The 49,913-nt window shown below is 69.5% G+C and carries 49 protein-coding genes, 2 pseudogenes and 1 riboswitch; of the genes and pseudogenes, 22 read left to right on the top strand and 29 right to left on the bottom strand.

Annotated features, from left to right (window positions below):
- Nucleotides 1–3: 3 nt before the first annotated feature.
- Complete coding sequence (locus NS2_RS15150; protein ID WP_033088071.1) at nt 4–915, bottom strand: NADP-dependent oxidoreductase; 912 nt, start codon at nt 913–915, stop codon at nt 4–6.
- 218 nt (nt 916–1,133) lie between these two features.
- On the opposite strand from NS2_RS15150, the gene NS2_RS15145 reads away from it, so the two are divergent.
- On the top strand, nt 1,134–1,541 hold the full coding sequence (locus NS2_RS15145; protein ID WP_033088072.1) for a winged helix-turn-helix transcriptional regulator: 408 nt from the start codon (nt 1,134–1,136) through the stop codon (nt 1,539–1,541).
- 36 nt (nt 1,542–1,577) lie between these two features.
- Here the strand turns inward: NS2_RS15145 and NS2_RS15140 are convergent, their stop codons facing one another.
- Complete coding sequence (locus NS2_RS15140; RefSeq protein WP_033088073.1) at nt 1,578–2,126, bottom strand: YdeI/OmpD-associated family protein; 549 nt, start codon at nt 2,124–2,126, stop codon at nt 1,578–1,580.
- Nucleotides 2,127–2,231: 105 nt separating this feature from the next.
- Here NS2_RS15140 and NS2_RS15135 point away from each other — a divergent pair, with 105 nt between their 5' ends.
- Nucleotides 2,232–3,467, top strand: a complete 1,236-nt coding sequence (locus tag NS2_RS15135; RefSeq protein WP_052086473.1) for a serine hydrolase domain-containing protein — start codon at nt 2,232–2,234, stop codon at nt 3,465–3,467.
- An 80-nt stretch (nt 3,468–3,547) separates the two neighbouring features.
- Here NS2_RS15135 and NS2_RS15130 read toward each other — a convergent pair whose 3' ends face one another.
- The 6 genes and pseudogenes from NS2_RS15130 to NS2_RS15110 all read right to left on the bottom strand — a co-directional run bounded on the left by NS2_RS15130 (nt 3,548) and on the right by NS2_RS15110 (nt 7,528).
- Nucleotides 3,548–4,612 (bottom strand): DNA polymerase domain-containing protein, encoded by a 1,065-nt coding sequence (locus NS2_RS15130; RefSeq protein WP_033088074.1) that lies wholly within the window; start codon nt 4,610–4,612, stop codon nt 3,548–3,550.
- Nucleotides 4,609–5,709: an ATP-dependent DNA ligase gene (locus NS2_RS15125; protein ID WP_177327157.1), complete on the bottom strand. Its 1,101-nt coding sequence runs from the start codon at nt 5,707–5,709 to the stop codon at nt 4,609–4,611. Before NS2_RS15125 ends, NS2_RS15130 begins: the two co-directional genes overlap by 4 nt.
- Before the next feature lie 51 nt (nt 5,710–5,760).
- Entirely contained in the window at nt 5,761–6,009 is a 249-nt protein-coding gene (locus NS2_RS38230; RefSeq protein WP_306455128.1) for a hypothetical protein, read from the bottom strand.
- The gene (locus tag NS2_RS38225; RefSeq protein ID WP_306455129.1) at nt 6,006–6,140 is read right to left on the bottom strand and encodes a cold-shock protein; all 135 of its coding nucleotides are present in this window, start codon (nt 6,138–6,140) and stop codon (nt 6,006–6,008) included. The genes NS2_RS38230 and NS2_RS38225 overlap by 4 nt, the downstream gene beginning before the upstream one ends.
- Nucleotides 6,141–6,201: 61 nt before the next feature.
- Nucleotides 6,202–7,268, bottom strand: a pseudogene (locus NS2_RS15115) (SPFH domain-containing protein).
- Nucleotides 7,269–7,306: 38 nt separating this feature from the next.
- Nucleotides 7,307–7,528: an NfeD C-terminal domain-containing protein gene (locus tag NS2_RS15110; protein ID WP_033088075.1), complete on the bottom strand. Its 222-nt coding sequence runs from the start codon at nt 7,526–7,528 to the stop codon at nt 7,307–7,309.
- A gap of 124 nt (nt 7,529–7,652) precedes the next feature.
- Here NS2_RS15110 and NS2_RS15105 point away from each other — a divergent pair, with 124 nt between their 5' ends.
- Entirely contained in the window at nt 7,653–9,227 is a 1,575-nt protein-coding gene (locus tag NS2_RS15105; protein WP_033088076.1) for a DHA2 family efflux MFS transporter permease subunit, read from the top strand.
- A 62-nt stretch (nt 9,228–9,289) separates the two neighbouring features.
- Here the strand turns inward: NS2_RS15105 and mraY are convergent, their stop codons facing one another.
- On the bottom strand, nt 9,290–10,381 hold the full coding sequence (gene mraY, locus NS2_RS15100) for a phospho-N-acetylmuramoyl-pentapeptide-transferase (protein WP_033088077.1): 1,092 nt from the start codon (nt 10,379–10,381) through the stop codon (nt 9,290–9,292).
- 97 nt (nt 10,382–10,478) lie between these two features.
- On the opposite strand from mraY, the gene NS2_RS15095 reads away from it, so the two are divergent.
- The 3 genes and pseudogenes from NS2_RS15095 to argS all read left to right on the top strand — a co-directional run bounded on the left by NS2_RS15095 (nt 10,479) and on the right by argS (nt 13,279).
- Entirely contained in the window at nt 10,479–11,297 is an 819-nt protein-coding gene (locus NS2_RS15095; protein ID WP_228102809.1) for a helix-turn-helix transcriptional regulator, read from the top strand.
- Between the two features lie 84 nt (nt 11,298–11,381).
- Nucleotides 11,382–11,615: pseudogene (locus NS2_RS37485) on the top strand (hypothetical protein); the annotation flags it as partial.
- A gap of 173 nt (nt 11,616–11,788) precedes the next feature.
- A complete protein-coding gene (gene argS / locus NS2_RS37480) occupies nt 11,789–13,279 on the top strand; it encodes an arginine--tRNA ligase domain-containing protein (protein WP_237088046.1) in 1,491 nt (496 codons plus the stop codon).
- Between the two features lie 7 nt (nt 13,280–13,286).
- Here argS and NS2_RS15080 read toward each other — a convergent pair whose 3' ends face one another.
- The 3 genes from NS2_RS15080 to NS2_RS15070 are packed head-to-tail and all read right to left on the bottom strand — an operon-like array spanning nt 13,287 to nt 17,065.
- Nucleotides 13,287–14,603 (bottom strand): ABC transporter ATP-binding protein, encoded by a 1,317-nt coding sequence (locus tag NS2_RS15080; RefSeq protein ID WP_033088079.1) that lies wholly within the window; start codon nt 14,601–14,603, stop codon nt 13,287–13,289.
- Between the two features lie 12 nt (nt 14,604–14,615).
- Nucleotides 14,616–16,355, bottom strand: a complete 1,740-nt coding sequence (locus NS2_RS15075) for an ABC transporter permease (protein WP_081985935.1) — start codon at nt 16,353–16,355, stop codon at nt 14,616–14,618.
- Nucleotides 16,352–17,065, bottom strand: a complete 714-nt coding sequence (locus NS2_RS15070; RefSeq protein WP_033088080.1) for an MgtC/SapB family protein — start codon at nt 17,063–17,065, stop codon at nt 16,352–16,354. The genes NS2_RS15075 and NS2_RS15070 overlap by 4 nt, the downstream gene beginning before the upstream one ends.
- A gap of 205 nt (nt 17,066–17,270) precedes the next feature.
- A riboswitch (M-box (ykoK) riboswitch) is annotated at nt 17,271–17,444 on the bottom strand.
- Nucleotides 17,445–17,736: 292 nt separating this feature from the next.
- Between NS2_RS15070 and NS2_RS15065 the strand changes: the two genes are divergently transcribed.
- Nucleotides 17,737–19,320 carry a hypothetical protein gene (locus NS2_RS15065; RefSeq protein ID WP_071811862.1) on the top strand — a complete coding sequence of 528 codons (1,584 nt, stop codon included), beginning with the start codon at nt 17,737–17,739 and terminating at the stop codon, nt 19,318–19,320.
- Here the strand turns inward: NS2_RS15065 and NS2_RS15060 are convergent.
- From NS2_RS15060 to NS2_RS15050, 3 genes are all read right to left on the bottom strand, one after another.
- Nucleotides 19,299–20,141 carry a class I SAM-dependent methyltransferase gene (locus tag NS2_RS15060; RefSeq protein WP_052486670.1) on the bottom strand — a complete coding sequence of 281 codons (843 nt, stop codon included), beginning with the start codon at nt 20,139–20,141 and terminating at the stop codon, nt 19,299–19,301. The two genes, NS2_RS15065 and NS2_RS15060, sit on opposite strands and share 22 nt — an antisense overlap.
- 54 nt (nt 20,142–20,195) lie before the next feature.
- A complete protein-coding gene (locus NS2_RS15055; RefSeq protein WP_045437696.1) occupies nt 20,196–20,819 on the bottom strand; it encodes a TetR/AcrR family transcriptional regulator in 624 nt (207 codons plus the stop codon).
- A gap of 81 nt (nt 20,820–20,900) precedes the next feature.
- Nucleotides 20,901–21,299: a hypothetical protein gene (locus tag NS2_RS15050; RefSeq protein ID WP_033088083.1), complete on the bottom strand. Its 399-nt coding sequence runs from the start codon at nt 21,297–21,299 to the stop codon at nt 20,901–20,903.
- A gap of 534 nt (nt 21,300–21,833) precedes the next feature.
- On the opposite strand from NS2_RS15050, the gene NS2_RS15045 reads away from it, so the two are divergent.
- The gene (locus tag NS2_RS15045; protein ID WP_143161315.1) at nt 21,834–22,256 is read left to right on the top strand and encodes a hypothetical protein; all 423 of its coding nucleotides are present in this window, start codon (nt 21,834–21,836) and stop codon (nt 22,254–22,256) included.
- Between the two features lie 102 nt (nt 22,257–22,358).
- On the opposite strand, the gene NS2_RS15040 is transcribed toward NS2_RS15045, so the two are convergent.
- The 3 genes from NS2_RS15040 to NS2_RS15030 form a co-directional block, all read right to left on the bottom strand.
- Nucleotides 22,359–22,664: a transcriptional regulator gene (locus NS2_RS15040; protein WP_033088085.1), complete on the bottom strand. Its 306-nt coding sequence runs from the start codon at nt 22,662–22,664 to the stop codon at nt 22,359–22,361.
- 143 nt (nt 22,665–22,807) lie between these two features.
- Entirely contained in the window at nt 22,808–24,676 is a 1,869-nt protein-coding gene (locus NS2_RS15035; protein ID WP_096490559.1) for a Na+/H+ antiporter, read from the bottom strand.
- An 87-nt stretch (nt 24,677–24,763) separates the two neighbouring features.
- Nucleotides 24,764–25,039, bottom strand: a complete 276-nt coding sequence (locus NS2_RS15030; protein WP_033088087.1) for a hypothetical protein — start codon at nt 25,037–25,039, stop codon at nt 24,764–24,766.
- A 199-nt stretch (nt 25,040–25,238) separates the two neighbouring features.
- Between NS2_RS15030 and NS2_RS15025 the strand changes: the two genes are divergently transcribed.
- Nucleotides 25,239–25,691 (top strand): hypothetical protein, encoded by a 453-nt coding sequence (locus NS2_RS15025; RefSeq protein WP_147207188.1) that lies wholly within the window; start codon nt 25,239–25,241, stop codon nt 25,689–25,691.
- A 37-nt stretch (nt 25,692–25,728) separates the two neighbouring features.
- Here the strand turns inward: NS2_RS15025 and NS2_RS15020 are convergent, their stop codons facing one another.
- From NS2_RS15020 to NS2_RS15000, 5 genes are all read right to left on the bottom strand, one after another.
- Nucleotides 25,729–27,054, bottom strand: a complete 1,326-nt coding sequence (locus NS2_RS15020) for a pyridoxal-phosphate dependent enzyme (protein ID WP_033088089.1) — start codon at nt 27,052–27,054, stop codon at nt 25,729–25,731.
- On the bottom strand, nt 27,054–28,484 hold the full coding sequence (locus tag NS2_RS15015; RefSeq protein WP_033088090.1) for an alanine racemase: 1,431 nt from the start codon (nt 28,482–28,484) through the stop codon (nt 27,054–27,056). The genes NS2_RS15020 and NS2_RS15015 overlap by 1 nt, the downstream gene beginning before the upstream one ends.
- Complete coding sequence (locus NS2_RS15010; RefSeq protein ID WP_033088091.1) at nt 28,481–29,743, bottom strand: heavy-metal-associated domain-containing protein; 1,263 nt, start codon at nt 29,741–29,743, stop codon at nt 28,481–28,483. Before NS2_RS15010 ends, NS2_RS15015 begins: the two co-directional genes overlap by 4 nt.
- Nucleotides 29,740–31,038 carry an aminotransferase class V-fold PLP-dependent enzyme gene (locus NS2_RS15005; RefSeq protein WP_081985936.1) on the bottom strand — a complete coding sequence of 433 codons (1,299 nt, stop codon included), beginning with the start codon at nt 31,036–31,038 and terminating at the stop codon, nt 29,740–29,742. The genes NS2_RS15010 and NS2_RS15005 overlap by 4 nt, the downstream gene beginning before the upstream one ends.
- A 144-nt stretch (nt 31,039–31,182) precedes the next feature.
- A complete protein-coding gene (locus NS2_RS15000) occupies nt 31,183–31,734 on the bottom strand; it encodes a DUF2599 domain-containing protein (RefSeq protein ID WP_045437693.1) in 552 nt (183 codons plus the stop codon).
- Nucleotides 31,735–31,979: 245 nt separating this feature from the next.
- On the opposite strand from NS2_RS15000, the gene NS2_RS14995 reads away from it, so the two are divergent.
- Nucleotides 31,980–32,438, top strand: a complete 459-nt coding sequence (locus tag NS2_RS14995; RefSeq protein ID WP_235263964.1) for an HAD family hydrolase — start codon at nt 31,980–31,982, stop codon at nt 32,436–32,438.
- An 82-nt stretch (nt 32,439–32,520) separates the two neighbouring features.
- Here the strand turns inward: NS2_RS14995 and NS2_RS14990 are convergent, their stop codons facing one another.
- Entirely contained in the window at nt 32,521–34,245 is a 1,725-nt protein-coding gene (locus NS2_RS14990; RefSeq protein WP_033088094.1) for a GMC oxidoreductase, read from the bottom strand.
- Nucleotides 34,246–34,345: 100 nt separating this feature from the next.
- On the opposite strand from NS2_RS14990, the gene NS2_RS14985 reads away from it, so the two are divergent.
- Nucleotides 34,346–35,023, top strand: a complete 678-nt coding sequence (locus NS2_RS14985; protein ID WP_147207187.1) for a MerR family transcriptional regulator — start codon at nt 34,346–34,348, stop codon at nt 35,021–35,023.
- Nucleotides 35,024–35,054: 31 nt separating this feature from the next.
- On the opposite strand, the gene NS2_RS14980 is transcribed toward NS2_RS14985, so the two are convergent.
- The 3 genes from NS2_RS14980 to NS2_RS14970 all read right to left on the bottom strand — a co-directional run bounded on the left by NS2_RS14980 (nt 35,055) and on the right by NS2_RS14970 (nt 38,748).
- A complete protein-coding gene (locus NS2_RS14980) occupies nt 35,055–36,410 on the bottom strand; it encodes a family 1 glycosylhydrolase (protein WP_033088096.1) in 1,356 nt (451 codons plus the stop codon).
- A gap of 323 nt (nt 36,411–36,733) precedes the next feature.
- A complete protein-coding gene (locus tag NS2_RS14975; RefSeq protein WP_230464803.1) occupies nt 36,734–38,071 on the bottom strand; it encodes a family 1 glycosylhydrolase in 1,338 nt (445 codons plus the stop codon).
- 155 nt (nt 38,072–38,226) lie between these two features.
- The gene (locus NS2_RS14970) at nt 38,227–38,748 is read right to left on the bottom strand and encodes a hypothetical protein (RefSeq protein ID WP_033088098.1); all 522 of its coding nucleotides are present in this window, start codon (nt 38,746–38,748) and stop codon (nt 38,227–38,229) included.
- Nucleotides 38,749–38,903: 155 nt separating this feature from the next.
- On the opposite strand from NS2_RS14970, the gene NS2_RS14965 reads away from it, so the two are divergent.
- Both NS2_RS14965 and NS2_RS14960 read left to right on the top strand, forming a co-directional pair.
- Nucleotides 38,904–39,617, top strand: coding sequence for an RNA polymerase sigma factor (locus NS2_RS14965; protein WP_033088099.1), 714 nt, complete (start codon nt 38,904–38,906; stop codon nt 39,615–39,617).
- A 179-nt stretch (nt 39,618–39,796) separates the two neighbouring features.
- Nucleotides 39,797–40,183: a helix-turn-helix domain-containing protein gene (locus NS2_RS14960; RefSeq protein WP_033088110.1), complete on the top strand. Its 387-nt coding sequence runs from the start codon at nt 39,797–39,799 to the stop codon at nt 40,181–40,183.
- Nucleotides 40,184–40,200: 17 nt separating this feature from the next.
- On the opposite strand, the gene NS2_RS14955 is transcribed toward NS2_RS14960, so the two are convergent.
- Nucleotides 40,201–41,139: an NmrA family NAD(P)-binding protein gene (locus tag NS2_RS14955; RefSeq protein WP_033088100.1), complete on the bottom strand. Its 939-nt coding sequence runs from the start codon at nt 41,137–41,139 to the stop codon at nt 40,201–40,203.
- A gap of 112 nt (nt 41,140–41,251) precedes the next feature.
- Here NS2_RS14955 and NS2_RS14950 point away from each other — a divergent pair, with 112 nt between their 5' ends.
- The 7 genes from NS2_RS14950 to NS2_RS14920 all read left to right on the top strand — a co-directional run bounded on the left by NS2_RS14950 (nt 41,252) and on the right by NS2_RS14920 (nt 47,042).
- A complete protein-coding gene (locus tag NS2_RS14950; protein WP_045437691.1) occupies nt 41,252–41,782 on the top strand; it encodes a winged helix-turn-helix transcriptional regulator in 531 nt (176 codons plus the stop codon).
- Nucleotides 41,783–42,011: 229 nt separating this feature from the next.
- Complete coding sequence (locus NS2_RS14945) at nt 42,012–42,758, top strand: aquaporin (RefSeq protein WP_237088044.1); 747 nt, start codon at nt 42,012–42,014, stop codon at nt 42,756–42,758.
- Between the two features lie 397 nt (nt 42,759–43,155).
- Nucleotides 43,156–44,727, top strand: a complete 1,572-nt coding sequence (locus NS2_RS36045; RefSeq protein ID WP_036577650.1) for a hypothetical protein — start codon at nt 43,156–43,158, stop codon at nt 44,725–44,727.
- A complete protein-coding gene (locus NS2_RS14935) occupies nt 44,724–45,158 on the top strand; it encodes a roadblock/LC7 domain-containing protein (protein WP_045437689.1) in 435 nt (144 codons plus the stop codon). Before NS2_RS36045 ends, NS2_RS14935 begins: the two co-directional genes overlap by 4 nt.
- Nucleotides 45,155–45,502 (top strand): DUF742 domain-containing protein, encoded by a 348-nt coding sequence (locus NS2_RS14930; protein ID WP_033088101.1) that lies wholly within the window; start codon nt 45,155–45,157, stop codon nt 45,500–45,502. The genes NS2_RS14935 and NS2_RS14930 overlap by 4 nt, the downstream gene beginning before the upstream one ends.
- On the top strand, nt 45,477–46,070 hold the full coding sequence (locus NS2_RS14925; protein WP_033088102.1) for a GTP-binding protein: 594 nt from the start codon (nt 45,477–45,479) through the stop codon (nt 46,068–46,070). Before NS2_RS14930 ends, NS2_RS14925 begins: the two co-directional genes overlap by 26 nt.
- Before the next feature lie 189 nt (nt 46,071–46,259).
- Entirely contained in the window at nt 46,260–47,042 is a 783-nt protein-coding gene (locus NS2_RS14920; RefSeq protein WP_158544039.1) for an alpha/beta fold hydrolase, read from the top strand.
- Here the strand turns inward: NS2_RS14920 and NS2_RS14915 are convergent, their stop codons facing one another.
- On the bottom strand, nt 47,043–47,828 hold the full coding sequence (locus NS2_RS14915; RefSeq protein ID WP_158544041.1) for a helix-turn-helix domain-containing protein: 786 nt from the start codon (nt 47,826–47,828) through the stop codon (nt 47,043–47,045).
- A gap of 298 nt (nt 47,829–48,126) precedes the next feature.
- On the opposite strand from NS2_RS14915, the gene NS2_RS14910 reads away from it, so the two are divergent.
- Together NS2_RS14910 and NS2_RS14905 are read left to right on the top strand one after the other, a co-directional pair.
- A complete protein-coding gene (locus tag NS2_RS14910; protein ID WP_081985937.1) occupies nt 48,127–49,299 on the top strand; it encodes a 2-deoxy-scyllo-inosose synthase in 1,173 nt (390 codons plus the stop codon).
- Nucleotides 49,300–49,306: 7 nt separating this feature from the next.
- Nucleotides 49,307–49,913: DegT/DnrJ/EryC1/StrS family aminotransferase (locus NS2_RS14905; protein ID WP_036550931.1), on the top strand; the 607-nt coding region annotated here is incomplete at its 3' end.

Raw genomic sequence — 49,913 nt, 5'->3', positions numbered from 1 at the left:
GTACTAGGGCGCCAGCACCAGCCGACCGCGCAGGCCGCCCTTCTCGAAACGGGCGTGCGCGTCGGCGGCGTGGTCGAGGGGATAGGTGTCGGCGACGCGCAGGGTCAGCGTGCCCGCCTCCACCAGGTCGACGAGCTCGGCCAGGCGGCGGCCGTCGGGCGCCTGCTGCACGGTGGTCACCGTGATACCGCGCTCGGGGGCCGGGGCGGCCGTGGGCAGCAGCGCCGCGAACGCGCCCCCGTCGCGCACCACCGGCAGCAGCGGCGCGCCGATCAGGGCAGTGTCGATGACCGCGTCCACCCGGCCGGAGCCCACCCGCTGCACCAGATCCGCACCGCGAGAAACGAATTCGCTCGCGCCCAGGGACCCCACCAGGTCCTCGTCGGCCGCCCCCGCCACCGCGATCACGTGCGCGCCGCGGGCGGCGGCCAGTTGCACCGCGTACCCGCCCACACCCCCGGCCGCACCGGTCACCAGCACCGTCGCCCCGGGCGCGGCGGTGACGGCCAGATCCGCGGTGATCGCGTTGAGCGGCAGCGTGGCCGCCGCTGCCAGCTCGACCCCGGCCGGGGCGGCGGCCACCAGATCGGCGTCCGCCACCACGTATTCGGCATAACTGCCCTCGAAGGTGGACAGCCACGGCAGCAACCCGACCACCGGCTGCCCGATCTCGGCGCGGCCGACGTGGGACCCGGCATCCTCGATCCAGCCCGCGAATTCGACACCCGGCACATAGTGCTCGCGCGCGGGCAGCAGCGCCGCGAAGGTCCCCGCCCGTGCCCCGATATCGACCGGATTCACCGGTGCCGCAGCGATTTTCACCAATACCTGACCCGGTTCGGGCGAGGGGACCGCTACCTCGAACACCTCGAGGACCTCCGGCCCGCCGAAACGGGAGAAACCAACAGCACGCATGGCAATGCTCCTGTGTCTGGGAAGGAATGACGATCCACCGGTGGAACGCGACCGCATCCGGTGGCGGAGCGGGGCGTTGTCTCACCGTAGGACCGCGGCTGCGGGATCGGCCAGTAGGCACCCGAAAGCGCCCAGGTCACCGCCGGGAGTGCGGGCATGGCGAAAATCCGCCACCGCGACCGGGAATGCCCGCCCCGGCCGCGGTGGCTGTAGTCGGGGTGAGCACCACCACCGCAGCCCAGCGCCGCGAACAGGCCAAGGTCGACTTCAACGCCTTCCTCTCGGCCTGCCCGACCAACAAACTGCTCGACACCCTCAGCGACAAGTGGGTGTGCCTGATCCTGGCGGCCCTCGCCGACGGCCCGGCCCGCTACGGCGAACTCGGCGCCACCGTCGCCTCGGTCAGCAACAAGATGCTCACCCAGACCCTGCGCACCCTCGAACGCGACGGCCTGGTCGCGCGCCACATGACCGCGCAAGTGCCGGTGCGGGTGGACTATTCGCTGACCCCGCTGGGCCGGACCCTGCTGCCGATCCTCGCACAGCTCGAGGACTGGGCCGCGGGGCACATGACCGATGTGCTGGCCGCCCGCGCCGAATTCGACCGCGCCGCACAGCAGAGTTGAGCCGAACGGAGGCGGAACGGCTCACTCGAGGTGGTTTCAGGCGTTCTCGAGGCCCTCGATGGCCTTGTGTAGTCGGGAGGCGCGGGTTTTCGGGCTTCTCGCGCGGTAGAGCTCGAGGGCGATCGCGTACCGGCGGCTGCGGTCGAGGGCCTCGTAGCTCGCTCGCGCGCGGGCATTGTCGGCCAGTGCTGCGGCCAGATCCGGCGGCACGGTGAAGGTGGCCTGCGACGGATACGCCTGCGCCCAGCGGCCGTCGGCCCGCGCGGCGGCGACCTCGGCCAATCCCGGTCCGCGCATGCGCCCGGCCGCGCTGAGCTGTTCCACCTTGTCCACGTTCACCTGCGACCAGTGGCTGCGCGGGCGGCGCGGCACGTACTTCTGCAGGTAGTGCTCGGCGTCGAAACCCTTGCGCTGCCCCGAGATCCAGCCCCAGCGCAGGCCGACATCGACCGCGTCGTCCTCACTGAGCGAGGCGATGCCCGAACCCTTCTCGGCCATCAGGATCCACACCCCTTCCGGGCGTGCGTGATTGGCCTCGAGCCAGGCGTCGAAGGCGGCCGCGTCGGCGAAGGGGACCGGATCCATGCGTCCATGGTGACAGGGGGCGCCGACACGATCACCGAACACCGCGACCGAAAATTGTCCCAGACACATCTTGCCGGGGTGCCGCACCGCCGCTACCGTGAATCGATGACGACCTCGCACTCCGCCGCCGCAGCCGGACTGCCCGCCGGGATCCAAGGATCCGCAGACCCCCGATTCGCCTCCGCCGTACGAACTTTCGCCCGCGTCTTCGCCGGCCGCCGCGGCAACGGCGGCGCGCTGGCGGTCTACCAGCACGGCGAACCGGTCGTCGATGTCTGGGCCGGATCCCGCGACGCGGCGGGCACCCCCTGGACCGCCGACACCGGGGCGATGATCTACTCCGCCTCCAAAGGTGTCTCGGCCACCGTGCTGCACCGGCTGGCCGACCGCGGCCTGCTCGACTACGCCGCCCCCGTCGCCGAAGACTGGCCCGAATTCGCCGCCAACGGCAAATCCCGCATCACCGTCACCGAACTGCTCAGCCACCGTGCCGGTTTGTCGGCCCTGCCCGCCACCACCGCCGGGGAGGTCCTCGACCACGAACTCATGGAAGCCCGCCTGGCCGCCGCGAAACCCGATCACCTGCTGGGCAGGCCGATCTACCACGCCCTGACCATCGGCTGGCTCATGACCGGCCTGGCGCGCGCCCTCACCGGCCACGACATGGCACAGCTGTACCGCACCGAGATCGCCGAGCCCCTCGGCATCGACGGCATCCACCTGGGCACCCCGCCCGCCGGGTCGCGCACCATCCCCGCCGACCTGGTCGGCTCGCTGAAAACCCTTGCCGAACGCAGCATCCCGGCCCCGGTCGCCACCTTCGTCCCGCGCCTGCCCCGCATGGTCCGCGCCCCGCTGGCCTCGATCTATGTGCCGGGCCTGGAATCGGTCTTCCGCGGCGAGAACCCCGCCATCCTCGACACCTCCCTGCCGGCGGGCAATGCCGTGTGCACCGCGCGCGACCTGGCGCGCATGTACAGCGCCCTGGCCTGCGACGGCCTCGTCGACGGCCGCCCGTTCCTCTCGGCGAAAACCGTCCGTGAACTCGAACGCGTCCGCACCTACCGCATCGACCACGCCCTGCTGGTCCCGTTCTGGCACTTGGGTTTCCACAGCCTCCCCGTCGCCCGGGCCCCCCGCGGCTACGGCCACATGGGCGCCTTCGGCTCCACCGGCTGGACCGATCCTCGCTCGGGCATCTCGGTCGGCTTCGTCCACAACCGCATGTCCCTGGCCTGGAGCCCCCTCGACCAGACCTTCGTCGTCCCCCTGCTCCATCTCATCCTGCGCGCCACCCGCCAACCCGCCACCACCGCCGAACAGCGCACCGCCGCGGCCTGATCCGGGCGTCACCGCCCCGCGCACACACCGGCCGCGAAGTCACTGCGCCACAACGTCACTCGCGGTGTCGAAGCGACCGGCTAGCCGGTGGTGTCCTTGCGGGCCTTGCTGGGCTGCACGCGCGGGGGCTCGCCCGGCATCTTCGGGTAGACCGGGGGCCACGGGGCATCCATCAGGCCCGCGGCCAGGTCCTTGTCCGACATCTCCAGCAGGGGCGCCAGCGATTGCGGGGTGCGGTCTGCCCACGGGTCGCCCAGCTCGGCGACACGGGCGGGGACGGTGGCGATGGTGAGCTCGTCGGGGACGATCGAGTCCAGCGCCTCCCACGAGATCGGGGTCGAGACCTGCGCGCCCACCTTCGGGCGCACGCACCAGGCCCCGAAAACCGTTTTGTGCGGGGCGTTCTGGTTGAAATCGACGAAGACCCGCGAGCCGCGTTCCTCTTTCCACCAGGCGGCGGTGATCTCGTCGGGGTGGCGGCGTTCGAGTTCTCGGGCCAGCGCGACCGCGGCGGCACGGACCTGGTAGCCGTCCCAGTGCGGTTGCAGCATGGCGTAGAGGTGCAGGCCGCGCGAACCGGAGGTCTTGACGCGCACGTCGATGCCCAGCTCCGTGCACAGCTCGCGCACCGCGAAGGCGGCGGCACGCAGGTCCTCGAAGCCGATGCCGGGGGAGGGGTCCAGGTCGATGCGCAGCTCATCGGTGACACCGGTGGGGGGCAGGACGTTTCCGGCCGCGTCGTGCACGGGCGGGAAGGTGGAGGCGGCTTCGGCGCCGGCGTGGGTGGGCCAGACGTGGAAACCCAGGCAGCCCAGGTTGACCGCCCACAGAATGTGGGCCATATCGACGGCGACCAGGGCATCGGACTCGGTGCCGTTGGGGGTGGAGACCACCGTGGTCTGCAACCAGTCCGGCACCGACTTCGGCACCCGCTTCTGGAACCAGGATTTGCCCGAGGCCCCGTCGGGATAGCGTTCGAGCAGCACCGGGCGATCGCCGATGGTGCGCAGGATCGGATCGGCCACCGCCAGGTAGTAATTGACCAGATCCAGCTTCGTTTCCCCGCGCTCGGTGAAGTAGATCTTGCCCGGATTGGTGATGGTGACGGTGTGCCCGGCCACCTCGAGATCGAGCGAATCACTCACCGCGGCATCCCTTTCGCTGCTCTGGCCTCGGCGAAGATATCGGCCAGCTCGGCCGGGGCGACCTCGTCGAGCTGGGCGTAGGTGCACGACTGCGGGGTGCGGTCGGTGCGGAAGCGCACCAGCCGCCCGCCGTGGCGCAACCGCCCGGCCATCACATGCTCGTAGCGGACCTCGGCCACCAGCTCCGGGCGCAACGCCTCCCACGACAGATCCTTGCCGCCGCTCCAGCGGCTCACCCCGCCGGGCATCTTGCCATCGGCCTTGGCCTGGGCGGCCGCATCCGCCCAGGAGCGCCACGGATGATTCTCGAGCGCGTTGTGCCGCAACGGTTCCAGCTCACCGACGAGTTCCTTGCGCCGCGCGGCGGTGAAACTCGACGCCACCCCGACGTGATGCAGAGTGCCGTCCTCGTCGAACAGCCCCAGCAGCAGTGACCCCACCCCTGCGCCGTCCTTGTGCCAGCGGAATCCGGCGATCACGCAGTCGGCGGTGCGCTCGTGCTTGATCTTGAGCATCACCCGCTTGTCCTGCAGATACGGCAGATCCGCGGCCTTGGCCATCACCCCGTCGAACCCCGCGCCCTCGAACCGGGTGAACCAGTCCGCGGCGGTATCGGCATCGGCGGTGATCGGGGTCAGATGGGTGCGCGAAAACCGGCCGTCGAGCACCGTTTCCAGTATCCGCCGCCGCTCGGCGAAGGGCCGATCGGTCAGATCGTCGTCCCCGAGCGCCAGCAGATCGAAACCCACGAAACTGGCCGGGGTCTCCACCGCCAGCTTGGCGACCCGCGAGGCCGCCGGATGCAGCCGATTCTGCAGCGTGTCGAAGTCCAGCCCCTGCTCGGTGACGACCACGATCTCCCCGTCCACCACGCATTTCGGCGGCAGCGCCTGCCCCAGTACCTCCACCAGTTCGGGGAAATACCGGGTCAGGGGCCGATCGTTGCGCGAACCCAGTTCGATCTCGTCGCCGTCACGAAAGACGATGCAGCGGAAGCCGTCCCACTTGGGCTCATACAGCAACCCCGCCTCGCGGGGCAGCTCCGAGACCGATTTGGCCAGCATCGGTTTGACCGGCGGCATGACGGGCAGTTGCACACGACCTCCTCGGTTCGCGGTGGACCCGCAACCGATCGTAATGCGAACCGGTCAGTTTTCGAGCCACCCGTGCTGATCGGCGAAGGTGGTGAGCCGATCCCGGATCGTGATGATCTCCCCGGCCGTCAGCTGCGGCGAGGCATCGAGCAGCAGCTCGGTGATCAACCGCCGATGCTCGGCGGCACTCAACTGCCCCGTCCCGCGATGGTCCTTGCCGATCTTGTGCCGGGCCGCCGGAGCACTCTGCCCCGGCACCACCGCGAGGTTGATCGCCTTGGGACCGCGATCGCCCTCGGTCACATCGAATTCGAAAACCCCCCCTGGCGCAGTTCGTCCTCGTCCAGCCCGATGTCATTGACGTGCACGAACACGTCCGGCCCACCGTCTTCCGGACGAATGAACCCGAAACCCCGAGAACTGTCGAACGACACCAATTTCCCGATGGACACCTAAACACCCGCTCCTCGTCGCCGCGTCCCTCTGGCGGTCACTCTAGTCCGCAGGTTGATCATTGTCGGAAGAAAGTGCCTTTTGCAACGAATTGAAGACGGTCAGGCCCTGACCCACCATCCCGTTCACCAGCTCCGAGACCCCGTCGGGGCCTGCTTGACGATCTCGGGCAGCTGCTCGATCAGCAGCTGATCCAACGCGATCCGGTTGTTGGAGGCGGCCGCCTCGGCCTGGATGCGGGTGCGGTCGGCTTCGGCCTCGGCCAGGATGCGCACCCGATCCGCTTCGGCCACAGCCGGTTTCACCACCTCGGCCTGCAACTGCTGCTCCCGCAGCTCGGCCTGCTTGCGGGCCTGCTCGGCCTGGGCGGCGAGCACCTCCTGCAGCGCGGTGGCCTGGGCGAGCGGACCCGCCTGCGCCGCTTCGGCATTGGCCTTGTCGATGTCACGCTGGTACTGCGCCTTGAGGATCGCGGTCTCGCGCTGATACTCGGCCTGCTTGCGCTGGGACTCCTGCTCGGCCTGGGCCGCGAGCTGCGCGGCGGCGGCCTGGGCGATCTGGGCGTCACGCTGCACCGCGGCATTGTGCGGGGCCGCCAGCGCGGAGATGTAGCCGAGGTTGCCGTCGTCGATGTGCTGGATCTGGAACGAGTCCACCCACAGCCCGATATTGCTCATCTCCACCTTCGAGGCCACCAGCACCTCATCGGCCAGCTTCTGGCGCTCGCGGATGATCTCCTCCACCGTCATCGAGCCCACGATCGAACGCAGATGCCCGGAGAAGATGCGCCCGGTCAGCACACTCATCTCGCGCTCCTGCGCGGACAGGAACCGTTGCGCGGCATTGACGATCGACTGCGTGTCGTTGGCGACCTTGAACGCGATCACCGCGCGCACATCGAGCTGGATGGCCTGCTTGGTGACGCAGCGCTCGCCGATCTCGGCCTCGAACATGGCCAGCGACAGATAACGCACCTTGCGGAACAACGGCACCACCCAGGTGCCGTGGCCGATGATCACCTTGAACGGCGCCCCGCCGTCCTTGCCGCCGTGGCGCCCGCCACTGACCAGCATCGCCTCGTCCAGATCGGGCACGTGGTATCCGAGCATCGCTGTCTCCCTCGTCTTCGGTGGAAAGAACTCTCGATCTATCGATCGCCCGGAAGGGGAATCCACGCAACAACATCGACCACGCGCCCCGGATGCACGGCCACCACGAGCACGGTGGCACCGGCCGCCAGGGGCTCCTCGGCGCGTGCGATGTAGCTCTCGGTTCCCCCTCGGATGGCGACCAGCACCTCCCCGAGGGAACCCTTACCCCGGATCGGCGAGGTCAGCGTACCGGTCAAACCCACCACGGGGTCGGTCATCGCGCGCGAACTCCTCGAACTGGATCACTGAGAAAGCCAGCCTACGCGCGGTGTCGGCCGCCCCCGAGCACGCCGATACCAATATGTGCTGGTTTCGTCACCAACCGGCTGGCAGGCTGAACCGGTGACCACTCCTCCGGATACCGCGGCGGCCGGCGCCGCCGACGACAAACTGGACATAGGCGTCTTCAAGATCGCCGGTGTCGTGGTGCGCGGCGCCATCATGTCGATTCTCGACGTGACCGTCGTGACCGTCGCGATCCCCAAGTTCCAGCAGGACTTCCACACCACCACCGCCATCGCCGCCTGGTCCATGACCGGCTACACCCTCGCGCTGGCCACCGTCATCCCGCTGACGGGCTGGGCCGCGGACCGCTTCGGCACCAAACGCCTCTACATGATGGCGCTGGTGTTCTTCGTGATCGGCTCGGTATTGTGCTCGACCGCGTGGAACATCAACTCCCTCATCGCCTTCCGCGTCCTGCAGGGCCTGGGCGGCGGCATGCTCATGCCCCTGGGTATGACGATCATGACCCACGCCGCCGGGCCCACCCGCATCGGCCGGGTGATGGCCGTGCTCGGGGTGCCCATGCTGCTGGGCCCGATCATGGGCCCGATCCTGGGCGGCTGGCTCATCGACTCGTTCTCCTGGCACTGGATCTTCCTGATCAACCTGCCCATCGGCATCATCGCCCTGGCGCTGGCGTTCATCGTGTTCCCGCGCGACAACCCCGAACCCTCGCAGAGCTTCGACTTCGTCGGCATGCTGCTGGCCTCACCCGGATTGGCCGCGTTCCTCTACGGGGTGTCCTCGATCCCCGGTGAGCACACCGTGAAATCGGCCAAGGTCCTCATTCCCGCCGTCATCGGCCTGATCCTGCTGGTGGCGTTCGTGTTCCACGCGCTACGCACCGAACACCCGCTCATCGACCTGCGCCTGTTCGAGAACAAATCGCTGCGCTTCGCGGTGCTGACCATGACGTGTTTCGCCATGGCGTTCTTCGGATCCGGGCTGCTGCTGCCCACCTACCTGCAGCAGGTGCGCGGCGAATCCACGCTCATGGCCGGGCTTCTCATCGCCCCGCAAGGGTTGGGCGCCATGCTCACCATGCCCATCGCCGGGCGCCTGGTCGACAAGATCGGGCCCGGCAAGATCGTGCTCACCGGCATCACCGTCATGACCGTGGCCATGGTGTTCCTGACCCAGGTCAGCGCCGACACCCCCTACGGGCTGCTGTGCGCGGTGCTGTTCGTGATGGGCCTGGGCATGGGCTGCACCATGATGCCCACCATGACCGCCGCCATCCAGACCCTGACCCACGCCCAGGTCGCGCGCGGCTCCACGCTGATGAACATCGTCAACCAGACCGCCGGATCCATCGGCACCGCAACCATTTCCGTGGTGCTGACCAGCCTGCTCAACCGGGGCGCGACCCTGGGCGAGCGGGGCGTACCGGTGCCGCCGGGCGCGCCCGACCCGACCCTGGCCAACGCCTCGATCGGCTCGCGCTACAGCGATCAGCTCGCGCACCTGCCCCAGACCCTGCTCGATGAGGGCTTCGACCTGGCCGCGCGCGCCTTCGCCCACACCTTCGTGGTGTCGGTGTGCATCCTGGCGCTGGCGCTGATCCCGGCACTGTTCCTGCCGCGCACCAAACCCGCGGTGCCCGCCGCCGACGCACCCGCCGTGGTGCACTGACCCGCTGCGAAAACCCGTGTGTCCCGGCCGGAATCACGATTCCGGCCGGGCCACACGGCGTTTCAGGGCAGCGAGTGCGAGCCGGTGTTGTTCAGATGCTCGCCGTAGAAGGCGACCAGCCCGGTGGCCGAGGCGATGGCCGCCAGCAGCCAGAACCGGATACTGACCGTCGTCTCGGGCCAGCCGGTCAACTCGAAATGGTGATGGAACGGCGCCATCTTGAACAGTCGCGTACGCGTGGTGCGGTACATGACGATCTGCAGCAGCACCGACAGGATCTCGGCCACGAACAGCGCCCCGACCGCGACCATGAGCAACTCGGTGCGGCTGGTGATCGAGAGCCCGGCCAGCAGCCCGCCCAGCGCCAGCGCCCCGGTGTCACCCATGATGATCTTCGCCGGAGCCGCGTTCCACCACAGGAATCCGACACACGCGGTCGCCCCGGCCGCGCACACGATCGCCAGATCCAGGGGATCGCGCACCGTGTAACAGCCCGGCACCGCCTTGGCCGTGCACGCGTGGGTGTACTGCCAGAACGTGATCAGCACATAGGTGCCCAGCGCCAACCCCATCGACCCCGCCGCCAGACCGTCGAGGCCGTCGGTGATGTTGACCGCGTTCGACCACGCCACCACCAGCAGGCACGCCGCCACCAGGAACCCGGTCAGTCCCAGCGACACCGTGGTGATGTCGCGCACGATCGAGACCTGCTTGCTGGCCGGGGTCAGCCCGCCACCGCCGCGGAACTGCAACGCCAGCACCCCGAAAATCACCGCGGCGCACAGCTGCCCGAGATACTTGCCCGAGGCGGTCAATCCCAGACTGCGCCGCTTGGACAGCTTGATGTAGTCGTCGAGGAACCCGACCCCGCCCAGCGCGGTCGCCAACCCCAGCACCAGCAGCCCCGAGGCGCTGGGCCCGGTGCCCTCGTAGTGCATCCCCACCAGATGCGCGCCCAGATACCCCGCCCACATCCCGATCAGGATCGCGATCCCGCCCATGGTCGGGGTCCCCTGCTTGGCCAGATGCGTCGCCGGCCCGTCCGCACGCACCTGCTGGCCCAACCGGTGCCGGGTGAACAACCGAATCAGCAAGGGCGTCAACGTGATCGACACCGCCAGCGCCACCATCGCCGCCACCAGAACCTGCCGCATCCGCCCCCCTCGAGACCCGATTTCGGTCACATGCTAACCGGCGCATGAACGAAACGGGCCCCCACGGTTGTTAGCGCGAGGTATGGACGATGCGGGTGTGCGACGGGAATTGCTGCGAGAGTTTCTGCGGGACAGACGTTCCCGCATCAGCCCCGAACAGGCCGGACTGCCCGCGGCCGGGCGGCGGCGCACCCCCGGGCTGCGCCGTGAGGAGGTCGCCGTGCTGGCCGGGGTCGGGGTGTCGTGGTACACCTGGCTCGAACAGGGCCGTGACATCACCGTCTCGGCCGAGGTCCTCGACGCCGTGGCCACCGCACTGCGACTCGACGGCCCCGAACGCGGCCACCTCTACCTGCTGGCCGGACTCAACCCGCCCTGCCGCGCCGCCGACAGCGGACCCGACATCAGCGCCGAAACCCGCAACCTGCTCGACGCCTGGGGTGCGCGCCCGGCGGTGCTGCGCGACCGGTACTGGAATGTGCTGGCCTACAACGAGACCGCCCGGCTGGTGTTCGGGTTCACCGGACCCGGCCACAACTGCCTGATCACCTACTTCACCAATCCCCGCTACCTGGCCATGGCCCAGGTGTGGACCGACGCCGCCCCCGCGGTGGTGGCCGCCTACCGCGCCGACACCTGTCCCGGCGACCCGGGATTCGAGGCCATCATCACCGAACTGGCCACGCGCAGCCCCGAATTCGCCACCCTGTGGTCACGCCACGATGTCGGGGTCGCCGAACAGGCCGTCAACGCCCTGTCCCACCCCGAGGTCGGCGAGCTCTACTTCGACGCCACCACCCTGACCCTCACCGACCAGCCCGACCGCCACCTGGTCCTCTACAACCCCCACCCGGCCCACGACACCGCCGTCCGCCTCACCGGCCTGACCCGGCTGCACCTGGCCCCCTGCGCCTGAACCCCACCGGGGCACCGGATCCGCACGGGCAGGGCGATAAAACCGCTGGCGGGCACCGCGATACTGAGAGTCACTCGAATCCGCGTGCCAGGAAAGGGGATCGCGCACGTGGGTGCCGCCACCGTCCTCCCGCTGTCCGCACACGTCGCCGCCGCCGTCACCGCGGCGATCGGGCGCGCCCGCCCACAGCTGGCGGGCTCGGACCCGGTGGTGCGCCGCTCCGACCGCGCGGACTTCCAATCCAATGCCGCACTGCCGCTGGCCAAACGGATCGCGGTGCCACCGGCACGGCTGGCCGCCGAACTCGCCGCTGACCTCGAGCCCGATGCGGTCATCGCGCACGTGGGTGCCTCCGGTCCAGGATTCCTGAATATCACCGTGACCGACACCGCCAGCTGGGCGCAACTGGCCGCACGGCTGGCCGATCCGCGCCTCGGAGTCGGCGAGCCCGCACACGGCAGCGCATCGTCATCGACTACTCCGCACCCAACGTGGCCAAGGAAATGCACGTCGGCCATCTGCGCACCACGATCATCGGCGACAGCCTGGCCCGGCTGCTCGCCTTCCTCGGCGCCGACGTGGTGCGCGCCAATCACCTCGGCGACTGGGGCACCCAGTTCGGGATGCTGATCCAATTCATCGACGAAAACCCCGACCGGCCCTGGCGTGCAGGCGAGATCGGCGACGAGGCGACCGTCTCGGCTCTCGACAACCTCTACAAGATCGCGCGAGCCCGCTTCGACACCGATCCCGGCTTCGCCGCACGCGCCCGCACCCGGGTGGTCGCCCTGCAGACCGGTGACGCCGCGACCCTGGCGCACTGGCGCGAGATCGTCGCCGAATCCGAGCGCGCGTTCGCCGCGATCTACCGGCGCCTCGGGGTCCTGCTGACCCCCGACGACTACGCCGGGGAATCGTTCTACAACCCGATGCTGGCCGCCACCACCACCGAACTGCTCGACGCCGCGGTGGCCGTGCCCAGCGACGGCGCGGTGATCGTCGAATCCGAGCAGGACAACGGACCCGACGGCAGCCCGGCGGTGCTCATGGTCCGCAAACGCGACGGCGGATACGGCTACGACAGCACCGATCTGGCCACCATCCGCTACCGCATCACCACCCTGGGCGCGCACCGGCTGCTGTATGTCGGTGGTGGTGGCACACCCACGATAAACACGCACTGGTTACCCGGTGCGGGCCCCGGCAGGCTCGAGACCATGACAGACAACGGATTCCGATTCCACGACAAGATCGCGCTGATCACCGGCGGCAGCAGCGGGATGGGACTGGCCACCGCCCACCGGCTCCTGGCCGAAGGAGCCACGGTCATCATCACCGGGCGCGACAAGCAACGCCTCGACGACGCGGTCGCCCAGCTCGGGGAGCGGGCCACCGCGATCGCCGGTGACGCGACCGCGGCCGCCGATCTCGAAACGCTGGCCCGGGTGGTGCGCGAGCGGTTCGGGCGACTGGACGTGGTGTTCGTCAACGCGGGAATCGGTGCGTTCCAGCAGGTTTCGCAGGTCACCGACGACGAGTTCGACCGCGTGGTGGGCGTCAACTTCAAAGCCGCGTTCCGCACCGTGCAACAGGTCCTGCCGCTGCTGGTCGACGGCGGCGCCCTCATCATCAACGCCTCCTTCGCCCCCTATCGCGGCGCGCCCGGCGCAGCCCTGTACACCGCGAGCAAGGCCGCGGTACTGAGCCTGGCCCGGGCCCTGGCAGCCGAACTGGCGCCCAGGGGCATTCGCGTGAACTCGGTCAGCCCCGGCTACATCGACACTCCCGCCTTCCGCGCCGAAGCCTCCCCCGAGGCACAGGCCGGGGTCGGCGCGCAGGTCGCGCTCGGGCGGGTCGGGCGCAGCGAGGATGTCGCCGCCGCAGTCGCCTTCCTCGCCTCGGGCGATGCCTCCTACATCACCGGGGTGGACCTGCTCGTCGACGGCGGCCTGATCAACGTCATCCCGACCGCCGTGGTGTGACCCCGCCTCAGGCGCGCAAGTCCGCGGCCGGGTCGGCGGTGATGCGGCCGGAATCGGTGTCGTAGTCGTAGAGTTCGGCGTAGCGGCCCCAGTCGATGGCCAGCTCGAGCTGGCGGCGGGCGTCATCATCGGAGAAGCCACGCTTCAATAGATCGAGGATGAAATCGGCGCGGACCGTTTCGTCGGTGTTGCCGATCAGCGCCGAGCAGATGGTGCGGACCAGGGGAGCGCGGCGGCGGGCCTGGGCGGCGAAAATGGCCTTGCTGGCCTGGATGTCGGCATTGGTGAAGTTCGCGCCCACATTCGTCAGGATCACGTCACCGGCTTCCACCAGCAGGAAACCCAGCAGCGCGGCGGCGTCGACCAGCGGCATCAGGTCGTCGAGTTCGAAGTTGAGTTCGTCGGCGACCACCGGCAGGTCGGCGCGGCCGCTGTTGCCGTACACCAGCTCGAGCAGACCGGCGATCCCGCCGACCGAGGCATCGGGCAGCGGCACCGCGAACGGGGTCGACGTATCGGCCGGGGCGGCGGCGATTTCGGTGTCGCGGCCGGTGAGCAGACCGTAGATCTGATCGACGAGCGCCTCGAAACTCGGGGCGCGCCGATCACGCGGGCGCGGGGAATCCACCCGGATCTCGGCGATGATGCGGCCCGGATTCGAACCCAGCACCATCACCCGGTCGGCCAGCTGCACCGCCTCCTCGATGTTGTGGGTCACGATGCACACGCATTTGGTGGGAAAGTCCTTGGCCGACCACAGATTCACCAGCTCGGTGCGCAGGTTCTCCGCGGTCAGCACATCCAGCGCCGAGAACGGCTCGTCCATCAGCAAAAGATCCGGCTCGAGCACCAGGGCGCGCGCGAAACCCACCCGCTGGCGCATCCCGCCCGAGAGCTCCTTGGGATAGGCGGACTCGAAACCGTCGAGCCCGATCCGGTCGATCGCCTCGAGGGCGCGCCGCTGCCGTTCGGCCGGGGCGATCCCGCGCGCGGCCAGCCCCAGCTCCACATTGTCCTGCACGCTCAGCCACGGCATCAGCGCGAACGACTGGAACACCAGCGCCGCACCGGGATTGGCGCCGCGCAACGGCTGCTCCCGATACGAGACCTGCCCGCTGGTGGGTGCGAGCAGTCCCGCGATCAGCCGCAACAGGGTGGACTTGCCCGAGCCCGAACGGCCCAGCAGCGCCACGATCTCGCCCGCGCGCAATTGCAGATTCACCTGGTCGAGCACATTGAGCCGCTCACCCGAGGCGCCGGTGAAGGACATGTCGATATCGGACAGGTCCATCAGAACCTCGCCGGTGGCAATGGTTTCGGTCATCGCGGGCTCCTCTCAGCGCGAATAGCGGCGCTGCGCCAGGCCGTACAGGCGCCGCCAGAACAAACGGTTGATACCGACGACGAAGGCGCTCATGGCCAGCACCCCGACCAGGATCCGCGGCCAGTCCCCGGCACGGGTGGCCTCGGCGATGTAGGCGCCCAGACCCGTCGCGGTCAAGGTGGTGTCACCGAACCTCACGATCTCGGCGACGATGGAGGCGTTCCACGCGCCGCCCGCCGCGGTGATCGCACCGGTCACGAAGGACGGGAAGATGGCGGGCAGAATCAGCTTGCGCCACCACAATCGGCGCGACAGCCGCAGATTGGCCGCCGCCTCGCGCAGGTCGTTGGGCACCGCCGCGGCCCCGGCGATCACATTGAACAGGATGTACCACTGCGCGCCCAGGGCCATCAGCAGGATCGCCGCCCATTGCAGGCTCGCCCCGGTGGCCACCAGCACCGCGGTCACCAGCGGGAACAGGAAGTTCGCCGGGAAACTGGCCAGCACCTGCACAATCGGCTGCGCCAGCCGCGACACCCGCGGATTCAACCCGATCCACACCCCGACCGGCACCCAGACCGCGGTGGCGAAGATCAGCAGCACGATCACCCGGACCAGGGTGATCAACCCGAGCCCGAGTGCGTGGGCGACCTCGCCGAAGCCGACGGTGTGGTCGATGTAGTCGAGGATGGCGACGGTGCCCGCGATCAGGCCCGCCCCCACCACGATCGCGAACACCACATCCGCGGCCCGGCGGCGCGCCGGTGCCACATACAGCGGATGCTCGGCCAACCCGAAGATCCGCATGAACCGGTCGATCGGATACACCAGCGGCCCGAACACCCGGCCCAGCAGACCCGGAACATGGCTGCGCCGCAACAGATCCAGCATCCGCGAGCGCGGGGCGTCCGCGGATTCGGTGTCCTCCATGCGGAATCGCTCCGCCCACACCGTGATCGGGCGCCAGAACACGATATTGAGCCCGACCACCATCACCACCATCACCACGATGGCCAGCACCACCTTGGCGGTGTCGGACTCGGCCGAGGCGACCGCGACATAGGAGCCGATGCCCGGCAGCACATACTGGCGGTTGTTGACGCTGATGGCTTCGGAGGCGCTCAGGAAGAACCAGCCGCCACCGAAACTCATCATCGCGTTCCACACCAGCGGGAACATCCCCGAGGGCACATCGATGCGCCAGAATCGCTGCCAGCGCGACAGGCGCAGATTGCGGGAGGCCTCATCGAGTTCACGCGGCTGCGACACCAGGCTGTGGTGGAAGGCGAAGGCCATGTTCCACGCCTGCGAGGTGAAGATCGCGAAGATCGAGGCGCACTCCAGTCCCAGCGACGAGCCCGGGAACAAGGCGATGAACCCGGTGATCGTCACCGACAGGAAACCCAGGATCGGCACCGACTGCAGAATGTCGAGCAGCGGCAACAGCACCTTGTCCGCGCGCGGCAGCCGTGCGGCCGCGGTCGCGAACACGAAGGTGAACACGATCGAACACCCCAGCGCCACCATCATCCGCGCCAGCGAACGCGCCGCATAGTAGGGCAGCTCGGCCGGATCGGTGGAAATCGTTGCGGGCGCGGCATTCTTGTCGAAGGGCACGTGCATGCCCGCCGAGACCCGCACGATCAGCCAGATCACGATGGCCGCGCCCACGAACACCGCCACATCCGCCCACCGCGAGCGCGGCCGGTCCAGCACGCCGCGCGAGGGATACGAGCGCAGCGCACCGGTCACTGCTCGACCTCCTGGGACCGGGGCACCGTGCGCCAGCCGACACTGGTCACCGACGGCTCGAGGCTCAACCGGCTCACCGCCGCCTCCATCTGCCGGTCATCACGGCGATCCCCGGTCAGCTCCGCGCGCACCTGCACCCGGCCCGCCGCGGTGTCGTGGCTCGAGATCGAATTCAGCCGGAAATCGGTGCGCGTGAGCGACTGCACCAGCAGCGCCCGCACGTGTGCCTCGTGCGCGTCATCGGTGTCGGCGGTGAACGCGTAGAGCGCCTCCTGCGCCTCGGGGCCGTCGGTGAGCGGGCGATCCACCGTGCGCGCCACCGTGCGCAGCGCGGTATTGACCACCACCACCGCCACCGTGCCCGCCGCCGCGGTCGAATACATGCCCGCACCCGCCAGCGCGCCCACCGCGGCCGCACACCACAGCGTCGCGGCGGTATTGAGGCCGCGGATATTGAACCCGTCGCGCAGGATCACCCCCGCGCCCAGGAACCCGATACCCGAAACGATCTGCGCCGCAACGCGAGTCGGGTCGGCGCTGGCCCCGTTGAAGCCGTGCGCGGACAGCAGCACGAACAGCGTCGCCCCGGCGGCGACGAGCGCATTGGTGCGCAACCCGGCCATCCGGGCCCGGAACTGGCGCTCGAACCCGATCACCGCACCCAGCCCGACACCGGCGCCCAGGCGCAGCAGCATTTCCCACGTGGTCATCTCGATCTCCGAAAAGGAAGACGGCGCACTCCGAATCGGACGCTACAGGCCAACGGGTAGCGGTCGAAGGATTGCGGCAGTGTCGCCGAGTGAACGATTGGCTAACGGAACGCGATCCGATCCATCGGGCACGACCACCACCACCTCCTCCACACACGACACACACGCTGCCAGGAGGGTGGGACCAGCGTGAACTCGCCGGAACGGATACCACCCTTCGTAAGACCTTCAGCACTCCACGGCGTAAACCCACCCTCGGGTGGGAGCCGGTCGGGGCAACCCCTTAACTCGGGGCAACCTGTCCTGATCCGGGGCGTCTCTCGACGTTCGGGATCGCCGGCCTGTATCCGTGAAGGAGCCTCAGCTAACGACGGCACCTGCGCTGACGAGTAAACACCGGGCAGCCGGAATCGGCAACCCGGTGTGAGCGGGGTCGCCACCGCCCTACACTCGGATCGACGGCGTGAGGGATAGGTTTTGCGATGCGGCCCAGGGTTGCCACGGGTGCTCGAATGTCATGGCTGGCACCTGTCCTCGTCGCCGCACTCGTGCTCACGGGCGTGGTCGCTTGCACGAAATCGGCGACCGAATCGGGCCCGACCGCGACCTCGAACCCAACGGCGACGTCTTCCTTGCCGCCGACGTCTTCCTTGCCGCCGACGCAGGCCGTCGTGACCGCGGACGGTGTGCACATCGATTTCGGGAAGGCACAGGTCTCCGCCGACGGCACCGTCGCACCGGCCGGTACGGCCCTCGAGGTCAGCGGCGAATCGGCGGCGACACCGATCGAGACCGCGCTGTTCCGTCCGTTCGCGCCCGCGATCGATGTGCGGCTCGCCGACGGAGCCTTGCCACCCTCGTCGAGCATTCGCCTGTCCTTCGTTCTCGACCGCGCCACGGTCGACACCCAGATCGCGCAAGGCAATACACCGGTCGTGATCACCCGCAACGCGGCGGGTGAGATCGACGTGCTGCCCGCCACCTGGGATGACAAGGCGTCGACGTTGCGGGCCGAATCCTCGCACCTGAGCGGGTTCTGGGCGGGCTGGCTCGATGCGAAGGCGATCACCACGTCGATCACCGACGGGATCGCCGCCGCCCTGCAACTGCGCTATCCCAAACCCGACTGCGTCGGCGCATCGGCGGAGCTGAACGGGGTCACCATCGGCGCCTCACCGGTGGACCGCGACGTCGCCTGGCCCTGCGTCGCGGCCCGTGACGGACGCTTCGAGGTTGCGCTGCAATCGAATTCGCCCTGGGTGTGGCTGGCCCGCACCGCTCCGGCGGCCCAGTCCTATGAGGCGCACGGCCGCGATCTGGCGGGAGCGCTCGCGGCGGGCATCTTCTACCAGTCGCGCCGCGGCCGAACCAACGACACCTCCGTGCTCGTCGCGGGCGACACGACCACCATCCCGTTCGACGCCCAGCACCCGCCCACCCGCGGCGAACTCCAGATCGACGCCGGACTCTCGCTGGTGTCGGTGATGCTCGCCGAGATCGACGCCGCCGCGCGACTGCTGCGCATCGACCTGGGCCTGTACAAGGACATCTCGGCCGCCTTCGACAAACTGACCTGCCTCTCGGGCGTGGTCGAGGGACTGAATCAGCTGTCCGGCAACGACTTCGCCACGAAGGCCGGTGCCCTCGGCCGCACGATGATCGACTGCCTCGGCGCGATCGGCGGCCTCGCGGGTGGGGTATTCCTCGGCGTCCTCGGCGGCATCATCGCCTCGGTCTTCGTCAGCGTCGGGGGCCTGTGGCTCACCCTCACCGGCCAGAACGAGGCGTTCTTCACGATCAACGCGACCCGGCCGAACGCCGCCACCGAGAACGGCTACCGTCGAATCACGCTCGGCATGAGCGTGAAAGACGTCCTGGCGATCCTCTCACCCATCGTCCGCGACACCACCTACTACAGCCACTGCCGCGTCCTCTCCGACCAACCCGACCGCGTCTACGACTTCTCGGTGTGGATCGACACCGCCAAGGGCGTCGTCACCGGCATCGAAACCCCGCCCGGCACAACGACCGACCGCGGCGTCGGCGACGGATCAACCCCCGCCCGGATCATCGCCGCCTACAACGCCGACCACACGATCGAACAGGGCGCCATCGGTGGCCAAGGCTCCCCGGCCATCATCGTCAGATCCAAAACCGCCACCGATCGCACCCACTTCCTGTGCTTCCCGATCAAAGAAGACGGCAACGCCGGTCCGCCGAGCATCGGCCGCCCCTACGCCTCGGAAGGCTGCTGACCCGGTACGGACCCGAGGACTTCCGGGACTCGACCCCATGCGCGGATCGTGGGCGGAACATGGAACCACCGCCGCTCGTCGGTCAACTCGGCCTGCGCGGTGGCGATGACCTCGGGTGAGACCCCCAGCGCCACCAGGCTTTCGCGGGCCTGCGACCAGGTCAGGCTCCACATCCGCGCCATCGCCGAACCCCCGCGGAACATGGGGACCTCCGCGGTGGCTCGAACGTCCATGAGCCCGAGGGCTTCCAGGCGCGCGGGCAAGTGCCGCGCCCAGCTCTGGTCCGCGCCGGCGATCTCGGTCGAACGCGCGAACGCGCGCCACACCTCCCCGAACGCGCCCGCCATTTCATGCAGGACACCGAGCCCGTCGCCTTCCTCGAGCAGCAGGACACCACCGGGCGCCAAGGCCCGGACCAGCCGCTCCAGCACGATGTCTCGTCCGGCGATGTGCAGCAGCACGAAGCGGGTGTGGACGAAATCGAATGCGCCGCAGGGGAGTTCGTCGGTGACGAGGTCGAGCCGGGCCACCTCGCCGCCGAGTTCGGGCAGGTCGAGGAGATGGCGTGGATCGGCGTCCACCGCCAGCACTCGACCACCCGGCATGACCGCGCCGCACAACCAGCGCGCGAACGACCCGCCACCGGCCCCGGCCTCCAGACACCGCCAACCGGCACTCACGCCCAGTTGCCGAGCCAGTGCGATGCTTTCCGGGTCATAGGCCGCGCCCAGCAGCGCCAGGCGCTCGGCGGCGCAATCCCATTCGTTGGGCAGCGTGTAGTGCGGCGTCGGCGCGGAGGGGCTCGGCGAGGAACCGGTCATGATCAGAAGCTAGCTCAGCGCCGCGGCTGATGATCACCGGAACGGCGCCGGGATCTAGCGGTACATGCCGCGGTAGGCGTCGATGGTCTCCACCAGGTGGTCGACGATCTGCTCGCGGGTGGCGCGCAGGGTGCCGTTGAGCCAGGCCGAGAACATGCCCGCGTTGCCCGAGGCCATGGTGACCGCGGCCAGGCTGCGGCGGACCGGGTCGTCGATGTGGGCGAACAGGTGGTCCTGGATGAGGCGGGTGAAGGCGGGCATCACCGCGATGGTGGTCTGGCCCAGGCCAGTAGAGGAATACGGCTCCACCAGGAACAGCCGCGACTTGCGGGGGTCCTGGAGGACCTTGTCGACCAGGGCTTGGGACAGGGCGCGGTCGCGGTCGGGGTCGTCACCGACGGCGAAGGCGGTCATCGGGTCCAGGAACTCCTCGGCGATCTGGCGGTAGAGCACATCGAGGAGTTCGTCTCTGCTGGCGAAGGATTCGTAGAAGTAGCGGTCGGTCAGGTTGGCGCGCCGGCACACCGCGCGCATGGTGACCGCGCCCGCCCCGGACTCGCCGATCAGATCCAGTGCGGCCTCGAGCAACGCGGCCCGGCGCGCCTCCCGGCGTTCGGTGAGGGTCGTGCCACCCCAGATGCGGGGCTCGGAGTCGGAGGGCGGTTGCTCGGTCTGCACCGGGACAAGAGTAATGCCCGGTGCCGGGCGGGCACGCCACCCGGCACCGGAGCGACCGGCATCGATCGCGGGTGGTGTCGCTCAGCCCGTGACGATGCAGGCGCTACCCAGATTGATGCCGGTGCGCACCGTCACCACCGCGAACTGGGACCCGTTGTAGGACCAGGCCTGCACGAAGTGCACCCCCGTGGAGCTCGGTGTCCAACTCGAGGTGCCGGTGCCGCCGCTGCCCAGGCTGAACTGCTGGGTACCGAAGGTGGCGGTATTGCTGTCGTAGAGCCAGACGTATTCGTACGGGCTGCCGTTCACGGTGACCGTGTAGGAACAGGTGGTGCCGTAGCCGCCGCCGATGGACGACCCGCTGGATATGTTGACGCTGCTGACATAGGCCGACGCGTCGGGCGCGGCCAGGACCAGTGCCGCGCTGGCGGCGGCGAAGGTGGCGAATGCGGTGAGGGCCGACTTCCGTGACCGGATCATCGTCGATCATCTCCCCAGAGAAAGGGTGAATGAGGATACTGCGACGCCATTGGCGCATAAGGGAAGTGTCTGCGTTCAGGGGACCCGACACGCCCGTATCGGGCTACCCGTCCTCTCTGCGGTGACCCCGCGATGACCCTCATGATCGGCGGCAATCCCACGGCTCGGCCAACCTCGAGCGAAAATCCCTCACCCCCTATGGATCCCCTAATACGGGCGCTCGAGTCGCGAAATAGCTAATGTCTCGCTACCGTACCGATTGTCCGAATTCGTCCGGGGCGCAATGCGCAGACGCCCCCAGCGGAGGACACCCGCGAGCCCGCTTCCCCGAGGCTCGCACCCGCGTCCCGCACCGCAGCGGGTGCCGCGAAACCCGGCGTCGCCGAACCGGACCCGATCCCGATTCGGCGACGCCGTCGGTGCGCGCAAACCGGTTGCGCGCCCGATTCCGCCGCAAAGTCTTCGCGAAACGGACAGCGCTGGAATGATCTACGACGATCGATTCAGTCAGTGCAAGAAGGCATCGCGAGCATCATGGCCAAAAGCCAGTACGTCAATTCCCGGCCCGCCCACGACATTCCCGAACCGTCCCTGTGGGGCCGGCACCTCGGGGTCAGTGCGGACGTCGCCGACGGGCTCTATTCCGACCAGCTGGGCGCACTGATCTTCGTGCGCAAACTCGTCCGCTGCGGCTACCTGTTCAACACCGTGGTCGGGGTGCTCGTCTGGGCCGGTATCGCGGTGTGGGGCCGCTACTCCGGGCCGCGCACCTTCCGCGAATGCTCCTCGGTCCCTGGCCTGCACGCCGGTTGTGACCCGGCCCTGGCCTCCTGGATCCTGGGCACCGCGAGCGGATTCGTCATCGCGGCAGCGGTATTCGTGCTCATGTCGTTGCCGTGCCTGGTGGTCGGCTACGCGGTGCGCTGGTCGGCCAAGGCCATGGCAGAACGCAACTAGCCACGGCCGACGCAACTCGCCGATGCCGGACCCGCGCGCAACCGGTCGAGGCCCCGGCCGAGCCTGACCGGCCGAGGCCATGGCCGGGGCGCGAGCGGCGCCTCACTGCTGGGATGCGGTGGCCTGGGCGGCGATCTGGCGCAGGGCGGCGATGTGGCCGTCGCAGGCGGCGCGCCCGGTCGCGGTCAGGCGCGCGCGGACCTTGCGGCGGCTGCCGTCCAGACGCCGCTCGGTGGCCACGTACCCCGCGTCCTCCAGCGTCGCAAGCTGTTTGGACAGCGCCGAATCCGAGAGCTCGAGGCGCTCCTTGAGAAAGGCGAACTCGGCCCAGTCCGCCGCGGCCAGCGTCGCCACCAGGTTGAGCCGGGTGCTGGGATGGATCAACTCGTCGAAGCGTGCCGTGCTCATGCCCGCGCCCGGCCCCGCAGGAGTGCGGCCCGGACCTGATCCGGAGTGATGCCGTCCATGATTCCTCCCTTACTTTCCCGCTTGGAAAGCAAGCGTCCACTTTCCCGGTAGGAAAGTCAAGGGGTGCCGGTCGAACCCGCTGCCTAGCCGAGCAATTCGTCCAGATAGCACCAGCGCCACGACTCGCCCGGTTCGACACTGCGCATGACCGGGTGGCCGGTGTCGTCGAAGTGCTTGGTGGCGTGATTGCCCGGCGAGGAGTCGCAGCAGGCCACATGCCCGCAGGTCAGGCACATGCGCAGATGCACCCACACCAGCCCCTCGTCGAGGCATTCACCGCACGCGTCGGGGGTGTCGGGCACGCGCACGCACGGCGCTTCGCGCAGATGCTCGCAGGCTCCGGCGGTGACCGGCGCGCTCAGGGGAGTGCCGTCGTCCCCGTCGGCCTCGGCGATGCGGTCGATGGTGGATTCCTCGAGGTCGAGGGTGGCCATGACCGCCTGCAGCACCTCCTGATCGATCTGCCCCGAATCGCGCACGCGCAGCACGGTGTCGCGTTCGGCGCCGAGCATGGCCAGCCGCAGGCGCCGGTACTCGCCGCTGGGGGTCACGCGCTGGGATTCGGAGCGGCCCAGCAACTCCCACGCCGACTGCGCACGCACCACCGCCCGGTTGCGCAGGGCATCGACCACATCGGGCGGGGTCTCGGGCGCGATGTTCTCCTCGAGCGCTTTCAGCCCCGCGGCGGTGGCCTGCTGCAACAGGTTGGCCTCCTGCAACAGATCCTCGGCGCGGCTGGGCCCGCGCAGGCGCAGCACCCGCACCAGCGTGGGCAGCGAGAGCCCTTGCAGCAGCAGCGTTCCGCCCACCACCACGACCGCCAGCAATTGCAGCGTCGCCAATTCCGGTGTGTCGGGGGGCAGCAGCAGCGCCGCGGCCAGGGTCACCACCCCGCGCATGCCCGCCCACGCCACCACCGCCGGGCCCGTCCACGGCGGTTTGGGCTTGCCCTGCCGCCGCCCCTCCACCTGCCAGGCGAAATACGTCGTCGGAAACACCCACACCGGACGTGCCACGATCACGGTCACCAGCACCACCACACACGTGGCGATCAGCGTCGAATGCGGCAGCCCGCTGTGCCAGGCCGCCTCCACCAGATGCCGCACCTGCAACCCGATCAGCAGGAAAACCGCGCTCTCGAGCAGGAATTGGATGGTGCGCCAATTGGTGTGCTCGGCAATGCGCGAGGCCGCGCTCTGCCACCGCGGGGCGCCGTGGCCCAGGATCAGCCCGCAGGTGACCACCGCGATCACCCCCGAGGCGTGCACCGCCTCGGCGGGCAGATACGCGATCCACGGGGCCAGCAGCGACACGCTGGTATCGAGCACCGGATCGGTGATGCGCCGGCGCAGGAACGCCAGCGCCGTGGCCGCCACCACCCCGAGCAGCGCCCCGCCCCCGGCCGCGCCGATGAAATCCGCGCCCGCCTCCCACCGGGTCACGCTGCCCGCCATGGCCGCCACCGCGGTCCGCAGGGTCACCAGCGCGGTCGCGTCGTTGAACAGTGATTCGCCCTCGAGCAGGGTCACGATCCGCCGCGGCATCCCCACCCGCCGCGCCACCGCGGTGGCCGCGACCGCGTCGGGCGGGGCCACGATCGCCCCGATCGCCACCGCCGCCGAGAGCGGCACCGGCAGCAGCCAATACACCACCGCGCCCACCGCGAACGCGGTGAACAGCACCAACCCCACCGACAGCAGCGTGATCGAGACCTTCTTGGGCCGGAAATCCACCAGCGAGGTACGGATCGCCGTGGTGTACAGCAGCGGCGGCAGCAGCCCCAGCAACACCAGCTCCGGTTCGATGTCGAACTCCGGCACGAACGGCAGATACGACGCGATCACCCCGGCCACGGTGAGCACGAACGGCTCACCCAGCCCCAGCCGCCGCGCACCCGCGGCCAGCGCCACCGCCCCCGACACCAGTACGACCAGTCCGAACGCCCACTCCACCCGAACATCGTGCCAGCAGCGCCGGGCAATCCCGGCATCGGCTCGCCACTGGCGAACACCCGCCCCGCCCGGCGCGCCCCCGGCGAGCTAGTCGGCGTGTCCGGCCCGCGAGCGCGAAATCGCGAAGACCCCGATCCGCGCGATCAGCGCCAGCACCCACAGCCCGACCCCGACCAGCTTCAAATCCACCCCCGCATCGGCATAACCACCGACCAGAATGGCGACCACCCCCGCGCCGAAACACAGCCCCGCGGCCGCGTTGCAGACAGTACGGGTGACATGCAGGCCCACGGGCAACCCCGCGGTTCGCTCGACGCTGATGATGAAACTCCCTGCCAGACTGCTGAACTCGACCCCGCGCACCTTAGCGCGTCCGGGCCCGAGTCGCCGAGTCGGCGGGGTTGGGCTGCCGCGTAGGCCAATTGGCGCGGTCCCAACGCGCTGAAAGCCACCGGACCGCACCGGGACCTGCCAGACTGAACCGGCAGCAAGCGAATTGCGTTGGCCGATAACGTCAATCCGTCGCGCTGTGTCAGTACGTGACGGACACATGAAGGTTGTCATGCGAACTCTGCGAGTGCTCGCCGCCGTGATCACAGGACTGGTGCTGGGGGCCGGTGGTGGTGCCACCGTCCCGGCCGCGTGGGGGGATTCGTCCGATCCCGCACCCTATGGGCCCGCATCAGCTGTGTGGATGGCACCGACACAGGGCAACTCGAGGTACTACGTGCTATGGAAGTTCACGCCGGACACGAACGAGGCGGACGCGACGTTCTATCAGGGCTCCGCGATGGGCGGCACGCTCCAGACGTCGAGGTCATACACGTACGGTGTGAACGGTTCGACGGTGACGCTGCAATCCCTCACCACCAAGTCCCTCACCCTCGAGCTCCTCGGATACAGCAGAGGATCGGATGTTCTTCGTGTCCGCGACGGCTCGATCGACGAGAAGTGGTACGGATGCCGCGCCGACAATCTGCCGCTGGCCGTGACGGCCGCCTGTGCCTCCTTGTGAAACGCGGAGGCAGGTGCGCTGTTTGCCGACTCGGGGGTCAGTCCGGGCGCGGGGCCGACTCCATGGGCTTGCCCGCATCGCGCCAGGCGGTGATGCCGCCCGCGAGGCTGTAGGCGTCGTAGCCGGCGCGGCGGGCCAGGGCGGCGAAGCGCAGGGACAGCTCGCCGACGGGGCAGACGAAAACGACGGGGCGGGAACGGGAGAAGGGGACGCCCTGGGTGAGCATGTCGTCGAGCTGGTCGTCGCGGATGTTGAGTGCGCCGGGGACGTGGGCGATGCGGTAGGCCATGGCGCCGCGGGTGTCGACGATGGTGGGGCGGGCGGCGCGGTCCAGGTCTTCGAGGGCGTCGGGGGACAGGGTCGGGGTGGCGGCCAGTTCGGCGGCGGTGGGGGCTGGGGCGCGCCCGGGTCTGCCGAACAGTTCGGGGCGGCGCTTGCGGATGTAGGACAGGTAGGGCTCGAGGCGGTCGCAGACGATGAACACCGCGATCAGCGGATCCGGCCGCGGCGGCACGGTTTTCAGGAAATCCAGGGCCGCGGCGTAGGTGGCGCCGCTGGTCGGCCCGGCCAGCACGCCGTGGCCGGTGGCCAGTCGCAAGGTGGCGTCGACGGCGTATCCGGCCTCGACGGCGATGATGCGGTCGTAGAAGTCGGGCTGGAACAGGCCCACGTCCCACATCTCGGTCTCCGAGCGGATGCCGGGGATGAAATCGCCGCGCTCGGAGACCACCGCGATGGTCTCGAGGCCCGGATTGTGTTTGCGCAGAAACGTGGCCGTGCCCCGGGTGGACCCGGTGGTGCCCAGCCCGCCGATGAGGTAGTCCACCCGGTTGATGCCGTCGCGGGTGAGATCCTCGTGGATCTCGCGCCCGGTGCCCTGATAGTGGGCCTCGATGTTCTTCTCGCTGGTGTACTGCGAGGGGTGATACCACGCGCCGGGCGTGCGCGACATGGTCGACTCGATGACCGAGTACACATCGTTGGGCGCGGTCGGATCCGGGCACTCCGACAAACCGGGCAGCTCCTCGATGTCGGTGCCCAACAGCTGCAACAGCTCTCGCACCTCGGCCACCTTGATGCGATTGGTGACCGCGCGCAGCCGCAGCCCGTGCATGGCGGCCAGCACCCGCAGCGCCTTGGCGGTATTGCCGCTCGAGGCCTCGATGAAGCCCTGCTTGCGGGCCACGATGTCGTCGAGGTCGTCGCGGATCATGCCCCACGCGACCCGGTCTTTGACCGACCCGAACGGGTTGTAGAACTCGAGCTTGGCGTAGAGCTCCACGTGCGCCAGCCCGTGCACGCCCGGATCCAGCCGCAGCAGTGGGGTATTGCCGATCAGCTCGGTGATGTGGTCGTAGCGCATCAGCCCACCTCGTGCCGGTAGTCGACGTCGCGGCAGACCGCAAACGTCCCCGACCGTCGCGCCACGGCCAGTTTGGACGGCACCGAATGCATCGATGCGCGCGCTGCCGACAAATCCATGTGATAGGCGGCGGTATTGGGGAACACCAGCAGATCCCCCGGTGCGGGACACCGCGGCAGCCACACCCGGTGATTGGTGATCAGATCCCGCTCCAAACACAGTCGCCCGGCCAGAAACACCCCCGTGACAGCCGAATTCGCGGCCTCGTGGGCACCGGCGGGTATCAGGATCGGATCCACCATCACCTCCTGATCGGCGGGGGTGACGGTGTCGCGGCTCAGATCCAGATTGACCAGCGTGGCACCGTCGGCGGTCTCCTTGACGAATTCCACCCGCGCCACCGTGATTCCGGCGTGATCCACCAGCGCCTTACCCGGCTCCAGCCAGATGTCGAGGAGGTTCTCCGCCGCGATCTGCGCGATCGTGCGGCCCCCGTGCGCGTCCAGGCCGGTATCGAGCAGATCGGCCAGCATCTCGTCGGCATCCACAATGTTGGCGTATTTGTGAAAAACCGGTGTCCCGTGCACCGCGCCGTCCTCGACGCGGAACCCGAAAGTGTTTCCGCCCCAGGTCATCTGCTCCCCGCGACCCAGCAGCGATTCGCGCAGCGCGTGCACATACGCATCGAATGCCGTCGCATCCGCGGTGAACACCTGCCGGAATCCGCCGCCGATGTTCAGTACCGACGGTGTCAGCCCGGCCGCGTAGGCGCGCTCGGTCAACCCCAGGCAACTGTCCACCGCCCGGATCCGCTCGGCGGGCTCGCCGGAGTCCAGATGGAAGGCGAACCCGCGGAACTCGATTCGCTCCCGCTCCGCGCACAGCGTCTTCAACACCGCGTCGATGCGCCCCACCGGCACCCCGAACCGGCTCACCGGGCTCCCCTCGAACCCGCACACCCGCACCAGCACCGGCACCCGTGCCCCCGGGGCCGTCAGCGCGGCAATGCGTTCGAGCTCCCACGGGTTGTCCACATTGATCGTCACCCCGGCCTCCACCAGCTCCCGCACCAGCGCCTCGCCCTTGGGTCCGGTCACCTCGATCCGGGCCGCGCCGAACCCGGCCCCGAGCGCGCTGTGCAGCTCCGCGGCCGAGGCCACATCGATGCCCACCCCGGCCGCGGCGGCGGTGGACACGAACGCGCGCGACTGATTCACCTTGTGCGCGTAGCAGATCCGGAACCCGCTCACCCGCGCCGCCAGCACCGCCCGCATCCGCTCCAGGTTCTCGGCGAACACCTGCGGAAACACCAGATGCGCGGGCGAGCCGAACTCGGCCACCGCCGCCTCGACCGCGCCCGGTGCGGCCACGAAGGCCCGCACCAGCGCATGCATCTTCGCCGGAAGTCCCGGCGGCGCATCAGCCGTCATACGGCGGTTTCGCTGGCCGCGGGCGCGGGGGTGACCAGGGTCGGGTTGTAACCGCCGTCGCGCAGGGCCTCGAAGGCGCGGTGGCGGTTGCGCGGACTGCGGAAATCGGCGATCACCCGTTTGCTGATCAGGTCGATCTCGCTCACGCCGATGCTCATCGACTCCAGCACCCCGGTCACGGTGCGGATGCAATGCTTGCAGGTCATGTCGGGCACATAGAAGATCCGGTCCTCGGTGGCCAGTTCGCCGGTCTCCGAACCGGTCTGGGCCGGGACCTCGGCGACGGTGAGGCGATCCACCAGCCGGGTGAACACGTCGGTGAACTTGTCGATCACCACCGGCAGGATGCTGTAGTGCTCGCCGTCGAGCGGATGGGGCATGGCCGCCAGGCACGCGGGCCGCGTCCCCGGCGGCAGCAGCGCGTACTGGCGGGAGATCAGATCCAGCTCGTCGTGATACTTGGCGATGGCCTCGGCCACGCTCAGTCCCTCGACATGGGTGGCGCGGCGCATGACCCGGTGCGCGTCCTCGATGGTCATGTCCTTCATGGCGCGCAGGGTCGCCACCGTCTCCGCCGAATACCGAACGGTCCCATCGGGTTGGGTGGCCAGGGTGACCGCGATCATGCCGCGCCGGTAGCTCGAGGCCTGCAACTCCCAGTACCAGCGCGTGGCCACCGCCGAGTACAGGCCCGAATCCCGCATCCCGACCGCGAATTCGGCCGCACTGCGATACGGGGTCCAGCGCGCCAGCAGCGCGTGCTGGGCCAGCGCTCGCCCGGCCGCCTCGATACCGACCCGGAAGATCTCGTGCGGCCGGTGATCGGTGGTGGCGCCCTCGAGCACCGCCTGCTCGCGCGGGCTCAGCTCCGATATGCGCTGAGCCAGCGCGGTATCGGCCGCGAGCGCGTGCCACAGCGTCAGCACCGTCTCGCGCATGGCGATCGGCACGATCGGGCCCAGGCCCCCGGCGCGGTAGTGCCCGGTATTGGGGATGCCGTCGCTGTCGGTCCAGGCGATGCGATGGCTGGCGCTGGTCACCTGGTCGGCACGGCACGGGCGCATGAACCGTTCCAGATACAGCCGCTGCGACAGCGTCAGCTGCGAGCCCGGCTCCGGTTTCAGTGCCGCGGCGGTGTATTCGATGCGCGCCGGCTCCGGTAGCACCGGGGCCGCGCCCAATCCGGGCCGGGCCAGCGCGGCCAGCACCCGCGAGGCGGCGCGGCGGTCGTAGCGGGGTTCGGGGCCGGTGGTGCTCAAGAGACCTCCTCGGCGATCGTGGCGACACACTCGGTGAACCGGTCGATTTCGTCGAAGGTGGTGTAGACGTGGGTGGACACCCGCACCGAATCCTCGTCGGCCCCCGCGGAATCCCGGTCGGTCGGTTCGGTGCCGGTGGGCACGCAGTGCGCGCCCGTGCGCACCAGGAAACCCAGCTCGCCGAGCACGAAACCCAGATCGGTGGCGCTGATCCCGGCCAGGGTGAACGACACGATCCCGTAGCCGGTCGCACACGGCGCGTAGGCCGGGCCGGGCCGGAACTCCACCCCCGCGATCTCGCGCAGGCCCGCGATCAAGCGCAGCGTCAGGGCCCGATTGTGGGAGGCGATGGCCGCCACGCCCAGCTCGTCCAGCACCTCGAGGGCCGCGCCGAGGGCGAGAATGCCGGGCAGGTTGTGGGTGCCGCCCTCGAGCAACCCCGGCATCGGCCCGCTCAGCAGACCCGAATCATCCGGTGCCACCGCCGAATTGCCGCCGGGCAGGAACGGCGTCAGCTCGCCGTGGCGTCGGGCGCGGCAGTACAGCACCCCCAGCCCGGGCGCGCCGAACATCTTGTGCGCGGAGAACACCGCGAAATCCGCGTCCAGCTCGTCCACCCGCACCGGCAGATGCCCACCGGACTGGCTGCAGTCGAAGCACAGCGCGATCGCGGGATCGATGCGCCCGCGCAGCTCTTCGAGGGTGGTCAGCGCCCCGAACACGTGATGCAGATGGCTCACGGTGATCAAGCGGGTGCGCGGGGTGATCCGCGCGGCCAGCGCCTCGATATCGGCCTCGCCCAGCGCGGTGACCGGATACGGGACCAACCGGATGGTGCGCCCGAAACCGCCCAGCAACCCCCGCAACCGCAGCCACGGATACACGTTCGAGGCGTGATCGCGTGGGCTGTAGAGGATTTCGTCGCCGTCGCGCAGATTCGTCAACGCCCACGACAGGGCCACCGCGTTCAATCCGGCCGTGGCCCCGCCGGTGAAGACCACCTCCTGCGGTGCGGCCCCGATGAATTCGGCCATCGCCACGCGCACCTGCTCGACGCTCCGGGTCAGCTGCGAGGCCCACGGATAGGTGCCGCGCCCGGCATTGGCGGTGTGTTCGCTGTGATACCGGCGCACCGCGTCGATCACCGGCAGCGGCTTCTGGGTGGTCGAAGCCGAATCCAGGTAGACCTCCGAGGTCCGGCCCAGGGCGGGGAACAGCTCGCGCACCCCCGGGCACGCCGGATCCGGGACGGCGGACGGCGTGGGTGTAGAGGTCGCGGGCGCCCAGGCGTGCACCGGTGCCCTCCCTCCCAGAAGTCGCGCTGGACCACACCAGCGCTGGTTCTTTTCCACGATACGCACAATTGCTGCTGCGCTCGAAGGTTCTCGCGGGCAACCGGTTTCGTCGCAACGGCTTCGTTACCGCGGGCAGGAACCGGATCAGCGTTCGGGGCCGCCCGGATTGCACATGGCCGCCACCGTCGCGTCGTAGCCCACCGCGGGCCGCCACGGTTCGATGTTCCAGCTGGTCTTGTCGGGCGCGACCACCCGCGCCCACTCCCAGTGGCAACGGAATTGGTCGTACATGCCCGGGGTGTCGGCATCGGGTGCCGCGGTCAGGACCTCCTGCCACGCCCGGTCCAGGGCGGCGGGGAAGCGGTCCTTGCGCCCGGCGGTGGTCGGGTAGATGCGCAACCGGCGGCCGTCGATGTCATCGGTCCAGTCGGCGTGGTCGATGAGCGCCTGATCCGGGAACGGGTCCACGGTCGGCACGCCCGCCACCGGCGCGGTCGGCGCCGGGCCGGGCACGGGCGCGGCCGAACCCGAGGGCTGCCCGGCCGCCGCGGCGGAGGTGGGCGCGGGGGCCGGCGGGGCCAGCGTCAGCGAACTCACCACCACCGGCGCGGACTCCTCGGCCGCACCGCAACCGGTAAGTACCAGTGCCAGTGCGAGCACGGGCGGGCCGCCCGCGAGTTTCCAGCGCCGCCGCATGGGCAATCGCCCCTTTCGTATCGATCCATCCCACCCGCATCCGACGCTACCAGCGGCAATCAGACACGTATCGAACCCGCTGGGCAGAAGGAACTTCAGCGTTCCGAAACATGCCCGCGCTGGTGCATTGGCCCAGACAGCCCCTACGATGGCACGCGCAGGGCGGTTCGTGAAAGAGGGGACCGTCCGGCACCCTTGGTACCGGATGGTTGCTGACTGGTAGGGGCTCGATGAACGCCGCGAACGTGAAACTGCTTGTGTGGGAATGCGACAACACCCTGTGGGACGGGGTGGTGAGCGACTCCAGCGCCGGAGCGCTGCGCGCCGAGGCCGCGCGCTCGCTGCGCATTCTCGGTGAGCGCGGCGTCATGCACGCCGTCGCCTCCCGCGGCGAATGGGCCTGGACGGTGGAACAATTGCGCCGCCACGGCGTGTCCGAGCGCTTCGCCGCGGTCGAGGTCGGCTGGGGCCGCAAATCCGCGGCCATCACCCGCATCGCCGAAACCCTGGGCGTGGGCCTGGACCAGGTCGGCTACATCGACGCCGAGCCCCTCGAACGCAGCGAGGTCGCCCACGCCCTGCCCCAGGTCCGCTGCTACGCCGCCCGCCACGTGGATGTCCTTGCCGCGCTGCAGGAATTCCACGCCCCCGTCGGCGACGTCCCGCCCCCCACCTCCCCGATGGCCCACATCCACGCCCGCTGACCGCGCCGCCGATCACGGCAATGCCGCACCGGCCCGCCGATCGTGATCGATCGGCGGGCCGGTGGGTATCGGCGTGGGGTCCTCAGGCGGGCGTGGATTCGGCGTTGCCGCCGCGGATTTCGACGATCGGCAGGACCAGCGCGGCCGGGGCGGACGCGGGAACCATCGGATGCACAGGTGCAACCGGTGCAATGCGGGTGTAGCCCGCGTCCTGGGCGGGACGGGTGTCGAGCTCACCGTTGTTGGGCCACATGGCCACCGCGCGTTCGGCCTGCGCGGTGATGGTCAGCGACGGGTTCACGCCCAGGTTCGCCGAGACCGCGGCACCGTCGACCACGCTCAGCGTCGGGTAGCCGTAGACGCGGTGGTAGGCGTCGATCACACCGTGCTCGCGATCCGCGCCGATGGCCGCGCCGCCCAGGAAGTGCGCGGTCAGCGGGATATTGAACACCTCACCCCAGGAGCCGCCCGCGACGCCGCCGATCTTCTCGGCCACCGCGCGGGTGACCTGGTTGCCGACCGGGATCCAGGTCGGATTCGGTTCGCCGTGGCCCTGTTTGGAGGTCAGCTTGCGCCCGAACAGTCCGCGCTTGGTGTAGGTGGTGATCGAGTTGTCCAGATGCTGCATGACCAGCGAGATGATGGTGCGCTCGCTCCAGTTCTTCACCGACATGAACTGCAGCAGCATCAGCGGGTGCCGCAGCACCGTGGCCAGGAAGCGCAGCCAGCGTGGAATACGCCCGCCGCCGTCGACCATCAGGGTCTGCAGCAGGCCCATCGAGTTGGAGCCCTTGCCGTAGCGGACCGGCTCGATATGGGTGTCGGGGGTCGGGTGGATCGAGGAGGTGATGGCGACACCGCGGGTGAAGTCCACCTCCGGATTCACCTTGCGGGTGGCCGCGCCCACGATCGACTCGGAGTTCGTGCGCGTCAGCACACCCAGTCGCGGCGACAGCTGCGGCAGTACGCCCTTGTCGCGCATGGCGAACAACAACTGCTGGGTGCCGCGGGTGCCCGCGGCGAGGATCACGTGCTTGGCGGTGTAGGTCTTGGGCCGCTTGCGCACCCACGCCCCGGTCCGGGCGGTCTCCACGTCCCAGGTGCCGTCGGACAGCGGGCGCACGGTGGTGACCGTGGTCATCGGGAACACCTGCGCGCCACCGGATTCGGCGAGATACAGATAGTTCTTGACCAGGGTGTTCTTGGCATTGTGGCGGCAGCCGGTCATGCACTCGCCGCATTCGATGCAGCCGGTGCGGCGCGGGCCCGCGCCGCCGAAGAACGGGTCGGGCACGGTCTTGCCCGCCTCGCCGAAGAACACCCCGACCGGGGTCTGCACGAAGGTGTCGCCCACGCCCAGGTCGTCGGCGACCTGCTTGAACACCTCGTCGGCCGGGGTCATGTGCGGGTTGGTGACCACACCCAGCATCTTGCGGGCCTGCTCGTAGTAGGGCATGAGCTCGTCGTGCCAGTCGGTGATCTCGCGCCACTGCGGGTCGGCGAAGAACGGCGCGGGCGGAACATAGAGCGTGTTGGCGTAGTTGAGCGAGCCGCCGCCCGCGCCCGCGAGGATCAGCACGTCGCGCAGCGGATGGATGCGCTGGATGCCGTAGCAGCCCAGCTTGGGCGCCCACAGGAACTTCTTCAGATCCCAGCTGGTCTCGGGCAGCTCGTCATCGGCGTAGCGCTGACCGGCCTCGAGCACCCCGACCTTGTAGCCCTTCTCGGTCAGGCGCAGCGCGCTCACACTGCCGCCGAATCCGGACCCGACGATGAGCACGTCGAAATCGGTGTCGCGTTGGGTCATGGATTCTCCCTTGTCGTCGTCGACAGTGTGGCGGCGGTTACGCTAATGCGGACAGTTGTGGGTGTCAACGTCGGCCGGTAGCGGTCTCTATGCTGTTCGCGTGGATCGATTCAGCCGTCTGCAACTCGCCGAACTCAGCGGGGTGGCCGCCCGCACCATCCGCTACTACCACTCGGTCGGGGTGCTGCCCAAGCCCGGGCGGGCCGGCAAGGAGGCGGTGTACGGGCCCGAGCACCTCGAGCGGCTGCGTGCGATCACCGCCATGCAGGCGCGCGGGCTGCGCCTGGACGCGATCCGCGAGGTGTTCGACGCCGAGGTGCCCGGGGACGGGGACTGGCGCGAGGTCTTCGATCCGGGCTACAGCGGCGACCCCGAGGCGGGCACGATCCTCGACGACGCCGCCCTGACGCAATTGCTCGGCGATCGCCGCGCCGAGATCCTCGACGATCTGATGGCGGCCGGATACCTCGAGGCGTACGGCGAGCGGTGGCGGGTGCCGGAACCGGCCATGCTCTCGGGCGCGCTCATCCTCTACGACGTCGGCACCGATATCGCCCTGTCGGGCGTGCTGCGCAAGCTGATTCGCTCTCACATCGCCGCGCTGGCGGACGAGATGGTCCGGGTCATTCGCGAGGCCTCGGGTGCGGAGTACAGCGGCGAGGGCGTGGGCTACGACCTGGACCGCTTCCGGGATCGGTTCCGGGCCGCGGCGCACGAGGTCGGCGGGTCCACCCTGGTCGAGGAGATCGAGCGGGCGGTGCGCCAAGGCGAGCGCTGAGCCCGACCCGATCACGCCGGGCCCGACCGGTTCACGGAGCCGGGGCCACGCTGGGGACGGTGACGGGGGAGTCGCAGCTGGCGGGCGGATCGACCAGATGGCACTCCGCCGGGAAGCGGACCGGCTCGTATCCGGTGGGGACCCCGTGGGCGGTGATGACCTGGCGGTAGGTGTCCACCGCGTCGGTGGGCTTGCGCGCGAGGTTCGGATCGGTGAGCGCGTCCACGGTGTAGAGGCCGAAACGCGGTGCGTAGGAACCCCACTCGTAATTGTCGGTGAGACTCCAGTAGTTGTAGCCGACGATGTTCATGCCGTCGGCCTTGGCCCGGGTCAGCCAGTACACGGTGTCGCGCAGGTGATCGGAGCGGGTGTAGCCGTCGGCGCGTGGCATGCCGTTCTCGGTGGGCATCCCGTTCTCCACCACCCACAGCGGCTTACCCGGGAACTTCTGCGAATAATGCTGCAGCGCATAGTAGATGCCCTCGGGCCGGATCGGCAGGTCCCACATCCCCGCCGGCGGCGCGGCCGAACCGTCGGGCAGATTCACCGCATTGGACTTGGGCGACTCGGGCGCGAAGTAGTAGTCCACGCCGATGAAATCCAGCTTGTCGCCGATGCGCTCCACCAGCGGCCCGTTGACCTGCGACTCCGCGCCCGCCACATACCCGACATTGCTGGTCACCAGCGCGTTGGGCTGCACCTGGTGGATGTAGTCGTAGATCTCGTTGTGCACCTGGGCGACCTTGTCGAGCATCGCGTCGGCGTCGGTGCCGTTCTGGCGCACCTCGTGCTGGATGTAGGCGACCGGCTCGTTCACCGTGACCCACACCGGATTTCGCGAGGTGTAGCGGTCGACCACCTTGCGGGCATTGCTCAGCCAATCGGCCACCATCTCCGGATTGCGCCAGCCGCCGCGCTCGGCCTCCCAGCCCGGGTACACCCAATGGTCCAGGGTGAGCATGGGTTCCATGCCATTGGCCACGATGTCGTCGACCACCCGGTCGTAGAAGGCGAAACCCTCCTCGTCCCACACCCCGGGCTCGGGTTGCAGCCGCGCCCATTCGATGCCGATGCGGAACACCTTGACCCCCAGGCTCGCGGCCAGGGCGATGTCATTGGGGTAGCGGGAGCGGAAGTCGATGGAATTGCGGTAGCGGTCCCAGCCGGAGTTGGCGTCGATGTAGTGCATCCAGTTGCTGTCGGGCGCATGGCCCTCGGACTGGAAGCCCGAAGCGGCCACACCCCACAGGAAATCCGGTCCCAGCCCGCCGCGCGCACCCGGAGCGGGCGGGGCGGGCGGGGTGGAGTGGGCGACACCGGCCACCGGCAGCAGCGTCGCGGCCGCGGCGAGCCCGGCCAGGACGAGGGCGTGCAGGCGTCTGCGCATCGGGGCTCCTCCTCCGGGACCGGTGGTCGGAATGTCCCGATTCGGAGCGTAGCTGTCAGTTAGCTGAATTCCGGGTCAGCGGCGGGCGTGTCGCACCGACCGATTGCTCCGAGACCGCGCCGGTCGCGCGGCGGTTTTCCGGTCCGGAAAACCGGTGCGAGGCCCTCACCGGCATCTTTGCGGTCGCGCCCGCGGGGCGGGGTGTCGCGGATCACTCGTGCGGGCCTACCGTTCGGGGCGTACCGGTCTGTGGCCCAAGCAGTTTCAGGAGGGGGAGTCACAGTCCGGTGCAAACAGCTCGAGATCGCGGATCCGGTCGAGGACTATCCGGGGACGGCGACCGGGTCGGCGCAGCTGTCGAGGGCGTCGACCAGCGAGCAGGTCGCCGGCGGCCGGGTGGGCAGGTACCCGGCCGGGACACCGGCGTCGTGGACGATCGCGCGGTAGGCGTCCACGGCGTCGGTGGGGCGGCGGGTCAGAGTCGGATCGGTCAGCGCATCGACGGTGTAGAGGCCGAAACGCGGTGTGTAGGAACCCCACTCGTAGTTGTCGGTGAGGCTCCAGTAGTTGTAGCCGATCACGTTCATGCCGTCGGCCTTGGCGCGCTGCAACCAGTAGATCGTGTCGCGCAGGTCCGCGGCGCGGGTGTAGCCGTCGGCGCGGGGTGCGCCGTTGTCGGTGGGCATGCCGTTCTCCACGATGTAGAGCGGCTTGCCGGGGAAGCGCTGGGCGAAATGGCGCAGGGTGTAATAGATGCCGTCGGCCTGTAGCGGCAGCTTCCACAGTTCGGAAGCGGCGAAGGCGGTGTAGCGGGCGGCCGTGTCGGGGGACAGGCCGTAGTAGTAGTCGATGCCGACGAAATCGAGCTTGGCCGCGATCAGATCGAGCATGCCGCCGTTGACGATCTGGTCGGCGGCGGGCACGTAGGCGACATTGCTGGTCACCATCGCCTCGGGCCGGCGGGCGTGGATGTAGTCGTAGATGCTGTTGTGCGCCTGGGCCAGTCGCGCCTGCATGGTGAGCGACTCGCTCGCGGGCAGGCCGCCGTTGCGGACCTCGTTCATGATGTAGGCGAAGGGCTCGTTGATGGTCACCCACATCGGATCGGCCGCAGCGTAGCGGTCGACCACCGCGCGCATATTCGTCAGCCAGTCCTCGGCCATTCCCGGATTCCCCCAGCCGCCGCGATCGGCTTCCCAGCCCGGATACACCCAGTGGTCCAGGGTGATCATCGGGCGCATGCCCGCCGCCCGGATGGCCGCGATCACCTTGTCGTAGAAGGCGAATCCCGCCTCGTCCCACACCCCGGGCTGCGGCTGCACCCGCGCCCACTCGATGCTGAGCCGATAGGTGTTCACACCCAGCTCGCGCGCCAGCGCAAGGTCGGAGGGGTAGCGATCGTAGAAGTCGACACTCTCGCCGTAGCGGTCGTAATCGGGATGGGTGGCCACATAGCGCCGCCAATTGCTGTCGGGCGCATGGCCTTCGTTCTGCAAGCCCGCCGCGGCCACACCCCAGGAGAAGTCCGCGCCCAGCCCCGGCAGACTCGCCGGGGCGGGCCGCGCACCGGCCGGGGTCGCGCTCGCGAGCAGGGCGGTCGCGGCGGCGGCCAGCGCGACGGCGGCGCGGCGGCGGGTGCGGGTGCGCATGGGGCTCCTCATCCGATGGACGATGAATTGAGCAGGCGACCAGCATTATTGCCGACGCGCGCCCACATCGGCCGAGGTTCGCGGGAATCGATCGAACCGGGCGCGTCGCAGCGATAGCGGCGTGGGATGCACAGCCGCGGGCGCGGGGGCCTCGATGCCCGCCGCGCTCATTCGCCGGGCTCGTCCTCGCGCGGGTGGCCGTGCGGGCCGGGGTGCTGGTGGCCGGGTCCGTGCGGGTGGTGGCCGTGGTGCTCGTGGCCGCCGAAGGGCCGGCCGGGCATCTGGGGCATGCCCGGAATCTTCGGCATACCAGGCATTTTCGGCCATTCGGGCGGGTCGGGCAGCGGCGGCAGGGGCGGCATCTCGGGCATGGGCGGCACCGGCGGGATCTGGAATCCGGCCCCGGCGCCCCCGAAGCGCTGGAACGCGGCTTGTCGTGAGGTGCCGAAGATTTCGCCGATCTCGGCCCAGGTGCGGCCCTCCTCGCGAGCCTGGCGCACCAGCGAGCGCAGCACATCGTCGACGACACCGTCGAGGCTGCGCGCCGCGCGCAGGGCCGCCATGACCGACGGTGCCGATTTACCCTCGGGTGGGCGCAGCACCTCGGCGACGAATTCGGCGTTGGTGGACAATAGTTTTGCCAGAACCGCGCGCTCGTCGGCGGGGTCTCTGTGCTGGGGATCACTCATATGTAAATGCTGCCTTTACGCGAAAAGGTCTGTCAAGGAACGATTTACACGCTCGCGGATACTGGTCATTAGCTGAAAGAGGGGCAGCGAGTTTGCCATCGCTATAACGTGTTCGTCAGCGATCAGGAGGTGCAGGGGTTGAGGACACCGACGACATGACCGATCCCGAGAGATATCCGGTCGAACATGAGCTGTTCGAGCTGGTTCGCAAGGCCGGATTCGAGGGTCCCGCCTGGAGACTGCTGGCAGACAGACTGGTTCGCCACGGATTGGCGGTACTGGGGCCGTGGATACGCAGCGGCTGGATTTTCACCGTGGCCGAACGCAAACGCATGCCGCTGCGGCCCACCCCGCAGGAGCGCGCCCTGGTGGAGACCCGCTTCGCGGAGGATTTCGTCCAGGAGACGGTCACCCGCGCACTGGAACGCTTCCGCCGCAACGCCATCGACGGCGACGGCTGGAGCCCGGAGCTGGGCGCGAGCCTGGCCAGCTACTTCATCGGCGCGTGCGTGCTGGCCTTCGTCGAGCAGTTCCGGCGCAGCCGCCGCACCGGGGACCTGTACCGGTTCCACGCCGCGGGCGCGGTCACCGTGGTGACCGCCGACGGCCCGGACCTGATGGACGTGCTGGCCTCCACCGAGGACGTGGCCGGTTCGGTGGTGGACCGACTGGCCTTCCGCAGCCGCCTGGCCGGACTGCCCGACCGCGACCGCGGACTGGTGTGGGGCAAGGCAATGGGCCTGCACGGCAGCGAGATCCAGCATCTGTTCGGCTTCCCCTCGGTAGGCGCGGTCGAACAGCGCTGGGCCCGCCTCAAACGCGACCACGGCTGGAGGACCGGCCTCGACGGCAAGGAGCCCGACCGATGAGCACCGCCGACGCCCCCGATCCGGTGGCGCGCATCGCCGACCTGCTCGAGCAGTCCTCCCTCAACGAACCGGCCCTGCGCCGCCTCTACGCCCGCATCCCGCGCCGCGCCGCCCAACTCCACACCGTCCACGGCGCGGCGGCCCCGGTCGCCCCCGATTTCGCCGCCCGCCTCAACGACCTGTTCGCCGCCGGACACACCCCCGGCGCCCGCCCCCACACCAACGGCGAGGTCGCCGCCCAGCTCACCGCCTGGGGCCACCCCATCTCCAAGCCCTACCTCAGCCAGCTGCGTTCGGGCCTGCGCACCGACCCCTCCCGCGAAACCGTCGCCGCCCTGGCCCGCTACTTCCGCGTGCACCCCACCCACCTCTCCGACGAATCCCAACTTGCCACCACCGCAAGCGATCTGGCCCTGCTGACCCGCCTGCAACTGCACGGCTTGCGCGCGCTGTCCACCCGTGCCTTCGACCTGAGCGAGGAATCCCAGAACCTGCTCGCCGCCATGGCCGATCGCCTGCGGCGTACCGAGGGCCTGCCCGATGTCGGCGTCGGCGGCGTCGAGTGACCCCGCGCGGGCGGGGTTCACCCCCGGGCGAACTCATCGCGATTGGCGCGCAGGAACTCCGCGAAGGTCATCGGCGCGCGCCCGATGTCGGCGGCCACGGCACGCGGGTCGAATTCCGGGGCGGGCGCTCCCGGTCGCGGTGCGGAGAAACTCTCGCCGATGGCCGAGATATGCTGGGCCATAGCCGGATTGATCACACCATCGCTGCCCGCGTCCCACTCGGCCCGCCACGCTTCGCGCGAGATCGTCGTGTACTCGACGGGGCTGCCGATCTCCGCCGCGATCAGATCGGCGATCTCGCCGTGCGACAAGAGCTCCACGCCCATCGGATAGCTGATCGTGCCGGCCGGATACCGATCCGGATCGACCAGGGCCGCGACCGCGAGATCGGCGGCGTCGCGCCCGCCGATCCACGGCACCCGCCCGGCCCCGAAGTTGTTGGCGAACCTGCCGTTCGCGCGGATCGAGGGACCGTGCAGCAACCGGATGTTCTCGTGGAACAGCGCGCGGAATCGCAGCACCACCGGTTCCAGGCCCGCCCAGGACAGCGCCTCCTCGGCCATCCACTGCTCGCGGCCCAGCGCACTCGGGCTGTCGGGCATCGACACGCCCATCGACATCACCACCAACCGCGGTGAGAGTTTCGCCGCGCGCAGGACCGAGGCCAGATTGGCCGCCGCGGACAGTGCCCCCGCCGCGATCGGGTAGGTGAAGTACACGTGGTCGACGCCGTCGACGACCGCGCCGAGCGTGCGGCGATCCAGCAGGTCACCGACCACGATCCCGGCTCCGAGCCGGGCCGCCGCGTCGGTGTGCACACCCGTGGAACGGGTCAGCACGCGGACGTTGTGGCCATGGGAGAGCAGTTGTTCGACGACCCGCGCGCCGGTGCGGCCGTGCCGTCCGGTGGCGCCGATGACCAGGGTGGCCGGGCGGGAATCCTTCGATGACGTCATGGGCGACCGTCCTTTCCGAGGGGGTGCGGACAGACACTAGACCGAGTGACTACAATCATGCAAGTAACTGGTGATCGGTGGCGCGCCACGGGCCGCGCGGGAAGGAACCTCGATGCAGCGCAAGAGCTTTCAGGGAATGAGCTGCCCGATCGCGGGCGCCCTGGAACAGGTCGGCGACTGGTGGACCCTGCTGATCATGCGCGATGTCCTCGACGGGTTCACCCGCTTCGACGAGCTGGAACGCAACCTCGGCATCACCCCGACCACGCTGACCAGCCGACTGCGCACCCTGGCGGAGGCAGGACTCGTCGAACGCGTGCAGTACAGCGCGAATCCGCCCCGCTACGAGTACCCGGCCACCGAAAGCGGGCGTGACCTCGCACCGGTCATCGTCGCCCTCTACAACTGGGGCGCCAAACACTCCGCGGTACGCGACAGCCAGGTGATACTCGTCGACCAGAGTTCCGGGGAACGGATCGACCCGGTTTTCGTCGACCGCAACAGCGGCCGCCGGTTGTCGGAGCTGGACGCCGCGTTCCTGCCCGGCCCCGAAGCCGACGCCTTCATGCAAACCCGTCTCGACCCCGCCCTGCGCAGGTCCCGTCGCCAACGCCGGAACTCCTCGCCCGACATCCCCGACTGAGACCGGAATCCCAGCGCCGAGCGCGAATCCGCGTCCTCGGCCGCGCCGGAGCCAAGGTCGGCCTGCCCGACCTCCCGAGACCACCTTCGCCGAAGTGCACAACCACCCGAGCGCAGGCTGACCGATCACCCCGGGCCCGCGCCCCGCCGCGGACCCGGCGGCCGACCATATCTGATATATCTTCGTTCGACGTGGTCACGGGAAAGCGCTGGTCTGGCACGGTTGTCGGGTGTCCGAACAAGAGCTTCCGGTAATCGATTCCGCCCGTGACGAGATCGCGGACGCGCGCGGCGACGTGTCGTTGCGGCGGCGGGCGGTGGCGGAGTTCGTGGGGACCGCGGCGCTCGCGGCGGTGGTGATCGGGTCGGGGATCGCCGCGGAGCAGATGTCGCCGGGTGATATCGGATTGCAGCTGCTCGAGAATTCCACGGCCAGTGCGTTCGGGCTGGCCGTGTTGATCCTGGCGTTCGCGCCGATCTCGGGGGCGCACTTCAATCCGGTGGTGTCACTGGCCGATTGGCTCGGGGGTCGGCGCGAACGCACCGGGCTCGGCACCCGCGAGTTGGGGGTCTATGCGGCCGCCCAGTGCGGTGGCGCGATCTTCGGGGCCTTGGTGGCCAATGCCATGTTCGACCGGGCGGCGATCCAGGTCGCATCCCAGCACCGGGTGACCGGCGGTCATCTGATCGGCGAAATCCTCGCCGCCGCGGGGCTTGTCACGGTCGGTTTCGCCGTGGCCCGCCGGGGGCCCGGCGTGACCGCGGTCGCGGTGGCGACCTACATCGGCTCGGCCATCTGGTTCACCAGCTCGGGTTCGTTCGCCAATCCCGCGCTCACCCTGGGCCGGATGCTGTCGGACTCGTTCACCGGCATCGCACCCGCCTCGGTGCCCGCCTTCGTCGCGGCCCAGATCGTGGGCGGCCTGGCCGGCCTGAGCCTGATGACCCTGCTGCACCGGCCCGCCGCCGAGCGCTAGTCGCCGCGCGTGGTCCCGGCGACGATCCGGTGGCCGCGATCGCGGACCTGCTCGACTGTTTCACCCATATCGAGCATGTCCTGCACGGTTTCGCGGGAGCTGGGAGGTTGCTGGGGAAGGGGCGATTCGCTGAGGGTGGGAGTGCCGGTGGGGTTGGGGTTCGAGGTGGTGATGGGCGGTTGACCAACTTGTGGGCGTGGGGACCTCGGGGTTGGGGTGCGGGGGCGAGCGGGTGATTCCGGAGCGAGGGTTCGGGGTGCAAAGTGCGGTGAAATGCGTAGAGCTGCAGGGGCTCCGGGTTGTGGTTGCTCGGAGATACCGAAAGGTTAGGCGAGTCAAAGGATTCTGCTATGGTGGCTCCGCCGATTTCAGGATCGGCCGGACGACAAGAGAATTGATGAATCAAGACAACGCCGTGCTGCTTTCCTGGGTTCTCGCCGCCGCGCTCGTGCTCGCCGTGGTCGGGCTGGTGCTGCTGTGGCGGTCCGTGCGCACCGAACGCGGCCGGGTTGCCGCGCTGCACGAGGCGCAGGCCGACCGTGACGTCGCGATCGAGGACATGATCGCGAACCTGACCGAGAACGTGGTGCCCGCCATCGGCGCGGCCGTGCGCCGCTCGGACCCGGACAATCCGACCGTCGATCTGCCGATCGTGCTGGAGCGCTCGCGCATCGCGGAGCTGGTGTGGCAGTGGACCGCCCGCTGCGGCGAGGAACTGCAGAAGGTGGCCGTCGAGACCCGTGACCGGGTCCGGCGCGAGGCCGAGACCGAGACCCAGCTCGCGCGCGCCCAGGCCGAATCCGAGGCGCAGACCGCGGTGGCCCAGGCCGAGGAGATGGCGCAAATGGCCGTCGCCCGCTCCGAGGAAATGGCGCAACGCTCCGAGGAGATGGCCCAGCTCAGCATCGCCCAGTCCGAGGAGGCCACCCGGGTGGCCGTCGCGCAGGCGGCCGAGGCCGCCCGCCTCGCCGCCGAGGCCGCCGACGCGGCCCGCGCGCACGTGGAAGGCTCGGCGCGTGAGGCGACCTCGGCCGCGGTGCGCGCCTTCGGCGCCTCGGTGGTGAGCCTGGGCGCGGACGTGAGCCAGGGGGTCAGCGCCGCGCTGCGCCGCCACCGCAATGACGAGACCTTCGAAACCCTCACCCGCATCGACCATTCGGTGCAGCAGATGATCCGCCAGGCGCAGTCCTACGTGATCGTCTGTGGCGGCCTGCCGGGTCGGCGCTGGCCGCAGCAGACCCTCACCGACGTGGTGGGCGGCGCGACCGGGCGCGTGCGCGACTACACCCGCGTGCGCGCCACCGAACTGGACCGCCCGGTCCTGAGCCGCGTGGTGGAACCGCTGGTCCACACCATCGCGACCCTGCGCGACAACGCCCTGCGCTACTCGCCGCCGACCTCGTTCGTGGACATCGGATTCCAAGAGGGACACCACGGCATCACGGTCATCATCGACGACGCCGGTGTCCGGATGAACCCCGAGCAGCTCGAGGAGACCCGCCGCGTTCTCGCCGGTGACCAGCTCGTCGACATCCACGCCCTGGGCCCGACCCCGCGCGTCGGCTTCCCGGGTGTGGCCGCGCTCTCGCGCCGCTACGGCTTCTCGGTCTACATCGACGGCCCGAACATGTACGGCGGCATGCGCGCCATGGTCTTCATCCCGGAGACCCTGCTGGCCGCGCCCGCACCGATCGCCGTCCCGGCCCCGGTGCCCGCACCCGTTCCGGTCCCCACGCCGGACCCGGAACCCACTCTGGTGGCCATGGATTCGGTCTCCCACGACCTCACCCCCGGCGGCCTGCCCAAGCGGCGCCGCCGATCCGCATCGGTATCCGTGGCGGCCCCCGTCCGCGCGGTCGAGGCGGACACCGGTGCGCCCGCGCGCCCCGATATCGCCGCTGCCTGGCACAGCGGCTCCCAACGCGGCCGTGCGGCCGCGTTCGAGCACTCCGAAGGGATGACATCGTGACCGGTACGCCCGCGACGGCCGTGAGTGAAATCAACCGGCTGGCCTGGTTGCTCGACGATCTGGAAGCGCCCGGGGTCCGCTTCGCGGTGCTGCTATCCGAGGACGGCCTACGCATCGCGCACACCGGCGGGGTCAGCATCGACGACGCCGAGCGCTTCGCCGCGGCCGCCTCGGGCCTGCGCGCCCTGGGCAAGGCCCTGGCCGAATTCTGCGGCGGCACCGCCGATAACGCGGTGCGCCAGAACATGACCGAATACGCCGACGGCATGATCTTCATCACCGCCGCCGGAGCCGGTGCGCTGCTGGGTGTTTCGACCACCCAGGACGTGGACGTCAGCCTGGTCGCACACCGCATGAACGAACTGGCCGTGCGCGTCGGGCGAGAGCTCGGCAGCATGTCGCGGACCAGGACCGACCTGCCGCGCGCATGAGCCGGCCGCGGCGCGACCCCGATCTGGTCCGGGCGTATGTGCGCACCGGCGGCCGATCGCGCCCCACGCGGGCGCTGGATCTGGTCAGTCTGGTTGTCGCGGTGGCCGATCCGGCACCCGGCGCGTCCCCCGACGCCCGCCGCATCGTGGCGCTGGCCCGGCGCGGGGTGCTGACGCTCGCCGAACTGGCGGCCTACCTGGATCTGCCGCCCTCGGTCGTGAAGATCCTGGTGGCCGATCTGCTCGACTCCGGCCAACTCGCCATCCCGACCCCGGCGCAGGAACTGCCCGGCCAAGCCCTCTTGGAGGAGGTACTCCATGGACTCCGCGCTCTCTCCGCATGAGCGCGTCGTCGACTATGTGCCGCAGACCGTCACCCGCACCGTAAAGCTGCTGGTGGCCGGAAACTTCGGCGTCGGGAAGACCACGTTCGTGGGCAGCGTGTCCGAGATCCGGCCGCTGCGCACCGAGGAGACGATCACCGAGGCCAGCGTCGGCGTCGACGACATGGCCGGGCTGCCCGGCAAGACCACCACCACGGTGGCCATGGACTTCGGCCGCATCACACTCAATCCCCGCCTGGCCCTCTACCTCTTCGGCACCCCCGGCCAGCGCCGCTTCGTCCCCATCTGGGAGGACCTGGCCGTCGGCGCGCTGGGCGCCCTGGTCCTGGTCGACACCCGCCGCCTCGAGAAGGCCGACGAATCCCTGTCCATCCTCGAGGAACGCGGCGTGCCTTACGCGGTGGCCGTCAACGACTTCGAAGGCGCCCCCCGCCACCCCCTCGACGAAGTCCGCGACGCCCTCGACCTCGACCCCGGTACCCCCTTGATGCGCCTGGACGCCCGCGACCGCAACCCCTGCCTGCACTCGCTCATCACCCTGGTCGAATACCTCCTCGACCCCCGCTGACCCGCCGCGAATTCCACCGTCTCGACAATCAGCTCGACGGCTGTTTCCCACGGCTGGAACGGAATTCGCGATGAGGGACTCGCTTCGCCGCCCGCGTGACGCACATCGCACCGGCGGTGCTCCGGTGTGGAATCTGTTGTACGGTGGGCGATCCCAAGGGTGAAGCGAGGAAATTTCAGAATGCCGTTTGTGAGCCGGGGGGCTGTCAAGATTCACTACACGGACAGCGGTGGGGACGGGCCGGGGGTGGTGCTGGGGCACAGCCTGTTCATGGATCAGGAGATGTTCGCGGCGCAGCAGGAGGCGCTGGCACCGGAGTACCGGGTCATCGCCGTCGACTCGCGGGGGCACGGCGGGACCGAGGACGACGAGACGCCGTTCAGCTATTGGGATCTGGCGCGCGATGCCTGGGCCGTGGTGGACGAGCTGGGCCTGGAGCGGGTCGTGGTGGGCGGGGTGGCGCACGGGGCGTTCACGGCGGTGCGGATGGCGTTGCTGGCGCGGCCCCGGGTGGCGGGGCTGATCGTGGTCGGGGCCAGCGGGACCGCGATGAGCCCGCAGCGGCGGATCGGGTATCGCGAGGTGCTGGATCTGTGGATGGGCGGCGCCATTCCCGGGCCGACCATCAAGATGGTGGCCTCGCTCATGATCGGGGCCGGACCCGAGGACCAGCGGCCGTGGCGGGCGAAATGGGCGGGCGGGCAGCGCGAACGGGTGCGGCTGGCCGGTGCGTGCCTGGTCAACCGGGATTCGGTGATGGAGCTGCTGGGCGAGATCGACTGCCCGGCCCTGGTACTGCGCGGGCTCGCCGATCAGGCCATCACCGCCGAGGAGGTCGCGGCGCTGGCCGCGGCACTGGGCAATCCGACGACCGTGCACACCATCGCCGGAGCCTCCATGACACCGAATCTGACCCACGCCGCGGAGTTCAACGCGCTGCTGCGCGAATTCCTCGACGGCCTGCCCGGATGATCACCCCACCAGCCCGATGAACAGCTGGTGCGCCGGACCCGGCGCGGTGCCGCGATAGCGCTGCACCCGCACGTCGAACACGGTGGCGGTGCGCGGATTCCGCAGGGTGAAGGTGGGATCGTGGCGGCCGATGTGAACGTGGCCCTCACTCCAGAGCCGCCGGAAGTCGGCCTGCTCGCCGAGTTCGCGCAGCAGCCGGTCGATATCGTCACCGGTGCGCGCCCCGGCGGCGTGGGCGCGGAAGCGCCCGACCATCAGGCGCGCCTCCCGCTCCCACTCCTCGACCACCAGCCGCGCCCGCGGATCGGTGAACATCCACCGCAGCACGTGTCCCTGCCGTGAGAGCCCGGGCAGCGCCTCGTCGAAGGCGCTGTTGCAGGCCACCACGTGCCAGCCGTCGTCGAGGGCCGCGGCCAGATGCGGCAGCAGCGCGTCGAGGGTGGTGCGCACCGCGGTCGCGGCCGGATCGCCGTAGCGCAGCGCCCGCGCACTGCCGGCGGCCGGGCGCTGCTGGGCCAGGTGGTAGAGGTGGATGCGTTCGGCCACATCCAGTTCCAGCACCGCGGCCAGGGAATCCAGAATGGCCGGACCTGGATTGAGCGCCTCACCCTGTTCGATCTTGGCGATATAGCCGAGGCTGGCGTGGGTGGCCTCGGCCAGCTGCTTGCGGGTCAGCCCCGCCGGATACCGCGTGGTGGCCCGCGCGCGCCGCTCGCGCACGAACTCGGCCAGTGTGGGCGCGCGCAGTTCCCCGGCGGTGAGCGTCCCGAATTCGTTGTCGGCCAACGGCATCCCTTCGAACAAGTCAGCGTGGCCTCCAGCCTAGGTGCCCGCGCGCCGCCGGGCGGGCCACAACGACGCGGCGGGTGCCTCGCCCGGCGCGGTACCACCGGCGGTAGTCGTGGTGCGCGGGCCTGATTCGCAGCGTGGTGCTCGCGAATGCACCGGGACATGACTGGGGTATCCCAGCGGTTGCCAAGCGGGGAGGCCGCATTCGATATTGGGCCGTGCGAGGGACGGCAGTGACGCCGACCGGGGGAGTCGCGCAGGGGGCACCGGCGTAGAACGAGGAGCGGCACCGGAAATGGCCAGTAATTCATCGGGGATGCGGTCGCGCACGATAGCGATCGGGGAGAAATCGTTCCCCTACTATTTCGGCCGCGATTGCGTGACCGAGATCGGTGCGGCGATAGCGGAGCTGGCCCCCGACAAATTGGTGTTCGTCACCGACGATCTCGTGCTGGCCCGCCACGGCCGGGCCATCGGCGTCCTGGCCGGATCGATTCCGTCGCTGATCCTCTCGCACCCGCCGGGCGAATCGATGAAAACCCTCACCGTCCTGTCCGAGCACCTGGAAACCGCGCTGCGCGACGGCATTACGCGCCGCTCGGTGGTGGTGTCCTTCGGCGGCGGGGTACCCGGCAATCTGGCCGGGCTCATGGCGAACCTGCTGTTCCGCGGCGTGCGCCTGGTCCACGTGCCCACCACGACCATCGCCGCCATGGATTCGGTGCTCTCGCTCAAACAGGCGATCAACAGCGGTGTCGGCAAGAATCACCTGGGCACCTATTACGCGCCGGAAGCGGTGTTCACCGACGTCGAATTCTTCACCACCCTGCCCGAGCGCGAATTGCGTTCGGGCCTGTGCGAAATGGCGAAGAATTGCCTGGCGATCCAGCCCTCGGCGCTGCACGGGCTCCGCGAGGTCATCACCGCGGGCGAGCTGTCGGCCCCGGCGTCGCTGCTGTGGCTGCTCGACGCCAGCATTGCCGCGAAATCGGCGGTCACCCGCGACGACACCTTCGAGCGGGGCACCGGATTGGTGCTGGAATACGGGCACACCGTCGGCCACGCCATCGAGATCTGCGACCATCGGGTGCGCGGCGCGGCCGGGCTGCCGCACGGCACCGCGATTGCCCTGGGAATGCTGGTGGCCGCGCACATTTCGCACGCGCGCGGCTGGCTGTCCGACGACGAGGTCAGCGTCCACTACGAGATCCTCACCGGGCTGGGGGTCGAACCCGCGCTGCCCGACTCGGTGCGCATCGCGGATGTGCTGGCGATCGTCGCCGACGACAACAAGAAGGGTTATCTGACACCGCAACCCGACATCGTGCCGTTCGTGCTGCTGCGCGCCCTGGGCCGCCCGGAACTGACCGGCGCGCTGCCGCTGACCCCGGTGACGGTGCCCGAGATCCGCGCCGCCCTCGACGTGATCGCCCAGCCCTCGGCGTCCACGCCGATCGTGGTCGGGTAGGCCCGCCGTGCTCGCGATCCACGGCGGCACCCCGGTCCGCGCGGCGCGGCCGTGGCCGGTCTGGCCGCAGTACGACGCGGCCACCGAAGCCGAACTGCTTGCCGCCCTGCGTTCTTCGCGCTGGTCGGTGAGCTGGTACAGCCCGCAGGGGGAGATGTCGCGCGAGCGCCGGTTCGCCGAGGCGTTCGCCCGCTACAACGACGCCGCCTACGGCGTCAGCGTCGATCACGGTTCCGGCGCGCTGGTGATCGCCCTGGAAGCGCTGGGCATCGGACCCGGCGACGAGGTGATCGTGCCCGCCATGACCTGGGTCGCCCCGGCCACGGCCGTGCTGCGGGTGGGCGCACTGCCGGTACTGGTCGATGTCGACCCCGCCACCGGCTGCCTGACCGCAGCACACCTGCGCGCGGCCGTCTCACCCCGCACCAAGGCCGTCATCGTGGTCCATCTTGCCTGCACCACAGCCGAACTCGACGAGATCGTGACCGCCACCCGCGCGACCGGAGTGGCATTGATCGAGGACTGCTCACAGGCCCACGGCACCCGCTGGGCCGGGCGCGCGGTGGGCACCTTCGGCGAGATCGGGGTATTCAGCCTCGGCGCGGCCAAATACT

It is taken from the genome of Nocardia seriolae NBRC 15557, from assembly GCF_007990715.1.
GTDB lineage: Bacteria > Actinomycetota > Actinomycetes > Mycobacteriales > Mycobacteriaceae > Nocardia > Nocardia seriolae.
This window is presented reverse-complemented; position numbering and strand designations above follow the sequence as displayed.

Coding starts and splice junctions, on each gene's coding strand:
- NS2_RS15150 (WP_033088071.1), bottom strand. CDS start 915: ATGCGTGCTGTTGGTTTCTCCCGTTTCGGCGGGCCGGAGGTCCTCGAG.
- NS2_RS15140 (WP_033088073.1), bottom strand. CDS start 2,126: ATGGATCCGGTCCCCTTCGCCGACGCGGCCGCCTTCGACGCCTGGCTC.
- NS2_RS15135 (WP_052086473.1), top strand. CDS start 2,232: ATGACGACCTCGCACTCCGCCGCCGCAGCCGGACTGCCCGCCGGGATC.
- NS2_RS15110 (WP_033088075.1), bottom strand. CDS start 7,528: ATGACCGACCCCGTGGTGGGTTTGACCGGTACGCTGACCTCGCCGATC.
- mraY (WP_033088077.1), bottom strand. CDS start 10,381: ATGCGGCAGGTTCTGGTGGCGGCGATGGTGGCGCTGGCGGTGTCGATC.
- NS2_RS15080 (WP_033088079.1), bottom strand. CDS start 14,603: ATGACCGAAACCATTGCCACCGGCGAGGTTCTGATGGACCTGTCCGAT.
- NS2_RS15070 (WP_033088080.1), bottom strand. CDS start 17,065: ATGACCACGTGGGAAATGCTGCTGCGCCTGGGCGCCGGTGTCGGGCTG.
- NS2_RS15060 (WP_052486670.1), bottom strand. CDS start 20,141: ATGACCGGTTCCTCGCCGAGCCCCTCCGCGCCGACGCCGCACTACACG.
- NS2_RS15050 (WP_033088083.1), bottom strand. CDS start 21,299: ATGATCCGGTCACGGAAGTCGGCCCTCACCGCATTCGCCACCTTCGCC.
- NS2_RS15045 (WP_143161315.1), top strand. CDS start 21,834: ATGGCCAAAAGCCAGTACGTCAATTCCCGGCCCGCCCACGACATTCCC.
- NS2_RS15040 (WP_033088085.1), bottom strand. CDS start 22,664: ATGAGCACGGCACGCTTCGACGAGTTGATCCATCCCAGCACCCGGCTC.
- NS2_RS15025 (WP_147207188.1), top strand. CDS start 25,239: ATGCGAACTCTGCGAGTGCTCGCCGCCGTGATCACAGGACTGGTGCTG.
- NS2_RS15020 (WP_033088089.1), bottom strand. CDS start 27,054: ATGCGCTACGACCACATCACCGAGCTGATCGGCAATACCCCACTGCTG.
- NS2_RS15015 (WP_033088090.1), bottom strand. CDS start 28,484: ATGACGGCTGATGCGCCGCCGGGACTTCCGGCGAAGATGCATGCGCTG.
- NS2_RS15000 (WP_045437693.1), bottom strand. CDS start 31,734: ATGCGGCGGCGCTGGAAACTCGCGGGCGGCCCGCCCGTGCTCGCACTG.
- NS2_RS14990 (WP_033088094.1), bottom strand. CDS start 34,245: ATGACCCAACGCGACACCGATTTCGACGTGCTCATCGTCGGGTCCGGA.
- NS2_RS14980 (WP_033088096.1), bottom strand. CDS start 36,410: ATGCGCAGACGCCTGCACGCCCTCGTCCTGGCCGGGCTCGCCGCGGCC.
- NS2_RS14975 (WP_230464803.1), bottom strand. CDS start 38,071: ATGAGGAGCCCCATGCGCACCCGCACCCGCCGCCGCGCCGCCGTCGCG.
- NS2_RS14970 (WP_033088098.1), bottom strand. CDS start 38,748: ATGAGTGATCCCCAGCACAGAGACCCCGCCGACGAGCGCGCGGTTCTG.
- NS2_RS14965 (WP_033088099.1), top strand. CDS start 38,904: ATGACCGATCCCGAGAGATATCCGGTCGAACATGAGCTGTTCGAGCTG.
- NS2_RS14955 (WP_033088100.1), bottom strand. CDS start 41,139: ATGACGTCATCGAAGGATTCCCGCCCGGCCACCCTGGTCATCGGCGCC.
- NS2_RS14950 (WP_045437691.1), top strand. CDS start 41,252: ATGCAGCGCAAGAGCTTTCAGGGAATGAGCTGCCCGATCGCGGGCGCC.
- NS2_RS36045 (WP_036577650.1), top strand. CDS start 43,156: ATGAATCAAGACAACGCCGTGCTGCTTTCCTGGGTTCTCGCCGCCGCG.
- NS2_RS14930 (WP_033088101.1), top strand. CDS start 45,155: ATGAGCCGGCCGCGGCGCGACCCCGATCTGGTCCGGGCGTATGTGCGC.
- NS2_RS14925 (WP_033088102.1), top strand. CDS start 45,477: ATGGACTCCGCGCTCTCTCCGCATGAGCGCGTCGTCGACTATGTGCCG.
- NS2_RS14910 (WP_081985937.1), top strand. CDS start 48,127: ATGGCCAGTAATTCATCGGGGATGCGGTCGCGCACGATAGCGATCGGG.